This window comes from Pseudochrobactrum sp. sp1633, from assembly GCF_030376605.1.
GTDB lineage: Bacteria > Pseudomonadota > Alphaproteobacteria > Rhizobiales > Rhizobiaceae > Pseudochrobactrum.
In genome coordinates this window covers 172,390-230,060 of sequence record NZ_JARRAE010000005.1, presented here as the reverse complement: position 1 = coordinate 230,060, position 57,671 = coordinate 172,390, and the positions used below count along the sequence as shown (strand labels likewise).

52 protein-coding genes (2 of these 52 only partly in view) are annotated in these 57,671 nt (G+C 52.7%); 36 read left to right on the top strand and 16 right to left on the bottom strand.

From position 1 onward, the window contains the following. The 4 genes from P8H26_RS08040 to P8H26_RS08025 form a co-directional block, all read left to right on the top strand. Positions 1–1,081, top strand: the 3' portion of a protein-coding gene (locus P8H26_RS08040) for a Gfo/Idh/MocA family protein (protein WP_289632413.1). The gene continues 74 nt to the left of window position 1, outside the view; the window shows 1,081 of its 1,155 coding nt (coding positions 75–1,155); the start codon falls outside the window, past its left edge; it ends in the stop codon at positions 1,079–1,081. Beyond that, complete coding sequence (locus tag P8H26_RS08035; RefSeq protein WP_289632412.1) at positions 1,078–2,616, top strand: sugar ABC transporter ATP-binding protein; 1,539 nt, start codon at positions 1,078–1,080, stop codon at positions 2,614–2,616. The genes P8H26_RS08040 and P8H26_RS08035 overlap by 4 nt, the downstream gene beginning before the upstream one ends. Next, complete coding sequence (locus tag P8H26_RS08030) at positions 2,613–3,623, top strand: ABC transporter permease (protein ID WP_374708255.1); 1,011 nt, start codon at positions 2,613–2,615, stop codon at positions 3,621–3,623. Before P8H26_RS08035 ends, P8H26_RS08030 begins: the two co-directional genes overlap by 4 nt. Positions 3,624–3,723: 100 nt before the next feature. After that, positions 3,724–4,668 carry a substrate-binding domain-containing protein gene (locus tag P8H26_RS08025; RefSeq protein ID WP_289632411.1) on the top strand — a complete coding sequence of 315 codons (945 nt, stop codon included), beginning with the start codon at positions 3,724–3,726 and terminating at the stop codon, positions 4,666–4,668. A 72-nt stretch (positions 4,669–4,740) separates the two neighbouring features. On the opposite strand, the gene P8H26_RS08020 is transcribed toward P8H26_RS08025, so the two are convergent. After that, positions 4,741–5,289, bottom strand: a complete 549-nt coding sequence (locus tag P8H26_RS08020) for an invasion associated locus B family protein (RefSeq protein ID WP_289632410.1) — start codon at positions 5,287–5,289, stop codon at positions 4,741–4,743. Positions 5,290–5,671: 382 nt separating this feature from the next. Between P8H26_RS08020 and P8H26_RS08015 the strand changes: the two genes are divergently transcribed. The 5 genes from P8H26_RS08015 to P8H26_RS07995 all read left to right on the top strand — a co-directional run bounded on the left by P8H26_RS08015 (position 5,672) and on the right by P8H26_RS07995 (position 10,215). Then, positions 5,672–6,814, top strand: a complete 1,143-nt coding sequence (locus tag P8H26_RS08015; RefSeq protein ID WP_289632409.1) for an ABC transporter substrate-binding protein — start codon at positions 5,672–5,674, stop codon at positions 6,812–6,814. A gap of 61 nt (positions 6,815–6,875) precedes the next feature. Beyond that, a complete protein-coding gene (locus tag P8H26_RS08010; RefSeq protein ID WP_289632408.1) occupies positions 6,876–7,754 on the top strand; it encodes a branched-chain amino acid ABC transporter permease in 879 nt (292 codons plus the stop codon). Beyond that, positions 7,751–8,752, top strand: a complete 1,002-nt coding sequence (locus tag P8H26_RS08005; protein WP_289632407.1) for a branched-chain amino acid ABC transporter permease — start codon at positions 7,751–7,753, stop codon at positions 8,750–8,752. Before P8H26_RS08010 ends, P8H26_RS08005 begins: the two co-directional genes overlap by 4 nt. Next, a complete protein-coding gene (locus tag P8H26_RS08000; RefSeq protein WP_289632406.1) occupies positions 8,749–9,492 on the top strand; it encodes an ABC transporter ATP-binding protein in 744 nt (247 codons plus the stop codon). The genes P8H26_RS08005 and P8H26_RS08000 overlap by 4 nt, the downstream gene beginning before the upstream one ends. A 3-nt stretch (positions 9,493–9,495) precedes the next feature. Further along, the gene (locus P8H26_RS07995) at positions 9,496–10,215 is read left to right on the top strand and encodes an ABC transporter ATP-binding protein (protein WP_289632405.1); all 720 of its coding nucleotides are present in this window, start codon (positions 9,496–9,498) and stop codon (positions 10,213–10,215) included. A gap of 109 nt (positions 10,216–10,324) precedes the next feature. On the opposite strand, the gene fdhA is transcribed toward P8H26_RS07995, so the two are convergent. Both fdhA and P8H26_RS07985 read right to left on the bottom strand, forming a co-directional pair. Next, positions 10,325–11,515, bottom strand: coding sequence for a formaldehyde dehydrogenase, glutathione-independent (fdhA, locus tag P8H26_RS07990; RefSeq protein ID WP_289632404.1), 1,191 nt, complete (start codon positions 11,513–11,515; stop codon positions 10,325–10,327). 156 nt (positions 11,516–11,671) lie between these two features. Continuing rightward, positions 11,672–12,031, bottom strand: a complete 360-nt coding sequence (locus tag P8H26_RS07985; RefSeq protein WP_289632463.1) for an antibiotic biosynthesis monooxygenase — start codon at positions 12,029–12,031, stop codon at positions 11,672–11,674. 75 nt (positions 12,032–12,106) lie between these two features. Between P8H26_RS07985 and P8H26_RS07980 the strand changes: the two genes are divergently transcribed. Together P8H26_RS07980 and guaB are read left to right on the top strand one after the other, a co-directional pair. Continuing rightward, a complete protein-coding gene (locus P8H26_RS07980; RefSeq protein WP_289632403.1) occupies positions 12,107–12,790 on the top strand; it encodes a helix-turn-helix transcriptional regulator in 684 nt (227 codons plus the stop codon). Between the two features lie 162 nt (positions 12,791–12,952). Next, positions 12,953–14,446, top strand: a complete 1,494-nt coding sequence (gene guaB, locus P8H26_RS07975; RefSeq protein WP_289632402.1) for an IMP dehydrogenase — start codon at positions 12,953–12,955, stop codon at positions 14,444–14,446. Between the two features lie 35 nt (positions 14,447–14,481). On the opposite strand, the gene P8H26_RS07970 is transcribed toward guaB, so the two are convergent. After that, a complete protein-coding gene (locus P8H26_RS07970; RefSeq protein WP_289632401.1) occupies positions 14,482–15,414 on the bottom strand; it encodes a hydrogen peroxide-inducible genes activator in 933 nt (310 codons plus the stop codon). 260 nt (positions 15,415–15,674) lie between these two features. Between P8H26_RS07970 and katA the strand changes: the two genes are divergently transcribed. The 7 genes from katA (at position 15,675) to guaA (ending at position 22,890) form a co-directional block, all read left to right on the top strand. Then, the gene (gene katA, locus P8H26_RS07965; RefSeq protein ID WP_289632400.1) at positions 15,675–17,174 is read left to right on the top strand and encodes a catalase KatA; all 1,500 of its coding nucleotides are present in this window, start codon (positions 15,675–15,677) and stop codon (positions 17,172–17,174) included. Positions 17,175–17,261: 87 nt separating this feature from the next. Beyond that, positions 17,262–17,525, top strand: a complete 264-nt coding sequence (locus tag P8H26_RS07960) for a hypothetical protein (protein ID WP_289632473.1) — start codon at positions 17,262–17,264, stop codon at positions 17,523–17,525. Positions 17,526–17,572: 47 nt separating this feature from the next. After that, positions 17,573–18,178, top strand: coding sequence for a disulfide bond formation protein B (locus tag P8H26_RS07955; protein WP_289632399.1), 606 nt, complete (start codon positions 17,573–17,575; stop codon positions 18,176–18,178). Positions 18,179–18,270: 92 nt separating this feature from the next. Then, positions 18,271–19,563, top strand: coding sequence for an RsmB/NOP family class I SAM-dependent RNA methyltransferase (locus P8H26_RS07950; protein ID WP_289632398.1), 1,293 nt, complete (start codon positions 18,271–18,273; stop codon positions 19,561–19,563). 291 nt (positions 19,564–19,854) lie between these two features. Continuing rightward, positions 19,855–20,310, top strand: coding sequence for a PaaI family thioesterase (locus tag P8H26_RS07945; RefSeq protein ID WP_289632397.1), 456 nt, complete (start codon positions 19,855–19,857; stop codon positions 20,308–20,310). 214 nt (positions 20,311–20,524) lie between these two features. Continuing rightward, complete coding sequence (locus P8H26_RS07940; RefSeq protein ID WP_289632462.1) at positions 20,525–21,241, top strand: 5'-methylthioadenosine/S-adenosylhomocysteine nucleosidase; 717 nt, start codon at positions 20,525–20,527, stop codon at positions 21,239–21,241. Positions 21,242–21,330: 89 nt separating this feature from the next. Beyond that, a complete protein-coding gene (gene guaA / locus P8H26_RS07935; protein ID WP_289632396.1) occupies positions 21,331–22,890 on the top strand; it encodes a glutamine-hydrolyzing GMP synthase in 1,560 nt (519 codons plus the stop codon). Position 22,891: 1 nt separating this feature from the next. On the opposite strand, the gene P8H26_RS07930 is transcribed toward guaA, so the two are convergent. Then, the gene (locus P8H26_RS07930) at positions 22,892–23,074 is read right to left on the bottom strand and encodes a hypothetical protein (protein WP_289632395.1); all 183 of its coding nucleotides are present in this window, start codon (positions 23,072–23,074) and stop codon (positions 22,892–22,894) included. A 94-nt stretch (positions 23,075–23,168) separates the two neighbouring features. On the opposite strand from P8H26_RS07930, the gene P8H26_RS07925 reads away from it, so the two are divergent. Beyond that, entirely contained in the window at positions 23,169–24,500 is a 1,332-nt protein-coding gene (locus tag P8H26_RS07925) for an amidohydrolase family protein (protein ID WP_289632394.1), read from the top strand. Positions 24,501–24,580: 80 nt separating this feature from the next. Here the strand turns inward: P8H26_RS07925 and P8H26_RS07920 are convergent, their stop codons facing one another. The 3 genes from P8H26_RS07920 to hisD form a co-directional block, all read right to left on the bottom strand. Then, complete coding sequence (locus P8H26_RS07920) at positions 24,581–25,300, bottom strand: L,D-transpeptidase (RefSeq protein WP_289632461.1); 720 nt, start codon at positions 25,298–25,300, stop codon at positions 24,581–24,583. Positions 25,301–25,510: 210 nt separating this feature from the next. Next, on the bottom strand, positions 25,511–27,073 hold the full coding sequence (locus P8H26_RS07915) for a cyclic diguanylate phosphodiesterase (RefSeq protein WP_289632393.1): 1,563 nt from the start codon (positions 27,071–27,073) through the stop codon (positions 25,511–25,513). Between the two features lie 265 nt (positions 27,074–27,338). Beyond that, positions 27,339–28,619, bottom strand: a complete 1,281-nt coding sequence (gene hisD, locus P8H26_RS07910) for a histidinol dehydrogenase (RefSeq protein WP_289632392.1) — start codon at positions 28,617–28,619, stop codon at positions 27,339–27,341. A gap of 127 nt (positions 28,620–28,746) precedes the next feature. Here hisD and P8H26_RS07905 point away from each other — a divergent pair, with 127 nt between their 5' ends. The 8 genes from P8H26_RS07905 (at position 28,747) to P8H26_RS07870 (ending at position 39,030) form a co-directional block, all read left to right on the top strand. Next, a complete protein-coding gene (locus P8H26_RS07905) occupies positions 28,747–29,295 on the top strand; it encodes a cupin domain-containing protein (protein WP_289632391.1) in 549 nt (182 codons plus the stop codon). A 206-nt stretch (positions 29,296–29,501) separates the two neighbouring features. Continuing rightward, on the top strand, positions 29,502–30,542 hold the full coding sequence (locus P8H26_RS07900) for an ABC transporter substrate-binding protein (protein ID WP_289632390.1): 1,041 nt from the start codon (positions 29,502–29,504) through the stop codon (positions 30,540–30,542). 605 nt (positions 30,543–31,147) lie between these two features. After that, on the top strand, positions 31,148–31,909 hold the full coding sequence (ureB, locus tag P8H26_RS07895; protein ID WP_289632389.1) for an urease subunit beta: 762 nt from the start codon (positions 31,148–31,150) through the stop codon (positions 31,907–31,909). Between the two features lie 90 nt (positions 31,910–31,999). Further along, on the top strand, positions 32,000–33,715 hold the full coding sequence (ureC, locus tag P8H26_RS07890; protein WP_289632388.1) for an urease subunit alpha: 1,716 nt from the start codon (positions 32,000–32,002) through the stop codon (positions 33,713–33,715). Between the two features lie 212 nt (positions 33,716–33,927). Continuing rightward, entirely contained in the window at positions 33,928–34,620 is a 693-nt protein-coding gene (locus P8H26_RS07885; RefSeq protein ID WP_289632387.1) for an alpha/beta hydrolase, read from the top strand. Positions 34,621–34,832: 212 nt separating this feature from the next. Next, positions 34,833–35,741 (top strand): hypothetical protein, encoded by a 909-nt coding sequence (locus tag P8H26_RS07880; protein ID WP_289632386.1) that lies wholly within the window; start codon positions 34,833–34,835, stop codon positions 35,739–35,741. A 334-nt stretch (positions 35,742–36,075) separates the two neighbouring features. Continuing rightward, entirely contained in the window at positions 36,076–37,365 is a 1,290-nt protein-coding gene (locus P8H26_RS07875) for an NCS2 family permease (RefSeq protein ID WP_289632385.1), read from the top strand. A gap of 273 nt (positions 37,366–37,638) precedes the next feature. Next, entirely contained in the window at positions 37,639–39,030 is a 1,392-nt protein-coding gene (locus P8H26_RS07870) for an MATE family efflux transporter (RefSeq protein ID WP_289632384.1), read from the top strand. Positions 39,031–39,093: 63 nt separating this feature from the next. Here the strand turns inward: P8H26_RS07870 and P8H26_RS07865 are convergent, their stop codons facing one another. Then, a complete protein-coding gene (locus tag P8H26_RS07865) occupies positions 39,094–39,783 on the bottom strand; it encodes a hydrolase (protein ID WP_289632383.1) in 690 nt (229 codons plus the stop codon). 117 nt (positions 39,784–39,900) lie between these two features. Continuing rightward, entirely contained in the window at positions 39,901–40,770 is an 870-nt protein-coding gene (locus tag P8H26_RS07860) for a pirin family protein (protein ID WP_289632382.1), read from the bottom strand. Between the two features lie 191 nt (positions 40,771–40,961). Between P8H26_RS07860 and P8H26_RS07855 the strand changes: the two genes are divergently transcribed. Then, positions 40,962–41,888 carry a LysR substrate-binding domain-containing protein gene (locus tag P8H26_RS07855; RefSeq protein ID WP_289632381.1) on the top strand — a complete coding sequence of 309 codons (927 nt, stop codon included), beginning with the start codon at positions 40,962–40,964 and terminating at the stop codon, positions 41,886–41,888. A gap of 47 nt (positions 41,889–41,935) precedes the next feature. Here P8H26_RS07855 and P8H26_RS07850 read toward each other — a convergent pair whose 3' ends face one another. Further along, complete coding sequence (locus P8H26_RS07850) at positions 41,936–44,245, bottom strand: heavy metal translocating P-type ATPase (RefSeq protein WP_289632380.1); 2,310 nt, start codon at positions 44,243–44,245, stop codon at positions 41,936–41,938. Positions 44,246–44,320: 75 nt separating this feature from the next. Here P8H26_RS07850 and P8H26_RS07845 point away from each other — a divergent pair, with 75 nt between their 5' ends. After that, positions 44,321–44,770, top strand: a complete 450-nt coding sequence (locus P8H26_RS07845; protein WP_289632379.1) for a helix-turn-helix domain-containing protein — start codon at positions 44,321–44,323, stop codon at positions 44,768–44,770. 26 nt (positions 44,771–44,796) lie between these two features. Beyond that, positions 44,797–45,144 carry an ArsC family reductase gene (locus P8H26_RS07840; protein ID WP_289632378.1) on the top strand — a complete coding sequence of 116 codons (348 nt, stop codon included), beginning with the start codon at positions 44,797–44,799 and terminating at the stop codon, positions 45,142–45,144. A gap of 25 nt (positions 45,145–45,169) precedes the next feature. On the opposite strand, the gene P8H26_RS07835 is transcribed toward P8H26_RS07840, so the two are convergent. Further along, positions 45,170–46,189, bottom strand: a complete 1,020-nt coding sequence (locus P8H26_RS07835) for a polysaccharide deacetylase (RefSeq protein WP_374708254.1) — start codon at positions 46,187–46,189, stop codon at positions 45,170–45,172. A gap of 252 nt (positions 46,190–46,441) precedes the next feature. Here P8H26_RS07835 and P8H26_RS07830 point away from each other — a divergent pair, with 252 nt between their 5' ends. The 5 genes from P8H26_RS07830 to P8H26_RS07810 all read left to right on the top strand — a co-directional run bounded on the left by P8H26_RS07830 (position 46,442) and on the right by P8H26_RS07810 (position 52,271). After that, positions 46,442–47,113, top strand: coding sequence for a tetratricopeptide repeat protein (locus tag P8H26_RS07830; RefSeq protein ID WP_289632377.1), 672 nt, complete (start codon positions 46,442–46,444; stop codon positions 47,111–47,113). Between the two features lie 57 nt (positions 47,114–47,170). Next, positions 47,171–48,610: a ribosome biogenesis GTPase Der gene (gene der / locus P8H26_RS07825; RefSeq protein WP_289632376.1), complete on the top strand. Its 1,440-nt coding sequence runs from the start codon at positions 47,171–47,173 to the stop codon at positions 48,608–48,610. An 86-nt stretch (positions 48,611–48,696) separates the two neighbouring features. After that, the gene (locus P8H26_RS07820; protein WP_289632375.1) at positions 48,697–49,659 is read left to right on the top strand and encodes an L-threonylcarbamoyladenylate synthase; all 963 of its coding nucleotides are present in this window, start codon (positions 48,697–48,699) and stop codon (positions 49,657–49,659) included. 51 nt (positions 49,660–49,710) lie between these two features. Continuing rightward, the gene (locus tag P8H26_RS07815; protein ID WP_289632374.1) at positions 49,711–51,129 is read left to right on the top strand and encodes an FAD-binding oxidoreductase; all 1,419 of its coding nucleotides are present in this window, start codon (positions 49,711–49,713) and stop codon (positions 51,127–51,129) included. Positions 51,130–51,704: 575 nt separating this feature from the next. Then, positions 51,705–52,271, top strand: a complete 567-nt coding sequence (locus tag P8H26_RS07810; RefSeq protein WP_289632459.1) for a DUF6101 family protein — start codon at positions 51,705–51,707, stop codon at positions 52,269–52,271. 115 nt (positions 52,272–52,386) lie between these two features. Here P8H26_RS07810 and P8H26_RS07805 read toward each other — a convergent pair whose 3' ends face one another. The 3 genes from P8H26_RS07805 to purD form a co-directional block, all read right to left on the bottom strand. Continuing rightward, entirely contained in the window at positions 52,387–53,139 is a 753-nt protein-coding gene (locus P8H26_RS07805) for a crotonase/enoyl-CoA hydratase family protein (protein WP_289632373.1), read from the bottom strand. Between the two features lie 2 nt (positions 53,140–53,141). Beyond that, a complete protein-coding gene (locus tag P8H26_RS07800; RefSeq protein WP_289632372.1) occupies positions 53,142–54,908 on the bottom strand; it encodes an acyl-CoA dehydrogenase in 1,767 nt (588 codons plus the stop codon). Between the two features lie 162 nt (positions 54,909–55,070). Next, a complete protein-coding gene (purD, locus tag P8H26_RS07795; protein WP_289632371.1) occupies positions 55,071–56,378 on the bottom strand; it encodes a phosphoribosylamine--glycine ligase in 1,308 nt (435 codons plus the stop codon). Positions 56,379–56,480: 102 nt separating this feature from the next. Between purD and ubiA the strand changes: the two genes are divergently transcribed. Next, entirely contained in the window at positions 56,481–57,464 is a 984-nt protein-coding gene (gene ubiA / locus P8H26_RS07790; protein ID WP_289632370.1) for a 4-hydroxybenzoate octaprenyltransferase, read from the top strand. A 46-nt stretch (positions 57,465–57,510) separates the two neighbouring features. Here ubiA and pdxH read toward each other — a convergent pair whose 3' ends face one another. Further along, positions 57,511–57,671: the final stretch of a pyridoxamine 5'-phosphate oxidase gene (gene pdxH, locus P8H26_RS07785; RefSeq protein WP_289632369.1), read on the bottom strand. 466 nt of this gene lie beyond the right edge of the window; the window shows 161 of its 627 coding nt (coding positions 467–627); its start codon lies off the right edge, out of view; the stop codon is at positions 57,511–57,513.

Sequence of the window (57,671 nt, the reverse complement as noted above, 5' to 3'; positions counted from 1 at the left end):
TCGCATTGCAGCGCGGATTGACGATCAGTATGAACTGGTCGCGGGAGCACTCTCGTCTGATCCGGCACGCGCCGGTGCTTCTGCGCAGGAACTGGGCATTGCACCTGAGCGCTCCTATGCGTCTTTTGAAGAAATGGCACTGGCTGAAAGCAAAAGGCCGGATGGGATTGAGGCTGTGGCTATAGTCACGCCGAACCACCTGCATGGTGCTGCTGCCCGTGCTTTTCTGGCCGCAGGCATTCACGTGATTTGCGACAAGCCGCTGACTACAACAGTTGCTGAAGCCGAGCAACTGGTTGAAACAGTGCAGCAGTCCGGCAAAATCTTTGTGCTGACCCATAATTACAGTGGCTATCCGATGATCCGGCAGGCGCGGGAAATGGTCGCCAAGGGTGATCTGGGCGATATCCGTGTTGTGCAGGCCGAATATGCGCAGGACTGGCTGACAGAGCGCAGTGAGCTGAGCGGTAATAAACAGGCTGAATGGCGCACTGATCCGAAACGCTCCGGCGCTGGTGGTGCAATCGGTGATATCGGCACCCATGCCTATCATCTGGCCGGATTCGTCAGCGGTCTTGAAGCTGAGGCTGTGCTGGCGCAGCTGACCAGTTTTGTCGAAGGACGGGCACTGGACGATGATGTGCAGATTATGCTGCGCTACAAAGGCGGAGCTCGTGGCATGTTATGGGCAAGTCAGGTTGCGGTCGGCAATGAAAACGGTCTGAAACTGCGGGTCTATGGCAGCAAAGGCGGGCTGGAATGGTCGCAGTCTGATCCGAATTATCTGTGGTTCACGCGTTTTGGCGAGCCGAAGCAACTGATCACCCGTGGCGGTGCCGGAGCCGGTGCCTCAGCGGCACGAGTTACCCGTATTCCGGGCGGGCATCCGGAAGGTTATCTCGAAGGTTTTGCCACGATTTACACGGAAGCAGCACACGCTATCCGCGCAGCGCGCAACGATGAAAAACCGGATGCGGCGGTGTTGTATCCGACTGTTGAAGACGGGCTTGAAGGAATGCGCTTTATTGAAGCTTCTGTGGCTTCATCCAAAGCGGGCAATGTCTGGACAAATTTGCGATGACAGAAACTGACACGAGCAGCAGACCACCTTTTATGCGTGTTGAGGGACTGGCCAAAAGTTTTGGTCCGGTGGAAGTGCTGCGCGATATTACGCTGGATATCCGTGAAGGTGAAATTCACACGGTTATCGGCGAAAACGGTGCCGGTAAATCAACACTGATGAAACTTCTGGCCGGACATCTAAGCCCAAGCAAAGGCACAATCTTTATTGATGGTCAGCCGGTTGTGCTGTCAGGGCCGGTTGATGCAGAGCATCGCGGTATTGTGCTGGTGCATCAGGAGATTTTGCTGGCACCGGATATGACTGTTGCACAGAATATTTTCCTCGGTCGCGAGCAGCGCAAGGGTCTGATGCTCAATGACCGCGCGATGAACGCGCAGGCCAGAGCGGCCGTTGCTGATCTCGGTGCTGATATAGATCCGACGACCCGTGTCGAGCAATTGTCGATTGCGCAACGTCAGCTGGTGCAGATTGCCCGTGCTTTGCTGGTGCCGCATCGTTTGGTGATTTTTGATGAGCCAACCGCTTCGCTGACGCCGGTTGAAACTGAAGCTTTGCTCAAAGTCATCATGGCTATCCGTAATCGCGGTGCTGCGATTTTGTATATTTCGCATCGCCTGCCGGAGGTGAAAGCCATTGCCGATCGCGTGACAGTGCTGCGCGACGGGCAGATGATTACAACGCGTGAGGCGGAAGGGCTGGAGCCGCTGGATATGGCACAGCTGATGGTCGGGCGGGATATGTCCCAGCTTTATCCTGAACGGGTCATCCCGCAGGTCAAAACGCCTGTGCTTGAAGTCTCGGACTTTACGGTGCCTGGCTATGCGAGCAATTGCGGCTTCACATTGCATAAAGGCGAGATACTCGGTTTTGCAGGGCTGATTGGTGCAGGACGTACCGAGCTTTGCGAGGGTGTGGTGGGCTTGCGTCATGCTCATGGTACTGTGCGTGTCAACGGAACTTCGCAGCGTTTTCACAATGCCCGTGAGAGTATGGATGCCGGACTTGTTTACCTGAGTGAAGACCGCAAAGGCAAAGGGCTGTTACTGGCACAAAATCTGCGCACTAATCTGACATTGGCTGCTTTAAGCCAGTTTTCAGGCTTGCAGATCAACCGCGCTGCCGAGGCCGCAGCATTGGAAAAGGCAATCGGGGATTTTGATATCCGTACCCGTAATCCTGACCTTCTCGCCGGACAGCTTTCAGGCGGTAATCAGCAGAAATTGCTGCTGGCAAAGATGATGCTGCTCGAGCCGGATATTGTGATCATTGATGAACCGACACGTGGTATCGACATTGGCACCAAAGAGCAGATTTACCGTTTTATTGCCGAGCTGGCCGCACAGGGCAAAGCCGTTATCGTGATTTCTTCGGAAATGCCGGAGCTGATCGGCCTGTGTCACCGTGCTTTAGTGATGCGCAATGGCCGTATCGTTGCGGAAATCAGCGGAGACAAAATGACAGAGAATGAAATTGTTGTGCACGCTACCGGTGTCACATCTTCAGAGGCTGCAATTTTTGCAGAGGCGCTATGACAGAACAGGCTAAAACCACTCCGCAAAATACAACAGAACGCCGCTTCTGGCAGGATATGGATTTGCGTGCTGTTGCCCCTTTCGTGGCGCTGGCTGCTCTGCTGGTTTTCGGAACGCTGGTGAACTCCAATTTCATTGGCGTGGACAATCTGCTGAATATTGCAACCCGCAGCGCTTTCATCGCGATTATCGCTATTGGCGCGACCTTTGTGATTTCATCCGGCGGTCTTGATCTGTCGGTCGGCTCTATGTCTGCCTTTGTTGCTGCTGTCACGATCATGTTCATGAATTCCGGCATCATCACCGGCATTCTGCCGATGTTACTGGTGGCTGCCTGTATCGCCATTGTTGTCGGCGCGCTTTGCGGGCTGGCCAATGGTGTCACCACCACACTCGGACGCATCGAGCCGTTTATCGTGACGCTTGGTACAATGGGGATTTTCCGCGCACTCACCATTTATCTGGCTGAGGGCGGTTCTATCGCCATGAAATCGCAGGAACTGCGGGCGGCTTATCGTCCGGTTTACTTCGGCAATATTCTGGGCGTTCCGGTGCCGATCGTTGCAATCATTGTCGTGGCGCTGATTGCATCTTTCATTCTCTATCGCACGGCTTTTGGCCGCCATATCATCGCGGTTGGTTCCAATCAGGATGTGGCGCGTTATTCCGGCATTCCGGTTAACCGTGTGCGCACGATGGCTTTTGTCATTCAGGGTATCTGTGTTGCTATCGCTATTCTGATTTACATTCCGCGTCTGGGTGCGGCCACGCCGACCACAGGTCTGATGTGGGAGTTGCAGGCAATTACCGCGGTAGTGATCGGCGGTACAGCCTTGCGCGGCGGTGTCGGGCGCATTTGGGGTACTGTTTGCGGTGCGCTCATTCTGGAAGTTGTCGGCAATATTATGGTTCTGTCTGATCTGGTCAGTGAATATCTGATCGGAGCGGTGCAGGGTGCAATCATCATTATTGCGATGCTGGTGCAGCGGTCATTGTCGCGGCGCTAACATGGTTTTAGCAGCGGGGTCTGTGATCCCGCTGTTGTTAAAGCGGCGGAGGGGAGGCCGGACCGCCGTATCGTCAGGCCAACTATCAGGGAGTGAGATCATGAAAAAAATATTGCTAGGTGCTGTTTGTGCTGCTGCCCTGTTCGGGGCGGCGGCTCAGGCACAGGAAGAAAAGAAAGTCACGATTGCCGTGTCGATACCGGCGGCTGATCACGGCTGGACAGGCGGCGTTGTCTATCACGCAGAACGGGCAAAAGCTGTTCTGGAAAAGAACCATCCGGGTCTGAAAATTGTCATCAAGACCTCGCCGGACGGTGCTTCGCAGGCCAATGCTCTGGAAGATCTGACCACGCAGGGCATGGATGCGCTGGTAACGCTGCCGCACAATTCTGATGAGCTGACCGATCCGATCCGTCAGGTGAAGGATAAGGGCATTTTCGTTACCGTTGTTGACCGTGCATTGTCCGACCAGTCCATTCAGGATCTTTATGTCGCCGGTAATAATGAAGAACTCGGCCGCGTTGCCGGTCAGTATCTGAAAGACACGCTCGGCAAAGGTGAAGTTGTGGTTATCCGCGGTCTGCCGATCGTGATTGATGAAGAGCGCCAGAAGGGCTTTGACAGTGCTGTTGCCGGTAGTGACATCAAGGTGCTGGATAAGCAGTTCGGCAACTGGTCACGCGACGATGCCTTTAAAGTGATGCAGGATTATCTGGTTAAATATCCGAAAATTGATGCGGTCTGGACGCAGGATGACGATATGAGCGTTGGTGCTCTTGAAGCCATTCAGCAGGCTAAACGCACCGATATTAAAATGGTTGTCGGCGGTGCCGGTATGAAAGAAATGATCAAAAAGGTTGCCGACGGTGATGCGCTGGTGCCTGTTGATGTGCTCTATCCGCCTGCAATGATCGCAACTGCAATGGAACTGACCGTTGCCAATTTCTACGATCAGGTGCCGGTGCGTGGACGTTATATTCTGGATGCAACCCTTGTTACCAAGGACAATGCACAGGAATTCTACTTCCCTGATTCACCATATTGATCGGGCTTGTACCTGAAAAAGAAAAGCTCCGGTTTACCGGAGCTTTTTTTGTTTCGGGCTGTCAGCGAGTGTTTATTTCAGCAACTCTCTGGTGCGTTTCAACGCGGCAGCAAAGCCTTCCAGCGGCACTGTAAGCTTGATGTTATTGCCGTCCATAGCTTGTGCCAGCACGGAGAGATTTTTACCTTTTCCGAGAGCCTCAGCCTTGGCGGCATCAAAACTGACCGGCACAATGCAGCCTGCCGGAAGACAGGTTGTGAAGCTTGCCGGTTTATCGGCTGGTGTTTCGTCAATCTGTAAGATTGTGCCTGCACCGAGATTGAGGCCGAATGGCAGCACAAAGGCACCGTTAGCACCGCTTTTGTCAGGGCTGAGTTCAACCGCAAGCGCACGCTGACCTTTGTCGTCAACCTGCTGCTGGGACATGGAGCATAGAACTTTCTGCGCTTCTGCCTGCTTTTGCACAAGGCAGGAGACTGTCCAGTTGCCATAAGTCTCTGTGAGGGATGAAGCGCCCCCTGGCAGGCCGGTTGCTGCTGCAGCAACAGACGCACTCCCTGCTGTGAGTGCGATGCTGATAAGTGTGATAGTGGCAAGTACAGGCTGTGTTATTTTGTTCATCGGAATACGCTCCCCGCTATGATATTTCTGTACTATACGAATGTTTGAACCGAGGTGACAAAATAGTCTGTTTTTATTGATAAAACACTGACAATTATGTCGTGATCCGCAATACGGAATACAGATCATTTTGGCGGTATTGCACCATATGGCATGTATTGCTGGAATATATTGCAGCAGATAGCATGGATGGTGAACCCCGTGCTTGCAACTCGTCAGACAAGCCGTTAAATCAGATTCTGATGGGCTGAAACTCCAGTCATTCAATATACATTTCATCAGCGCGTGGAACATTTGTCATTTCTGCGCTTGGTGGAATGCGATGAATGAACGGGGAAATAAGATGAAATCCCATCCGGTTGGGGAGCCTTGGGAGGGGTTTATGAACAGAAGACATTTACTGGCTTTAACTGCAGCAGCTGCTTTGTCAGTTGCATTGCCGCAAGTGAGTTTTGCGGCTGAAACCATTAAAATTGCAGACGTGATTGAGCTGTCGGGTGCAGGGGCAACTGTTGGCACCAATTGGCGCGATGGTCTGAAACTGGCTGTTGAAGAGATCAACGCTGCAGGTGGTGTTCTTGGCCAGCAGATCGAAGTGACTGATTACGACACGCAGACCGATGCAACGACGTCGCGCGCTATGGTGCAGAAGGCGATTGATGACGGCGCCTATGTGATCATGGGGCCGATTTACTCCGGTTCGGTCAAAGTCAATATGATGGTTGCCATGCAGAATGGCGTGCCGCAGCTGACCGGTGCAGAAGCGCCATTCATTACCGGTCTCGGTAATCCTTATATTTTCCGCACATCTTTTGGCGCGCAGCAGTCGATGCCGAAACTGGTGAAATATCTCACTGATGAGCTGAGCGCCAAAACCGTTGCCGTTGCATGGGTTAATAATGATTTCGGCAAAGGCGGACGCGATGCGTTTGTTGCGGAGCTCGATAAGCGTGGTATCAAGCTTGTCGGCGATGTTTCCAGTGAAGTCGGTCAGGCGGACTTTGCCGCTGACGTGGTGAAGCTTAAAGACAGCAATGCTGATGTGATTTTCGCCTATTTGCATGAAGAAGAAAGCGCACGTCTGCTGAAAGAAATGCAGAAGCAGGGCGTGAAGCAGCCGATCTTTGGCGAAACCACACTGATGAACCAGAAGGTGATTGATCTGGCTGGCACAGCGGTTAACGGCGTGCGCGGCCATGTCGGCCTGACAGCCGATGCACCGGTGCAGGGCGTGCAGGATTTTGCCAAGAAGTTTGAAGCTAAATATGGCTACAAGCCGGATCACAATGCGATCAAAGCCTATATGGGCGCTTATGTCGTGAAATATGTGACCACGAAAAATGGCAAAGTTGACCGTCAGGCTTTTGCTGATGCGCTTCACGGGCTGACCATCACACCGGCCGATGAGCCGGGCATTCTGATGGAAACCACATGGGACGACAAAGGCGAAGTGAACCGTGAGAGCTTCCTTGTGGAAGTGAAAGACGGCAAGCAGTCTGTCGTCACTACGCTGCCTAAGCTTTAAGCTGATAGCGTATTCCGGCGGGGTGCCCGCCGGAATACGCCCGCAAAACGGACTTTTCCTGATGGCTACTTTCTTTCAGTTGCTGGTGTCGGGTCTGGCAACAGGCTCGATCTATGCCCTTGTGGCGATCGGCTTTACTTTGCTCTGGCAGGCTTCGCAGACGATCAATTTCGCGCAGGGCGAATTTGTCATGCTGCCTGCATTTTTTGTGCTGGCAGGCACGCAGTTTTTAGGCCTCAGTTTTCCAGTCGCCATTTTGCTGGCACTGGTGCTGACATTGCTGTTTCTGGGCTATGGCTTCAAGCGCATTATCATTGATCCGCTGCTGCCGCATGGCGTGCTGCCGATTGTTATTGCGACAATTGCACTGGGCATTCTGCTGAAAGAGGGCGTCAAACAATTCTATACGGCGGAAGCCATGCCGTTTCCGGCGCTGTTTACCGACCGCATATTGAATATTTTCGGTGCGGCAATCTCGGTGCAGGATATTGCGGTTCTGGTGATTTCGCTCGGCACGGTGGCACTGTTACAGTTCTTCCTCAATGGCACCAAGACGGGGCGCTGTATGCAGGCAACGGCGCAAAATCCGCAAGTGGCGGAAATTCTCGGCGTGCCGGTTAAACGCATGATCCTCTATACATTTTTGATCAATGGCGCGCTGGCTTTGCTGGCATCTATTCTGATTTCGCCGGTCTATCTCGCTAAATTCTCCAATGGTGAAACGCTGGGTCTGATTGCCTTTATCGCGGCGATTGTCGGCGGCTTCAACCAGATCCGCGGGGCGCTTGCCGGTGGCTTGCTGATCGGCGTGATTGATAATCTCTCAGCTGCTTATATTTCCGCATCTTATCGCTCAGCTGTGCCGTTGATCCTGCTGATTGTGATTATTCTCGTGCGCCCTCAGGGGCTGCTCGGCAAGGCGGAAGGACGCACAATATGAGCCTTCGCAAAATACTCCTTCTGCTGGCCGGTCTGGCTATTCTGATCGCTCTGCCGTTCTCGCAGAGCAATTATGGCCTGCTGGTACTTTCGTCGTGGCTGATTTATTCTATTGCTGCTATGGGGCTTAATCTGACGCTCGGTTATGCGGGGCAGATTTCTCTGGCGCAGGCCGGTTTTATGGCGCTGGGTGCCTATACTGTGGCACTGATGACGATGGCTGGCATCGCATGGCCATTCGCACTGATTGCGGCAATGCTGCTGTGCTTTGTGCTGGGACTGCTGCTTGGTTATCCGGCTTTGCGGGTGCAGCATCATTTTCTGGCTTTTGTGACGCTGGCTTTCAATGCGCTGGTTATCCTCGTGCTGCGTAATGAGGAATGGCTGACAGGCGGGACATACGGCCTGACGGGTATTCCGCGTCCGGAAATTTTCGGCATGAAAACCATGATGGCCACGCCGTTTTATTATTTCGTGCTTGGCTTATTTGTGGTGATGGCGCTGGCGCTTTACGGTATTATCCGCTCACCTTGGGGGCGAGCATTTAAAGGTCTGCGTGAGAACCCGATCCGCGCCAATAGTCTTGGCGTTGATGTTCGTAAAATGACCTTGCTGGCCTTTGCGATTGGTGCTGCCTATGGCGGTCTGGCCGGCGGCTTGATTGCTCAGCTCACCCAATATATCGAGCCGCATTCTTTCGGTCTGCCGATCTCGCTTAAAATCCTGCTGATGGTGATTGTCGGCGGTGCTGGCTTCTTCTTCGGGCCGGTACTGGGCGCTTTCCTCATCGTGCTGGCACCGGAATTCCTGCGCTTTACCGAGGGCTATTATCTGATGCTCTATGCGGTACTGGTGATTGTGCTGATGGTGTTCTGCCCGACAGGACTTTTGGGGCTAGCGGAGCGCGCCAAAAACGCGCTGAAACAGCGGCGTAATCCGCAGGCAACCGCATGGACGACAAAAGTTACGCTCGACAGTAACGGGGAGAAGAGCCAATGAATCCCGTTCTTTCCGTGCGCAATTTGAGCAAGAATTTCGGCGGTGTAACCGCTGTGGATGATGTATCCTTTGAGGTGCATGAAGGAGAAATTCTCGGCCTTATCGGGCCGAACGGCAGCGGCAAATCCACTCTGTTCAACTGCATTCTCGGGCAATTGCCTGCCACAAATGGCACGGTGCTGGTGGACGGGCAGAATGTTGCGGGCAAACGCCCAAGCGATCTCAATAAGCTTGGCGTCGGACGTACTTTCCAGATGTTGCAGGTATTCCCGGATATGAGTGTGCTGGATAATATTATTCTGGCCGGACAGGAACACAAGGGCACAATGCTGTCGCGTTTGTTCGGTCGACCGGATGCCGGTTTGACTGAAGAAGCGAAGACAATGATCGAGTTCTTCCGTCTCACGCATCAGACCCATGAAAAAGCTGGTTCGCTGTCTTACGGGCAGCAGAAACTACTTGATGCGGCTATGGCCTTTATGGCAGGGCCAAAACTGGTGATGCTGGATGAACCGGCAGGCGGGGTCAATCTGACCATGCTGGCCGACCTCAAAGAGCGCCTCAAGGCGTTCAACCGTGAGCGCGGCGCGACCTTTGTGGTGATCGAGCATAATATGGAATTTGTCATGTCGCTCTGCACGCGCATTATTGTGCTGGCAAACGGGCGTATCATTGCCGAAGGCGATCCGGAAACTGTGCGTAACAATCCGGACGTCATTGAAGCCTATCTGGGAGGCTGAGCCATGCTGGAACTGAAAGAGGTCTTTGGCGGTTACGGCAAAATGACCATTCTCAACGGTACGTCTTTCCGCATTGATAAAGGCACGATCACCACTGTGATCGGCCCTAACGGGGCGGGTAAGTCTACTGTATTCAAAGCGATTTTCGGCCTTCTGAATATCCGCTCAGGGCAGGTTCTGCTCAACGGCAAGGATGTGACAGGGCAGGCGCCTGCAAAAATGCTGGCTCATGGTGTGAGCTATGTCCCGCAGGGGCGCAATCTGTTTCCGATGCTGTCGGTGGAGCATAATCTGGAGATCGGCGGTATTTCCGCACCGGATCAGAGCAAGGTTGCACGCCGCATTGATGAGGTGATGGAGCAATTCCCGATCCTCAAAGAGAAAGCCAATCAGCAGGCGATTACACTCTCCGGTGGTCAGCAGAAGCAGCTGGAAATTGCCCGTGCGCTGTTGCTTGATCCGAAACTGATCCTGATCGATGAGCCGTCGATTGGCTTGTCACCGCAAATGGTGAGCGAGACATTCCGCACGCTTATCCGCCTGCGCGATGAAGGTGTGACTATTCTGATGATCGAGCAGAATGCCAAGGCGGCACTGGCTATGTCTGATTATGGTCTGGTGCTGGAGCAGGGGCAGACGCGGATGCATGATAAGGCAGATGCGCTGCTGGCTGATCCGCGTGTCGGGCAGTTGTTTCTTGGTGCCAGCCTCGAAGAGGCATAGGGAGAAAGAGCCTCGAAGAGGCGTAAATTCAACAATGCCTCGAAGAGGCGTGAGTAAAAAACACCCCCGCATGAATGTTCATGCGGGGGTGTTTCATTTCAGATCATTATCAGGCCGATTTCAGCAGATCGCCATGCGGGTCGATGACGAATTTCTTCGCTGCGCCCTGATCGAAGCTTTCATAGCCTTTTGGCGCATCATCCAGCGAGATCAGCTGTGCATTGACGATTTCCGCAATGTTCAGCCGGTCGTAGAGAATGGCCTGCATCAGCTGGCGGTTATATTTCAGCACTGGTGTCTGACCAGTGTGGAAACTTTGTGCTTTTGCCCAGCCAAGACCAAAGCGTAGAGACAGGCTGCCGACTTTAGCGGCTTTGTCCACAGCGCCCGGATCTTCGGTCACATAAAGCCCTGGAATGCCGATATTACCAGCGGCGCGGGTGATCTCCATCATCTGATTGAGGACGATTGCCGGTTGTTCGCCGCCTGCATGGCCACGTGCTTCAAAGCCCACAGCATCAATGGCACTGTCCACTTCATTGCTGCCGGTAATATCCGCAATCAGATCACCGAGACGGTCAGAAGCTGAGAGATCAACCGGCTCAAAGCCGACTTTCTTGGCATGGGCAAGGCGTTCTTTGTTGAAGTCACCGATCATCACCACAGCCGCACCGAGAATACGGGCAGAGGCCGCAGCCGCCAGACCGACAGGGCCAGCACCGGCCACATAAACGATGGAGCCAACGCCGACACCGGCTTTAACCGCACCGTGGAAGCCGGTTGGCAGAATATCGGACAGCATGGTCAGATCGCGGATTTTGGCGAGCGCACGGTCGCGATCCGGAATTTTCAGCAGATTGAAATCGGCATAAGGAATGGTGACATATTTGGCCTGACCGCCGATCCAGCCTCCCATATCCACATAGCCATAAGCACCACCGGCGCGTGACGGATTAACGGTGAGGCACACGCCGGTATCCTGAGAACGGCAGGTGCGGCAGCGGCCGCAGGCGACGTTGAACGGCACGGAGACGATATCGCCGATCTCCAGCATTTCAACATCCGCGCCTTTTTCAATCACTTCACCGGTGATTTCATGGCCGAGCACAAGACCAGCTTCTGCGGTGGTGCGACCACGCACCATGTGCTGATCGGAGCCGCAAATATTGGTGGTAATGACTTTGAGGATAACTGCATGTTCGATCTTGCGCCCCGTAGGATCGGCAAAAACCGGATCTGCGATATTCTGCACTTCAACCTGCCCCGGACCCGTATAAACGACACCACGGTTACTGCTCATGGATTTTCCTCCCAGATAAATCACCAGATGAATAAAATGCGCGAATGCTGTGCTGAAAATAAAGGCAATGCTGCGCAGAGCATATTCCAAGTTTGGTGAGATATCGTTCTGGACGCGACATCTGGTGTAGTGAATGGGCAGGCTGATATTTTGGGTTCAGGCAAGCTCCCGCTCATGATGAAAGCTGCGGCTGTCTTGCGGTGCCTGTTCGCGGCTGTTCAATCCGTAATCGCGTATGACGCTCGCCACCCGCAGCCGGTAATCGGCAAAAACACCGTTGCGCCCTGCAGCTTGAGCTGAACGATGCATAAAAAGGGTGCGCCAGCTCTTCACTGCCTCTTCATCACGAAAGAAGGAGAGCGACAGAATTTTCTCCGGCTCGCTCAGGCTTTGAAAGCGCTCAACGGAGATAAAGCCGTCAATCTTTAGCAGTTCTTCTTTCAGGCTGGCAGCAATATCCAGATAAATGTTTTTCTGCCTTTTTGCAGGGAGGACTTCAAAAATAACGGCGATCATGGGAGACTCCTTGTTCGTTTCTGAACAGGCTAATACCCCATTGAGTTGCATTAATGCTTCGGCTACCATCGAACTATGAAAGATGGTCCCGTCATAGCTTCTGTTGCCGCATTGATCGGCGACCCCGCCCGCGCAAACATCCTCACGGCGCTGATGGATGGTCGTGCTTTGACAGTCAGTGAGCTGGCAGGCGTGGCCGGTGTCACCGTGCAGACGGCCAGCGGACATCTCACTAAATTAAGCGATGCCGGTTTACTCACCGCAGAAAAACAAGGGCGGCATCGCTATTTTCGCCTGTCGGGTGCAGATGTGGCGCAGGTGCTTGAAGCCCTGATGGGACTGGCGCAGCGCACTGGTGCCGTGCGGGTGCGCACGGGGCCGAAAGATGCAGCCTTGCGGGAAGCACGGATTTGCTACGATCATCTGGCAGGCGAAGCCGGTGTCACACTGTTCAACGGGCTGACTACGCGCAATTATCTGCAAGCGACAGAGCAGGACGATTTGCAATTGACAGATCTGGGGCGTGAATTTTTCCACGCACTCGGCCTTGAATTGAAGCCGTTGGAAGGCAAACGCCGACCGCTTTGTCTGCATTGTCTGGATTGGAGTGAGCGCCGTCATCATCTCGGCGGTGCGCTAGGCGCGGCAGTGCTGGACATGATGTTGGAGCAGCAATGGTTGCGTCGCGAGCAGGGGCGTGCACTCTATTTTACGGCGCAAGGGCGGCAGGAATTTGATCGCCGCTTTAGCTGTCAGTAGTTGTTACCACGCTATATCTGGTAAAATTTACGCGATTTTTACGAATAGTCTTTTCAAAAAGTCATATCCGTGTTACCAGCCGCTGCCAATTCAATTGAAACGATAAGAGTCGTTGCACCCTCTGCTCCCACAGGGTGTTTTACCTGTTTAAAGGAATTGGCCATGGCGAAAATTGTTGAATCATCCACCGGCGCCTACGCGCTGACTTTTGATGATGTCCTGCTGCAACCCGGTCATTCCGAGGTTATGCCTGGTCAGGTCGATCTGCGCACCACCATTGCTGAAGGTATTGAACTGAACTTGCCGCTGCTCTCCGCAGCGATGGATACAGTGACTGAGTCCCGTTTGGCGATTGCTATGGCGCAGGCTGGCGGTATCGGCGTTATTCACCGCAACCTGACACCGGAATTGCAGGCAGAAGCTGTTCTGCGCGTTAAGAAATTCGAATCCGGCATGGTTGTAAACCCTGTCACTATCGGCCCTGACGCAACATTGGCCGATGCGCAGGCACTGATGCGCATGCATGGTATTTCTGGTATTCCTGTTGTTGAAAACGCAGTGAAAGGTCCAGGTCGTCTGGTCGGTATTCTGACCAACCGCGATGTGCGTTTTGCTTCTGACCCTGCACAAAAAATCTATGAGCTGATGACCCGTGAAAATCTGGTCACAGTACGTGAAAGTGTTAATCAGGAAGAAGCCAAGCGTCTTCTGCACCAGCACCGCATTGAAAAACTGCTGGTTGTTGATGCGCAGGGGCGTTGCACCGGTCTGATCACTGTCAAGGATATGGAAAAGTCGCAGCTCAACCCGAATGCTGCTAAAGATGCGCAGGGTCGTCTGCGTGCCGCTGCTGCGACTTCCGTTGGCGATGATGGTTTTGAACGTGCAGAACGCCTGATCGAAGCCGGTGTTGATCTGCTGGTTGTTGATACGGCGCATGGTCATTCGCAGCGTGTGCTGGATGCGGTTACCCGCATGAAGAAGCTTTCCTCAGGCGTTCGTATTCTTGCCGGTAACGTGGCGACAGGTAGCGCAACGCAGGCTCTGATTGATGCCGGTGCCGATGCGGTTAAAGTCGGTATCGGACCTGGTTCGATCTGCACCACCCGTATTGTTGCCGGTGTGGGCGTTCCGCAGCTTTCCGCTATTATGGGCGCTGTTGAAGTGGCTCAGAAAGCCGGTATTCCGGTTATCGCTGACGGCGGTATCAAATTCTCCGGCGACTTCGCCAAGGCACTGGCTGCCGGTGCATCGGCTGCTATGGCCGGTTCGCTGCTGGCTGGTACGGAAGAAAGCCCGGGCGAAGTTTATCTGCATCAGGGTCGTTCTTATAAATCTTATCGTGGTATGGGTTCCGTTGGTGCGATGGCACGCGGTTCTGCTGACCGTTACTTCCAGGCGGAAGTACGCGATGAGCTGAAACTGGTGCCGGAAGGTATTGAAGGTCAGGTTGCTTATAAGGGCCCTGTTGCCAATATCCTGCATCAGCTGGCCGGTGGTCTGCGTGCTTCGATGGGCTATGTCGGTGCAAAAACACTGCCGGAATTCCGCGAAAAGGCAACATTTGTACGCATCACCAATGCGGGTCTGCGTGAAAGCCATTCGCATGGCGTGACCATCACCCGTGAAAGCCCGAACTATCCGGGCAGTGTATAAGACGAATACAAAAAGGCCGGTTTAACCGGCCTTTTTTATTGCCTTTGCAAGGCAGAGATTTCGCTGTCTGACACCAGTAAAGGTTGAGCTGCTTTTTTGGTTAGCTCTGCCAAAGCCGTGAAATCCTCAAGACGCAGGCTTTGTTTGCGCCAGAACAGGCCGATCTGGCGTTTTGGCGAGCTGTCAGAGAATGGTACAATACGAATGCGCTTATGCGGCACCTCTGAACGGATGGCGATTTCCGGTATCAGCGTCAGTCCCATATCATTGCTGACCATTTGCAGCAGCGTTGCCATGCTGGTCGCACCGAAATTCACTAAGGTGCGCTCGCGCGGCAGAGCGCAGACCTCAAGTGCCTGATCGCGCAGACAATGCCCTTCCTCAAGCAGCAAGAGTTTTTCCAGTGCCGTATTGCCTTGGGTAAGCGGTGAGGGCAGCACATCATTATTATTGCTGGAAGTGGCAATCAGAAACCGATCATCAAACAAGTGTTGCCCCGTCAGATAGGGATCATGAACCGGCATAGCCGCAATCACCGCATCCAACTCACCATTGCGTAATTCTTCCAGCAGCTTGTCGGTCAATGCCTCGCGCAGTTCCAGCGTCAGGGCGGGATATTGCTGTTTCAACGCCTGAATGAGATCGGGCAGCAAATAGGGGGCAATGGTTGGGATGATGCCAAGCCGCAGGCGTGATTGTAGGATACCGCTTTTCTGCTCGGTCAGTTCTTCCAGTGCACGGATTTCCTGCAAGACGACCTTGATGCGCGGCCAGAGCGTGTGGCCGAGTTCTGTGAGCAGAACCGTTTTATTAGCGCGCTCAAAGAGCGGGCTACCGGCGAGATTTTCCATTTCTGCAATCTGTGCGGATAAAGCGGGTTGCGAAACAAAGACTGTTTCTGCGGCTTTGCGAAAATGCAGATGGGTGGCGAGCGCATCGAAATAGCGCATTTGCTTGACTGTAAACATGATAAGAAAATCCTATCAATAACTATAGGAAATTCAATTGGAAATTATGGTTAGAATAGTTCTATTCTGTAGAAAGAGCATGAGAATGCAATTTCAATCCTGATCGGTATACATCGTTAAGCGATTGAAATTGAATATTTAATACATGTTTTGACTGGTGCGGAATGCCTGAGGGTGGTTCTGTGCCCGTCATAATCTTGTCATGCAGATTTTTTTATAATGGTTCAAAACAGAGCCAATCATACAAGGGAGAGCTAAAAATGGCCGATCGTCCGATTATGACCACAAGTGCCGGTTCACCGATTCCGGATAACCAGAATTCCCTGACTGCAGGCGAGCGCGGTCCTGTCCTGATGACCGATTACCAGCTCATTGAAAAGCTGGCACACCAGAATCGTGAGCGTATTCCGGAGCGTGCCGTTCATGCCAAGGGCTGGGGTGCGCATGGTACGCTGACCATTACCGGTGATATTTCCAAATACACCAAGGCCAAAGCCTTGCAGCCGGGTGCAAAGACCCCGATGATTGCGCGCTTCTCCACAGTTGCCGGTGAAGCCGGTGCAGCAGATGCCGAGCGCGATGTGCGCGGTTTTGCGTTGAAATTCTACACTGAAGAAGGCAACTGGGATCTGGTTGGCAATAATACGCCGGTCTTCTTCGTGCGTGACCCGGTGAAATTCCCAGATTTCATCCACACCCAGAAGCGTCATCCGAAAACCAATATGCGCTCCGCCACAGCGATGTGGGATTTCTGGTCATTGTCGCCGGAAAGTCTGCATCAGGTAACAATCCTGATGTCTGACCGTGGTCTGCCGACAGATGTACGCCACATCAATGGTTATGGCTCACATACTTATTCCTTCTGGAATGATGCCGGTGAGCGTTATTGGGTGAAATTCCACTTCAAGACCATGCAGGGGCACCAGCACTGGACGAATGCGGAAGCCGAAAAAGTTGTCGGCCAGACCCGTGAATCCACGCAGGCCGACCTGTTTGGCGCTATCGACAAGGGTGAATTCCCGCGCTGGAAGGTGCAGGTTCAGATCATGCCTGAATTGGATGCGGATAAAACACCTTATAACCCGTTTGATCTGACCAAAGTCTGGCCGCATGCGGATTATCCGGTGATGGATATCGGTATTATGGAGCTGAACCGTAACGCTGATAATTATTTTGCGGAAATCGAACAGGCTGCCTTCTCGCCGTCGAATATTGTGCCGGGTATCGGCTATTCACCGGACAAGATGTTGCAGGCACGCGTGTTCTCCTATGCGGATGCGCATCGCCATCGTCTTGGCACGCATTATGAGCAAATTCCGGTGAACAAGCCTGCATGTCCTGTGCATCACTACCATCGCGATGGTCAGATGAACACATTCGGCGGTATCGCAACCGGTAATTCCGATGCTTATTACGAGCCGAACTCTTTCAACGGTCCGGTTGAACAGCCATCGGCAAAAGAGCCACCGATGAAAATTTCCGGCGCTGCTGACCGTTACAATCACCGTATCGGCAATGATGATTATTCGCAGCCGCGTGCGCTGTTCAACCTGTTTGATGCAGGCCAGAAAAGCCGTCTGTTCTCGAATATTGCTGCGGCGATGGGCGGTGTGCCGGGCTTTATCATTGAGCGTCAGCTTGGCCACTTCAAGCTGATCCATCCGGATTATGAAGCTGGTGTCCGTGCCGCGCTGAAAGCGGCTCATGGTTATGAAGCGAATACAATTTCCAATGAGGAAAAGCAGACTGCAGCAGAGTAAGGGGCCGCGTATTTTAGAGAAGCCATTTCTGTTTTTGATAAAATTACGTTCCAACTTAAGTAAAACAATAAATGCCGTCGGACTTAAGTGTCCGGCGGCATTTCTTTTACCTTGATGTGGATTGACCTTTTAGATGAAAGTGCAGACAATACTTTCATTCATCAGGGGGTATGCAAGATGATGCTGCTCATATTTGTTTTTATGACACTTGCGCTCAGCTTCGGCTGGTTTGGGTATCGTGCACTGAGTATAGGCTTTGTTTTTCTATGTCTGGTCCTGGTGGCTAAAGAGTTTTTATGGGAAATCCATAGTGCTGAATATGGCTACAGCATGCCTTGGCTGCAATTTTAGATAATCAACCATCATGCCCGTTTCAGATGCCATGCCGGAGATCAGATATGAGTGCAAGCAATATGCATAATGATGAGCAGGCTTATATTCAGCAAAAATGGACACGACTTCATTTTCTATATCTGCTTGGAATGATGCTGGTCGTTGCCGTTATTCTGACCGCGGCGATGGTGTTTCAATATGCTTATGGTGAGTTACCTTGTCCGCTATGCCTGTTGCAGCGCGTAGCAATGCTTGGTGTATGTTTTGGTATTATGCTGCAATTTCGTACGGGGCTTACATTCCGGAATTCCGGCATTTCATTGTTGTTTGCCATCGTTCTGTTGATCGTTTCTGTGCGTCAGACATTGCTCGATATCTATGCCCGTCCGGGGCATGAATATATAGGTAGCGCAGTTTTTGGGTTGCATATGCCCGTCTGGTCGGTGTTGATTGCACTGGCATTGATTACTGCAACAGCAGTGCAGATGATGGTCTGGGGCGGGAGCAGATACCGCGAAGGCGCGCGGGTTAAACCCTTTCCGTTGATCCGCATCGGTGCCATCATTCTTAGTCTTTATGTTGTTGCTATCGGAGCAATAAATATGGCTTCCGTGTATGTGCAATGCGGTATTGATCAGTGTCACACAACTGGCTATGCCTTGCTTAAATAACTCTCCAGCTTTTGTGTCGCGTGCGTTTTGGGTTGCCATTTGCTGTCGGGCATGGTTATGCGGGGTAGTTAAAGTATGGCAAAGGAATGAGAATGCGGGTTGGCGGACGGTTGCAGGCAGTGATAGAAGTGCTGGAAGATATTGAACGCCAGAGCCGCGCCGCTTCTGATGCGCTGAAAGACTGGGGCTCTGCACACCGCTTTGCGGGGGCAGGCGACCGTGCTGTGATCGGCAATATTGTCTATGATGTTCTGCGCCGCAAGCTTTCACTGGGCTGGCGTATGAATGCAGATGACGCGCATTCACTGGTTTATGCGTCTGTTTTGAGTGAACCCGATATGGGCGCAGAATGGCTGGAAGCTAATCTCACCGGCGATAAGTTCGCACCGGCGCCGCTTGAAGCAGAGCGCTTGCAAACATGGGAAAGCCGTGATCTGGCCGATGCGCCGGATTATATCCGCGCCGATATTGCCGAGAGCTGGGTGCCGGAATTCTCCGCCTTGTTTGGTGATGATTGGGTTGCACAGGCTGCTGAACTTGCAACCCGCCCGCCGGTTGATCTGCGGGTCAATACGCTGAAAACCAATCGCGACAAGGTGTTGGCGGCGCTGGAAGGTCTGAAAAATGCCGGAGCCGAGGCTGCGCCTTATCTGCCGGAAGCCGTGCGCATCCCGCCTTTGAAGGCGCTGGGGCGTCATCCGAATGTACAGACCGAGCAGGCCTTTCTTGATGGCTGGTATGAGGTGCAGGATTTAGGTTCGCAGCTTGCCGCCAAGCTGGTTGGCGCACAACCTGGCCAGCAGGTTATGGATTATTGCGCCGGTGCCGGTGGCAAAACGCTGGCTCTGGCCGCTGCTATGCAGAATAAAGGGCAGATCCATGCCTATGATGCCGAGCGCTCCCGTCTCAATCCGATCCATGATCGCCTGAGCCGCGCTGGTGTGCGTAATACGCAAGTGCATAATAAGCCGGAAAATCTGGAGCCTTATAAAGGCTTGATGGATATTGTGCTGACCGATGCGCCTTGCACCGGCTCCGGCACATGGCGCCGCCGCCCAGATGCCAAATGGCGTTTGACCGATGTGCAGTTGGAGCGCCGCGTTGCCGATCAGCAAGAGGTGCTGGAGGCAGCTAAACATTATGTGAAGCCGGGCGGTCGTCTGGTTTATGTAACCTGTTCGCTGTTCGCCTCGGAAAATAACCGGCAAGTTTCCCGTTTCTTAAGCGAAAATCCTGATTACGCCGCATTGCCGATGGCCGATCTCTGGAGCGGAATTACAGATCAGGCACAGCCTTATTACCCTGATTTCGGCGCTGTTTTCTCGCCGTTGTCCACGGATACGGATGGGTTTTATATTGCTGTATTGCAGCATAAATCCCTCTGAGAGCGGTGATTTTGGCGCTGGAAGGCCATATGAAGGCTATATATTGAAAAATTTTAGTCTTCTCGGCCTTTAAAGCTGGCATTTTTTTCTGTTTGCGCTATTTAAATATTCTGGTGTCCTGTTTCTGACATAAACATATGTCTATAAGGACATGCCGTTAATCGCTGGTGCAGTCAGTCTGCTGACTGATGTATCTGATCCGGTGGTTGGAATAAAAGCCGAAGGCTGTTATGCAGGCGACATAAAACTGATAATTCAGTGCGTGTGCCAAGTATAAGGCTGAGGAATATTATGGCAGTACCGAGAATAGCAGAGCCGGATTTCAAAGAACGGGTTGAGCAGAGTTTTGCGCGTCAGGCGGCGATGAAGCTGATCGGCGCGCAGTTAACACGTTGCGAACCGGGTGTGGTTGAAGTGGAACTGCCGTTTCGCACCGATCTGACCCAGCAGCATGGTTTTCTGCATGCGGGGATTGTGTCGACGGCTCTGGATGCGGTCTGTGCCTATTCCGCACTGACAATGATGCCGGCGGATGCCGCAGTGCTGACCATCGAGTTCAAGGTCAATTTGCTGGCCCCCGGTAAAGGTGACCATTTTCTGTTCCGTGGGAATGTAACCAAGCAGGGACGTACGATTATGGTCAGCGACGGACAGGCATTTGCCGTCGGTGAGACTGAAGTGAAATTGGTAGCCACTATGACAGCAACGCTGATGGTGGTGAAGGATCGTGAAGATTTGCAGGACTAGGTTGTCCACTGAACACCTGTCCTGAGTGCGCTGTTTACGGAAACTCTTCTGTAAACAGCTTTTTGATTTGAACCTCGCGCGGATTTATCCCAAAGCTCCGCGCAAGTCCGAATAAAAGGGTGTGCCACAATAGTCTGTATTGATGGCCTCAGGTGTTAGAATGACCAAGATTATGTCCGCGCCGGTACAGGGTGCTTCAGAAGATGCAATGTCGATGCTGCAATATGTGCATGATTTCGGCGGGCAAAAAGTGCTGTTTGTTATGGCGTCCCCGTCTGAATACGGCCCGCATTTGCAGGCAATGTTCAAGCCGCTGATCACCGGCATCGGCCCTGTTGAAGCGGCTGTCGTTGTTTCTGCGGTTCTGGCCGATCTTTCCATGCGCGGTGCATTGCCTGACCTGGTGGTTTCCCTTGGTTCTGCCGGTTCTGCCAAGCTGGTGCAGACCGAAATTTATCAGGCGGTCAATGTTGGCTACCGTGATATGGATGCTTCGGCTTTGGGTTATGCCAAAGGTCAGACGCCATCGGCAGATTTCCCGATCATTATCCCGCTGCCATATCATATTCCGGGTGTTGCCAGTGCTTCTTTGTCCACAGGCGCAAATATCGTCACCGGCTCGGCCTATAATGATATTGATGCAGAGATGGTGGATATGGAGAGCTTTGCTATTCTGCGCACTTGTCAGCGTTTTGCTGTACCGCTGATTGGTCTGCGTGGTATTTCCGATGGTGATGAGGCGGTTAAACAGGTGTCCGACTGGACACGCTATCTGCATATTATTGATGAGAAGCTGGCACAGGCCGTGCGCTTGCTTGAAGCGGCTATGTTGCAGAGCACTTTGGTCAAAACCACCGGTCATCCTGATCCGGGTCTTTACAAGGCCGATCTTGAGCGTACAGTGCCGCTGACGGTGAAATCCGGCGACTGATCTTATCTCCACTGCTTTGTACCTTAATTTATTGTCGCGGGTTTCGATTCCGGCTTGCAACAATCGCCATAATTCTTTAGATGCTGCCCATGAGCACCACCCATCCCGATACTATCCTTATCATCGACTTTGGCAGCCAGGTCACGCAGCTGATTGCGCGACGTGTGCGTGAGGCTGGGGTCTATTCCGAAATCGTACCGTTCCAGCTGGCAGGTGAGGCGTATAAACGCATCAATCCTAAAGCTGTGATCCTGTCCGGCAGCCCGCATTCGACTACCGATATCGGTAGTCCGCGCGCGCCTCAGGCGGTGTTTGAAACCGGTATTCCGGTTCTGGGCATTTGCTATGGCGAGCAGACCATGTGCGAACAGCTGGGCGGCAAGGTTGAAAGCGGTCATGACCGTGAATTCGGCCGTGCATTTCTTGAAGTTCAGGAAGACAGCGCGCTATTTGCCGGTATCTGGGCAAAAGGAACCCGCCATCAGGTGTGGATGAGCCACGGCGACCGCGTTACTGCGCTGCCGGAAGGCTTTAAGGTTATCGGCACCTCGCCGAATGCACCATTCGCAGCCATCGCCGATGAAAAACGCAAATATTATGCAGTGCAGTTCCATCCGGAAGTGGTTCACACACCGGACGGTGCGAAGCTCCTGCAGAACTTCGTTCACAATATTGCCGGTATCAAGCCGGACTGGACAATGTCTGCCTATCGCGGACAGGCTGTTGAAGCGATCCGCAAACAGGTTGGCAAGGGCAAGGTTATCTGCGCGCTTTCCGGCGGTGTGGACTCTTCCGTTGCAGCGCTGCTCATTCATGAAGCAGTAGGCGATCAGCTGACCTGTATTCTGGTTGATCACGGCCTGATGCGCAAAGATGAAGCGGCACAGGTTGTTGCAATGTTCAAAGAACATTACAATCTGCCGCTGGTTCTGGTGAATGCACAAGGTCGTTTCATCGGCGCACTTGAAGGTGAAACTGATCCGGAAGTGAAACGCAAGACCATTGGTCGTCTCTTCATCGAAGTATTCGAAGAAGAAGCAGCTAAGCTCGGCGGCGCAGATTTCCTCGCACAGGGTACGCTTTATCCTGATGTGATCGAAAGTGTGTCTTTCACCGGCGGTCCTTCGGTAACGATCAAGTCGCATCACAATGTTGGTGGTCTGCCTGAGCGCATGAATATGCAGCTCGTGGAGCCGCTGCGTGAGCTCTTCAAGGATGAAGTGCGCGTTCTCGGTAAAGAGCTCGGTCTGCCGGATAGCTTTATCGGTCGCCATCCGTTCCCGGGTCCTGGTCTGGCAATTCGTTGCCCGGGCGGTATCACCCGTGAAAAGCTGGAAATCCTGCGCGAAGCTGATGCAGTCTATCTGGATGAAATTCGCAAAGCCGGTCTCTATGATGTGATCTGGCAGGCATTCGCTGTGCTGCTGCCGGTGCAAACCGTTGGTGTTATGGGCGATGGCCGTACATACGAATTCGTCTGTGCGCTGCGTGCGGTGACATCAGTTGACGGTATGACCGCTGACTTCTACCACTACGATATGGACTTCCTTGCCAAGGCAGCGACCCGTATTATCAATGAAGTGCGCGGTATCAACCGCGTGGTCTATGATATTACTTCTAAGCCTCCGGGCACCATCGAGTGGGAATAAGTCACGACGCTTGAATACCGCAGATTTCACGCTGAAAATTGATCTCTGCAACTTTTAAAAATACCGTCATGAGCATGAAGCTCGTGGCGGTATTTTTTTGTTTAAACTCCATCGCAGCCAAAACCCGTCTGCCTGCAAAATTGTTGCTGAAATGGGCAATGTCGGCGGCGATGAAGGCGCCCATAGACACTCCATTTGGCTCGTGCGATGATCGCCTGTCGGTAGCAGTGCTTTTGCGAATTAATCAATCGTGCATCTGATAAGATGGAGAAGCAAGTATGCTCAAATTGTTTCAGGTCTTAGCCTGCGGCGTCACGCTGCTCGCTGCAGACGGAGTTACAGCGCATGCAGAGGCTGTGCTCTTCGAGAATGTAAGAATTTTCGACGGAAAGGGAGCGACTTCTCTGTCTGCGCCGTCAAACGTACTGGTCAACGGCAACGTGATCGAGCGTATTTCAACCGGTCCCATTGAAGGTGAGGGCACTCAGCGCATTGCCGGTAACGGACGCACACTGATGCCGGGGCTGATCGATGCGCATTGGCATGCAATGCTGATTGCGTCTACGCCGACAGAGACGATGAACGATATCGGTCTTGCCAATCTTGCTGCCGGTGACGAAGCAAGAGATACGCTGATGCGCGGTTTCACCAGTGTCCGCGATGTGGGCGGGCCGGCTTTCAGCCTTAAGGAAGCGATTGATCGCGGCATCATTGACGGGCCGCGTATCTATCCTTCGGGGGCGATGCTGACCGTGACGAGCGGGCATGGTGATTTTCGCCAGATGAGCGATTTGCCACGGAAGATCGGCGGGCCTTTCACGCCGATGGAGACAAACGGCGGCAGTATCATTGTGGACAGTCCTGATGAGGTGCGCTTGCGCGCACGCGAGCAGTTCATGCAAGGCGCCGTGCAGCTAAAACTGACGGCTGGCGGTGGCGTGTCATCACCCCACAGCCCGCTCGATGTAACCACTTTTACTGCGCCTGAATTACGGGCAGCCGTTGAAATTGCAGAAAATTGGGGCACCTATGTCGCCGCGCATGCTTTCACGCCGGAAGCAATCGAAATGGCCATAGAGGCCGGTGTGAAATGTATCGAACATGGCTTCCTGATGAGTGAGGCGGACGCCAAGCTTATTGCGGAGAAAGGTGTCTGGCTGAGTTTGCAACCACTTCATGAAGCCATGAGAACCGGTCTTCCGGAGGGATCAGTAGAGCGAGCCAAGGCTGAAGAGATCTGGCCCGGCATTGGCCGGACTTATGAATTAGCAAAGAAATACAAGATCAAAACAGCGTGGGGGACAGACGTCCTGTTCTCTCGTGCAATGGCGCAACAGCAAGGAGCAATTCTGGCCTCGCTCTCTCGCTGGTACACACCTGCTGAGGCGCTTAGCATGGCAACCGGCACCAATGCCGAATTGCTGGCGCTGTCTGGCAAACGCAATCCCTATCCGGGGAAGCTTGGCGTGGTCGAGAAAGGCGCACTTGCTGACCTTTTACTCGTTGAGGGCAACCCGCTGGAAAATCTCGATCTGGTCGCCGATCCCGAAAACAATTTCAAGATTATCATGAAGAATGGCGTGATCTACAAAAATACGCTCTCTGACTGAAAATGCATGCTGTGCTGGTATAACTGTAGTTAAAAGCCGCCCCGAAATACAGCTGATCTCGGGGCGGGCTATACTTATGATTATTTTACGACGATGCGAGCGCCGTTTTTAACACGGGAGTGCAGGTCGATAATGTCCTGATTGATAAGACGGATACAACCGGCGGAAACACCTTTACCGATCGATGACGGATTATTGGTGCCGTGGACGCGGTAATACGTGTCGATGCCATCTTTATGCATATACAGCGCGCGGGCACCCATCGGATTGCGCGGGCCGCCGTCAACACCGTCTTTGTAGCGCGAATACTGATTAGGATTGCGCTTGATCATGTTCTGGGTCGGCGTCCAGCGTGGCCATGCTGCCTTATGCGCAATAATTGCATCGCCGCCGTTAAAGCCACGGGCTGCGGGGCCAACACCAACGGCATAACGGACAGCCTTACCTTCCGGCAGGACAAAATAGAGATAGCGGGCAGGCTGGTCGACAATAATGGTGCCCGGTTTTTCTGATGTGCTGTATTCCACAACAGTGCGGCGGTGTTCCGGTTTCAGCTTGGAGAGGTCAATGGCAGGGATCTGATAATTTTGATCTGTCATTGCGCGATACATATGCGCGGCACTGTCCGTTTCCGGTGTCGTGGCCGGTGCTTCCGGCTCGGATACAGGTTCCGGTTTTACCGGCTGTGGCTGAGTTACACCGGCATTGATGAGAGGTGGCGGGCTCTGGACAGTGGTACAGGCAGAAAGAGCTGCGGCGCAGGCGAGTAACAGGGATAATTTCAGCGGGGATAATGACACGGACAAACCGGCTCCAGTTTTTTAGAGAGGAAGACAGCTTGCTTCCTTGCGATACTTAAGGTTTTCTTAAGCGTCTACAAAGAGTTTACCAAGTGATCAATTATTTTTACAAAGATCGGGGAAATGTCAGAGAGATGGTATCTTTTTGGCAACGCATCTGCGCCGGATTACGGCTTTGATAGCTTGTTTGAAGGACACGCACGCAAGCCGTTAGCTTTTGGCGGTTTTATGTTTTTGCAAAAGATCTGCAAAAGTCTCGACCGGCACCGGTGCTGAGAAATAATATCCCTGAAGAAGATGAATGCCTTTTTCCAGCAAATAATCGGCCTGTTCCTGTGTCTCGATACCTTCGGCCACAATTTTGAGATTCAGGCGAATGGCCAGATCGATAATGCTCTGCAATACATGCTGGGAAAGGTCGCTATTGATGATGCCAGCAACAAAACTGCGGTCTATTTTGAGCAAATCTGCGTGAAATTCCTGCAGATAATTAAGGTTTGAATGTCCGACGCCAAAATCATCGAGAGCAATTTGCACGCCGGCTTGGCGGAGGTGACCGACACGTTCTTGCAGCTCCTCTGTCGGTTCAATCGCTTCACGCTCAGTCAGTTCCAGCACCAGCTGAACTTTGCCCGCAGGAAATTGTTCGAGAAACTGGCGGCACTGGCTTGCCAGATCTTCTTCTGCCAGTTGGGCAGATGAAATATTGATCCCGATGTGAAAATCGTCCGGAAGGCTTTTTTGTATTGCAGCCAGTTCTTTGGCAACACGCTCCATCAGGCCTGTGGTCATCGGTATGATGAGCCCTGAACGCTCCATAAAAGGTATGAAATTATCCGGCGGGATCAGGCCCTCTATCGGGTGTGCCCAGCGAACCAGAACTTCAGCGCCGATCCATTCCTGAGTATCACTTCTCACGACCGGCTGATAATACGGCATAAATTCGTTATTGCGTATGGCGCGCTTTATTTCTGCAGTCATGTTGCGGGCACTCATCGCCAGCCGGTTGACTGCAAAAGCGCTCAAGCCCCCCAGTGCCACGAGCAAAGCCAGAAGCGGCAGATGCCGTGTCAGGATATATTCGAGCAGTGCCCCTTTTCCATAGCCGGACTGCACGGAAAACGGGTATTTGATCGAACTTGCATAAGCGGATTCTTTTCCGGCTTCTCTGACCACAGTGTTGTGAACTTTGCCGTCACGCCCCATCCAGTAAGAGCCGACAATCAGCGTTGTTTCCGGCGTCATCTCATTGCTGTTGAGCAGCTGTATGACATGCAACCCGTCAATCGTGGCAATGACAGATGTGTCATTCTTCTTAAGCTGATAAACAAGAATAGCGCGGTCAGGTGTGACTATATTGCCTGAAAGTAAAGCGAGCCTGTCTCTGTGAAAATAATGAACATTGAGAGGCCGTTTTGCCTCGCCGTAAACTGTACTGCAGTAAACAATGCCCTGATCAGAGATAATCAAAGATCTTATAAAGGAGGTTGTGGTTGCTTTTATACGCAGAGCTTCAACAATTTCAGAACAGGGTTTGTTGAGGAGCAGGGAGGATTCTTCTGTGGCCTCTATAGCGTTATCAAGAATGCTGTCTACATGATTGACGGTTGCCCGGCTTGCCGTTTGTGCTTTGCGGTATAGAGCTTTTCCGGATTGCCAGTATAAAATCGGGGTACCAATAAGCAGAGGTGTCGAAAAAGCCAGCAGGACAACGATGATGTGTCCTGCTGTGTAATTATTCTTCCGAAATTTAAACTTATGGTTCCAAAGCATGATGACAGGCTTTCAAATATATTTGCCTGATCTTCCTTTACAGTGAAACACTTAGGATTCCGTATAAAATTTAATTTTAGAGTTTAATAAAATCAGGCCTGCCCGGAGGTGAGGGCGAATAATCCGGACAGGCCGCGGGGGTATGGAGCGGGAAGGCCGCTGAATGAGAGCATTTCCGGTTTTGATTGCATAGAGGAAATGCTCTACCTTCTTGTTTTTACGTGTATATTATCCGAAAGCCGCTTAACGATTTTCGGGATACGCTCTAATTCTGAAGTCTGAATGCAGCAGCCCTGCGGTGCCCTTCCATGCCCTCTGTTGCGCTTTGGCGGATTGCTGGTGGAGCAACGGCAGCCACACCACGCTCATCCAGCCATTGATGCGTGCAGATTTTTACATAAGAACCAACCCACAACCCGCCGGTATAGCGGCCTGCCGCCATTGTTGGGAGGGTGTGATTTGTGCCGCAGCATTTGTCGGAATAGACCACGCTTGCCAGTTCCCCGATGAAGAGTGAACCGTAATTACGCAGTTTTTTTGCCGTTGCCTGAGCATCACGCGTGTGCACTTGCAGGTGCTCGGCAGCAATGTAGTCGGAATAGCTGAGCATTGTGGCCTCATCGGCGCAGAGGGTGATTTCTCCATAGTCGCGCCATGCGGCACCGGCTACATCAGCTGTCGGCAGAGTTTCAAGCTGGCGGGAGACCTCCTTAAGAACAGCCTCTGCCAAGGCTTTATCCGTGGTGATCAGCCCGACACGGGTTCTGATGTCATGTTCGGCTTGTGCCAGCATATCTGTGGCAATCATGGCGGCATTGCCGGTTTCATCTGCAACGATGAAAATCTCACTGGGGCCTGCAAGCTGGTCAATGCCAACCTGTCCGAAAACCTGCCGTTTCGCCTCATTCACAAAAGCATTGCCGGGTCCGACGATCTTGTCCGCAGCGGGAATTGTTTCTGTGCCATAAGCCATAGCAGCAATAGCCTGTGCGCCGCCGACACGGAAAATCCGGTCGGCGCCGGAAAGATGGCACCCTGCAATCATCGCCGGATGGGCATTGGGCGGCAGGCAGGCAACAATCTGGTCGCAACCGGCGACTTTGGCCGGAACAATTGTCATGACAGGCGCTGAGAGGATCGGATAACGCCCGCCCGGAACATAGGCACCCACAACCTCAACCGGAATAACACGATGGCCAAGATGCAAACCCGGCAGGGTTTCAATCTCCAGCGGCAGAATGGTTGCCAGCTGTGCTTCAGCAAAAGCTTTAACGCGGGCAATGGCAAATTCAGTATCTGCACGGGTCTGCGGATCAAGATCGGCAACGGCTTTGAGGCGCTCTTCCTGACTGACCTCAAAATGCTCCGGCGCGGTCTTGTCGAATGCCATCGAATAATCGCGAACCGCAGCATCTCCGCGGGCTCTGACATTGGCGATGATGTCTTTCACTGTCGCTTCAACAGAGGCTGTATCCGATACCGCATCGCGTGACGGCTCCTTGATCTTGATGATCTTATCCTGAAGAGCTTTAAGCCGCGCTGTCATGGTTATGCCTTTCTGGTTTATTGCGGTAAGAAAGGCGAGCATCAGCCACTGTTACATTTTGCACAATTACCCTGATCACCATTGTTCATTATTCTCACCGCGTATTACGGTTTTTGGGGGAGGGAAAATGCCGAAAATAGGTGTGAAACTACGGGAGTTACGCCGGCGGCGTGATCTGGGTGTGCGTGAGCTGGCGGCGCGTTCGGGTATCTCGCATTCAACAATATCGCTGATAGAGCGCGACCGGATGAGCCCTTCCGTTGATACGCTGAGTGCTGTGCTGGATGCTTTGGGAACAACATTGCCGGGCTTTTTTTCCGACTTGCAATCCGGATTGCCCTATACGCCGTTTTACAGTGCCGCCGATTTGCCGGAGATCGGAAGAGCCGAGACCGTATCCTATCGGGTTATCGGTCTGAATCACCCGAACCGGCAAATGCTCATGCTTCATGAAACCTATGCCGTGGGCGCCCATTCCGGACAGGAGTTTACCCATGCTGCGCAAGAGGCAGGTATGATTATCAAAGGAGCGGTTGAGGTCACGGTAGGGGATAAACGTAAGGTGCTATACGAGGGAGAGGGCTATTATTTTGACAGTCGCCTGCCGCATAGTTTCCGCAATGTGCATGACGGTAAAAGTGAAATTCTCAGCGCGATTACGCCGCCTACTTATTAGGCTGCACTTGAAAAATATGACGTAATTTTCTGTATTAGATGCATAGAAAATCAGAAGGAGACGCATTTTCAGGGTTCATATTGGATCGGAAATATTGGGCATACTGATATGCGTTGAGTTTATTCACCGTGTGTTAATTGCACTCTTCCAATCGACGAGATCTGTGGTTTTCTGGATGTCTGAACGCTATTAAAAGGGGAAGCGCCATGAGACTACTGACAGCATCATTGCTTGCATGCAGCATACTCACTGCCGGTTTAACAGGGGCTCAGGCTCGTGATCTGACTGTGGTTTCCTGGGGCGGAAATTTTCAGGATGCTCAGCGGATTATCCACTTCAAACCCTATGCGCAGGAAAGCGGCAAGCCGCTGCTTGATGAAAGCTGGGAAGGTGGTTACGGCGTTTTGCAGGCGAAAGTCAAAGCAGGCGTTCCGAATTGGGATGTTGTTGAAGTAGAATCCGAAGAGCTGGCGCTTGGCTGTGCTGACGGCATTTATGAGAAAATTGACTGGGTAAAGCTCGGCGGTAAGGACAAGTATCTGCCTGCTGCGGTCAATGAATGCGGTGTAGGCAATATCGTCTGGTCAACAGGGCTTTCCTATGACGGTGCAAAACTCAAAGAGGCACCGAAAACATGGGCGGATTTCTGGGATACTAAAAAGTTTCCGGGTAAGCGCGGTTTCCGCAAAGGTCCTAAATATGCGCTTGAATTTGCACTGATGGCGGATGGTGTGCCTGCCGGGGAAGTTTATGCGGTGCTGTCTAAACCTGAGGGTGTCGACAGGGCATTCAAAAAACTGGAAGAAATCAAGTCTGATATTATCTGGTGGGAGGCCGGTGCGCAGCCGCTGCAATTGCTGGCCTCAGGCGAGGTCACTATGACGACAGCCTATAATGGCCGTATCAGCGGGCTCAACCGTTCAGAGGGCAAGCAGTTTGGCTTCATGTTTCCGGGCAGTATCTATGCTATCGACAGCTGGGTGATCCTGAAAGACAGCCCGAATAAGGAAGCGGCGATGGATTTCATTGCCTATGCCAGCAAAGCGGAAAATCAGGCGAAACTGCCTGAATATATTGCTTATGGTTTGCCCAATGTGGAAGCCGGAGCTCTGGTGCCGGAAAAATACCGGTCAGAACTGCCGACAACTCCTGAAAACCTGAAAGGGGCTGTGCCGCTGGATGTGGATTTCTGGACAGATCATGCCGAGGAACTGACCCAGCGCTTCAACGCGTGGCTTGCACAATAACCGGATTACCAGAGCCAAAAATGACAAGGCGCACGCAGAAAAAGCGTGCGCCTTTTTTGTATCTGTGATGATGTTGATTTTGCCGTGAGGAGGGCAGGGCTGCCCTCTTGACTTCGCTGTATAGTGCTGTCTTTATCGGGCTTGCGCTGACTCAGATTTGCAAAACTGCAGCGCGCTTTTTCTTCATACAGAGTTGAAATGACAGGGCCGAGATTGCTGACTTTTTTTGTCGTTAATCACATGATGGAACATTTCTCAGGACTCGACATCGGCTAGTTTTAGCGATGGCGAAGTGCTGATGCCCTGCCGTATCTTTTAAATCACTGCCACTCCTGTATGCCACTCAGGCATATCCGGTATCGTTCACGGGCTGATCACGCCCGAATTGTGAACAACACTGTTCGTTTGTCTGTACCTCACCTGTTTTCGCGGTGAGGCAGCGGCGGATAATGGTCGTGATAAAGTACATCCGCATCAGGCGTGCGCTCCGCAGTCATCCTCATTCTTAAAGCAGGTTCAGTTGAATAAATACCGGTTTGCCGATGTTTCGGCACGCCGTGCGATTTGCTGTGCCTGTGTTTTCCCTAACATTAAAGGAGAAACCATTGCACCTTACACCTCATGAAACTGACAAGCTGATGCTTGTTACCACCGGCCAGTTGGCGCAGCGTCGTCTCGCACGCGGTCTGCGTCTGAATTATCCGGAAGCCATTGCTCTTATTTCGCTCGTCATGCTGGAGCTGATCCGCGACGGTCAGCATTCAGTGGCTGAACTCATGCGCCTCGGCAGCACCATTCTCGGCAAACGCGAAGTGATGTCCGGTGTGGCTGAGATGATTGAAGATGTGCAGATTGAAGGCACCTTCAAAGACGGCACCAAGCTGGTCGCTGTTCGCGCGCCGATCAATGCTGATCAGGGCGACATGAAACTGGCGCTTTACGGAAGCTTCCTGCCAGTTCCGGCTAAAATGCAGGATGATGAAGAAATCGGCACGGCCGGTCAGGTCGTCTGCGCAGAAGGTGATATCCTGCTCAATGAAGGGCGCGAAACCGTCACGATCAGCGTCACCAATACGGACAGCCGTCCGGTGCAGATCGGCAGCCATTTCAATTTTGTTGAAACCAATCCGCGTCTGAAATTCGACCGTGAAGCGGCTTATGGCAAGCGGCTGGATATTCCTGCCGGTCTGGCTGTGCGTTTTGAGCCGGGTGAAACCAAACAGGTCACATTGGTCGCAATCTCCGGCAATAAAGTGATCCGTGGCGGCAATAATCTGGTCGATGGCGCCGTGGATGCGGAAAATAAAGCGCGCACGCTTTCCCGTGTGAATGAGCGGGCTTTTGCCGACAGCCGCCCCGCTGAATGAGCGCTCTCATTACAGGTTTCAATCAACAATTTAAGCTTGCGGAGTGCCGGATATGCGTATCGCGCCGCGCTCTGCCGATAAGGATAAAACATGGTCTATAAAATAACCCGTGCTGATTATGCCAAATTTTTCGGTCCGACAAAGGGCGATAAAGTACGGCTCGGTGATACCAATCTCTATGCTGAAGTTGAGCATGATTATACTTTCTATGGAGATGAATGCATTTTCGGTTCCGGTAAAGTCATCCGTGACGGTATGGGACAGGCGACCGGTGTCAGCAGTGACAAGGCGCTGGATTGCATTATCACCAATGCGCTGATCATTGACTATACCGGCATCGTCAAAGCCGATATCGGTATCAAAGACGGTAAGATCGCCGGTATCGGCAAAGCCGGTAATCCGGATGTCATGGCTGGTGTACATCCTGATCTGGTGATCGGGGTGAATACGGAAGTGATCTCCGGTGAGGGCTGTATTGTTACCGCTGGCGGTATCGATACGCACTTCCATTATATCACGCCGTCCCAGCCGATCACCTCCATTGCCAGCGGTCTCACCACCGTGCTCGGCGGCGGTACTGGCCCAGCCACTGGCTCAATGGCCACAACCTGCACGCCGAACCCGAATTATCTGCACCATATGATGCAGGCGACGGATGATCTGCCGCTCAATGTTATTTTCACCGGACGCGGCAGCTCTTCCCGTCCTGAAGGTATGCGTGAGCAGGTACTCGCCGGTGCGGCAGGCCTGAAATTGCATGAAGACTGGGGTACAACACCGGCGGCGATTGAAACCTGCATGGGTATTGCCGATGAATATGACATTCAGGTCACCATTCATATGGATTCCGTCAATGAAAGCTGCACGGTGGAAGATTCCATCAAGGCTTTCGGCGGCCGCTCCATCCATGCCTATCATGCGGAAGGTGCGGGCGGCGGTCATGCGCCTGATCTGATGCGGATTTGTGCAGAAGCCAATGTGCTGACCAGTTCAACCACGCCGACATTGCCTTATACCGTCAATACGGTTGAAGAGCATCTCGATATGCTGATGGTCTGCCATCATCTGGATAAGAATATTCCGGAAGATGTGGCCTTCGCTGCCAGCCGTATCCGTGCCAATACGATTGCTGCCGAAGGCGTGCTGCATGATATCGGCGCGATTTCCATGATGACATCAGACAGTCAGGCTATGGGGCGCGGCGGTGAGGTGATCATGCGCACATGGCAGGTTGCCGATCAGATGAAAGCACAACGCGGAAGCCTGCCGCAGGATGGTGCGGGGAATGATAATTTCCGTATCAAGCGCTATATCGCCAAATATACCATCAATCCGGCAATTGCTCATGGTATCAGCCATCTCATCGGCTCGGTTGAGAAGGGTAAGGTTGCTGATCTGGTGTTGTGGAAACCGGCATTCTTCGGTCAGCGTCCGGAGCTGGTGATGAAGAGCGGTTTCATTGCCTATGCGCAGATCGGTGATGCCAATGCGTCTATCCCGACACCGCAGCCGGTGATCATGCGTCCGATGTTTGGTGCTTTGTCTTCCGGTATTGGCAAAACCTCAATCCTGTTCGTCAGTCAGGCATCGGTCAATGACGGCAATGTACTGAATCTGGGTCTGAATAAACGCATTGAGCCGGTTGTTAAATGCCGTGGGGTGACCAAAGCCGATATGAAGCTCAATGATGCTCTGCCGCAGATTACCGTTGATCCGAAAACCTACAAGGTCAGCGTTGATGGTGCAGAAATCGGGGCTGAACCGGTTTCCGTCGTGCCGCTTGCACAGCGTTATAACCTGTTCTGATCTTTCATAAAAAAGCACGCCGTATAGCGATGTACGGCGTGCCTTCATAAAAAACATTAAATGCTTGGTTGCCGGATAAAACAGGCGCCCTAATTACGATGCACTGCTATTTTGCTAATATAATATCGTTCTAAACTAATGACATTCTGCGTTCTGCAATTCTTTAAAAGACTGCACATATTTCAAAATTATCACTTCAAAAGGAGATAACGATGAGCCGCAAACTGACAATAGTATTGGTGCATGGATTTTGGGGCGGTGCCGCTCATTGGAATAAAGTCATTCTGGAGTTATCCCGCAAGGGATATGACACAATCCGCGCAGTGGAGATGCCTCTGACATCTCTGGCCAATGATGCAGAGCGCACCCGAAAAATGGTGAAACAACAAGAAGGTCCGGTATTGCTGGTCGGGCACTCTTATGGCGGCGCTGTTATCACAGAGATGGGCAATCTGCCCAATGTTGCCGGACTGGTCTATATTGCGGCCTTTGCGCCGGATGCCGGTGAAAGCCCCGGCGGTATCAGTCAGGCCAATCCGCCTGCAGCCATTGCCAATCTCGCGCCTGACAGCGACGGTTATCTCTGGATTAATTACGACAAATACCATGAAAGCTTCTGTCAGGATATGAGCGCGGATGAAGCGCTGGTTATGGCCGTTGCGCAGAAGGCACCTGTTGCCACGACATTCGGCGATAACGTGACCGATCCTGCATGGAAGCATAAGCCGGTCTGGTATCAGCTTTCAACGCAGGATCATATGATCCATCCGGCCAATCAGAAGCATATGGCTGAACGGATGAAACCACGTAAGCTGATTGAGCTGGATGCCAGCCATGCTTCGCTTGCATCCCGTGCGGCAGAGGTTGCAAGGCTGATTGACGAGGCTGCAACAGCGCTCAGCTAGAATATGTTGCAGGTGTGATCAGCTAGCCTGCACACCTGCAATACACATCAAGTACTTGTGATGATAATCAGAGCAGTTTTGACCGCAGAGCGCGCAAGCTCTGTTGTCGAATCTGCTCTGATTTGCGATTCATAGGTTTTGTTGTGGCGGGGTGTCAGAGCCATTTCTGGCGGAAATACGGAAAAGCAATGCTGTTTGCGCAATCTGAAAATATGAAATCAATACTGTCCAACGCTGCTGCTTTCGGTTTCATTCTCCTGATGGTTTTGGCCGCTATTATTTTTAAGGATGCCGAAATCATCTTGCCAGAGATTGCAGCTATGGCAGTGGCATTATGGGTATGGCGGGAAAAGAGCTGGCTCCGACAGCCGGAAAAAATCTTCATCATGCCATCGCTTACAGCCATTCTGGGCTTTGCGGTTAATCTGCTGGAAATTTCTTATATTGCAAAAATCATCATTGTGCTGGTGCTTATGCTCACGGTGATGCGGGTGATGCAGAGTAATCTGGCACCGGCTTTGGCAACCGGCTTGCTGCCGATTGTGACCAATGCAACGCATTTTACATTTCTCATGGCCATTTTTGCCACGACTTTTGTGCTGATGCTTGGCGTTTACCTGTTTAAACTGAATGAAGGCGTGCCGCGTCATGCGCCGGTGAAATATAAATATATGCTGGTTTATCTGGCTCTGCATCTGGCGTGGATCATCATCGTTGTCTTTGCCGGTTATCCGCAAATGGCCATTATCCCGCCTGTTACCGTCGTGGTTTATGAATCGCTGCAAATGCCGATGTATATGCGCAAAATGGCGGTGAAGCAGATTGTGGTTCTGACCCTGTCAGCCGTCATTGGTACGGTGCTGTTTATGATGCTGGATAACTGGCTGCTGATTGTGGCGCTTGATATGGCCTTGATTTACGGGTTGCTGCGCTTGTTTCAGGCGCGGATTCCCGCTGCCTATGCTTTTCCGCTGCTGCCTTTTGTTTTTCCCGCACAGTTTGTGCCGCAATTGCCTTATGCGGCAGCACTCGTATCTGTTTTCTTCTTTTCTCTGGTGCTGGCCTATAAGACATATGAAAAGCAGCAGATTATGAAATTACAAAATGTGGTAGCCGAATAAAGGCGGGAGCCGGTTCTCAGAAAAATTACACAGGGTGTTTGACCTCTGAACTGTGCTGCTTTACCCGAAATTTCAGTCAAAAATCTGCTTTGGCAGCGAGTTCCGGTGCATAAAGTCTCCGGATCAGGGGAAAACAGGGCGTTTGCATTTACGCCATGCAGCTTATCTGATAATGGCAAAAATGTGGCATTGTTTTATCCCGTCTGATCAGGCGCTATAAAACAGGTCGTCTCCCGCAGTCCTCAGCAGCCTTTCGGTATCAGGAATTTGTGAGGAGGCAATTCATTTGCAAAACGTCAGGTTGCCTTTTCAAAAAGACTGACAGGGAGCACCCATGCTGGAAAAGCTTTTTAAATTACAGGAACATAAGACCAATGTGCGCACGGAAGTGCTGGCAGGTCTGACAACGTTCCTGACAATGTCCTATATCATTTTTGTCAATCCTGACATTCTGTCATCGACGGGTATGGACCGGAATGCGATTTTCGTCGCAACCTGTCTTGCTGCGGCGCTTGGCTCGATTGTTATGGCATTTGTTGCCAACTGGCCGATCGGTATGGCGCCAGGTATGGGGCTGAACGCGTTTTTCGCTTTCACCGTTGTCGGCGTTATGGGCTTTACATGGCAGCAGGCACTGGGCGCCGTCTTTATTTCCGGCGTTATCTTCTTTGTTCTCACCATTTCCGGCATTCGCAGCTGGCTGGTTGACGGCATTCCGAAATCCCTGCGTAGTGCGATTGCTGTCGGTATCGGCATGTTCCTTGCACTGGTTGGTATGAAAAGCTCCGGCATCATTGTCGGCAGTGAAGCAACCTTCATCACCCTTGGTGACCTAACCAAAACCGGCCCTCTGCTGGCGATTTTCGGCTTCTTCGTGATGGCTGTGCTCGATGCGCTGAAAGTGCGCGGCGCAATCCTGATCGGTATTCTGGTTGTGACTGTTCTGTCCATCATGCTTGGTGTCAGCCAGTTTCAGGGTGTGTTCTCTGCGCCTCCGAGCCTGATGCCAACATTCATGCAGCTCGATATTATGGGCGCTCTGCATGTGGGCTTCCTGCAGGTTATTCTGGTTTTCGTACTGGTTGAAGTCTTTGACGCAACCGGCACCCTGATCGGTGTGAGCAAGCGTGCAGGCCTTATTCCTGAAGGCAAGCCAAACCGTCTGAACCGCGCTTTGTTCGCCGACAGCACCGCAATTATCGGCGGCTCGCTGATCGGTACAAGCTCGACAACCGCTTATGTTGAAAGCGCTTCGGGCGTTCAGGCTGGCGGCCGTACAGGTCTGACCGCACTGGTTATTGCTGTGCTGTTCCTCGCTGCATTGTTCATCTCACCTCTGGCGGGTTCCGTTCCTGCCTATGCAACAGCACCGGCGCTGATTTATGTCGCCTGTCTGATGATGCGTGAAATGTCTGAAATCGAATGGGATGATGTAACTGAAGCTGCGCCTGCTGCACTGACAGCACTCGGCATTCCGTTCACCTATTCGATTGCGAATGGTCTGGCATTCGGCTTCATCAGCTATGTTGTGCTGAAGGCCGGTTCGGGCAAATGGCGGGTTATTCATCCGGCAACATGGATCGTTGCGGCGCTGTTTGTCATCCGCTTTGCCTATGTGCACTAATCGCGGATAAGCGCTGCTTTTTGAATATTGCGGGCCGCAGAGCACAACAGCTTTGCGGCTCGTTACATTTTAGTGTTTCTTCAGATCGCTCTCGATCTTCATGAGCCGGCATGATACAGCATGGTTCTCAACGATAAGCGCCGGCTCTTTTGTCCGGAAACTGCTTGCGAATATACCATAACAAAAATGAGAGTGTTTTCCTGAGGCAGTCAGGCCGGAAAATACTTTGTAAGGCCGGTTCTAACCGGAAAAGCTGTCGGGAGGCGGCTGAACATGACTGCAATTACGCAGACAAATACCGGCAACCGCTGGGGCAGGGAAATATTTGCCTCATTCAAACTCGGCTGGCCGCTGATTTTTACAAATCTTTCGCAGGCAGCGCTCACAGCCACGGATGTGATCCTGATCGGACGCCTCGGTGCCGATACGCTGGCGGCTGCCGTGCTCACCACCAGTTTTTATCATTCGATGATGATTTTCTGTATGGGGCTGGTTTCCGCCACGCTGCCGATGATGGCGATGGCGCTTGGCCGCAACCGGCATTCTGTGCGCGATGTGCGCCGCACTGTGCGTCAGGGATTCTGGACAGCGATTATCGTCTGTGTTCCGTTCTGGATATTGCTCTGGCATGCAGAAGACGTGTTCCTGTTTATGGGGCAGCGTCCTGATATTGCCGCACATTCTGTGCAGATGATGCATACGCTGCAATGGGCCATGCTGCCATATCTCGGTTATATTGGTCTGCGCTCATTTCTGGCTGCGATGGAACGTCCGCTCTGGACATTGCTGATTGCTGCATTCGCGATTGTTTTCAACGCAATTGCTGCTTACAGCCTGATTTTCGGTAAGTTCGGCATGCCGGAAATGGGCATACGCGGTGCCGGTATTGCGACCACTGCCTCCAGCTGGATGATGTTCCTAGGGTTGGTTGTTGTTGTCAGTACTCATAAGAAATTCCGCCGCTATCGTCTGTTCGGTCGTTTCTGGCGTCCGGACTGGCCGCGTTTTGTTGAATTGTGGCGCATCGGTTTGCCAATGGCGCTGACATTCGCTTTTGAGACGACAATTTTCTACGCCGCCGTGTTGATGATGGGTAAAATCAGCCCGACATCGCTGGCCGCTCATGCGGTGGCAATGCAGATCGCTTCTCTGAGTTTCATGATCCCTCTTGGCTTTGGGCAAGTGGCAACTGTTCGGGTCGGACGTGCCTATGGTGCGGGCAATCGCGAGGCGGTGACCTATGCCGGATGGAGCGCCTATGCGCTGGGTGTGGGCTTTATGGGCTTTATGGGTTTGATGATGATCCTGATCCCTAAAGTCTTTATCAGTGCGTTTTTGGACATTAATGATCCGGCCAATGCCGAAGTGATCCGGCTTTGCGTGTCATTTCTGGCATTTGCAGCATTGTTTCAGATTGTTGACGGTGCGCAGGCCGTGGCGGCGGGTATGCTGCGCGGATTGCGTGATACGCGCATTCCGATGTTTCTGGCGCTGCTCGGCTATTGGGGTGTGGGGCTGCCGCTTGGTGCATTACTGGCCTTTACCTTCAATTTCGAAGGTGTCGGTGTGTGGATCGGCTTGGCGACAGGGCTTGCTATTGTTGCGGTGCTGATGACACAGCGATGGCTGCGCCGTGATAGCCTGAGTAATGTTGTCTATATATGATTAAATGAAGGTGGCCGCAGAACAATCCTGTCCTGCGGCCACCTTCAATAAAGCTTCTGCGGATTACTTACGCATTGAGTCCAGAACTTCGTGTTTTGTGACAACTTCCTGCGCTTTAGCGTAGCTTTCGATCAGCAACTGATATGGAGGGAAGATCAGCGTATAGACTTTTGCCCATTCGGCTGCATCTTCACGGTTCCATGTGCGCTGAATTTCTGAAGCCACGGCTGCGGTGTCCATAGGAATAACGCCTGCCTGAGTAACGCGTGCCAGCGTGATTTCCTGTGCCATTTTGGAATAAGTGCCCGAGGCATCAACCACGGCAAAAACCTTATAGCCGTCATAAACAGCGGAAATTGACGGGAAGGCCATGCAAACGCTGGTGATTGTACCGGCAATAATCAGTGTTTTGCGACCGGTGGCTTTAACCGCAGCCACAAAGTCCGGATTGTCCCATGCATTGATTTCGCCTTTGCGGGCAACATATTGCGCATGCGGCGCATTTTCATGAATTTCCGGAATAAGAGGGCCGTTTGGTCCCTGCGGAACAGATGCGGTTGTGATAACCGGAATTTTGGCCAGAGTTGCAATCTTGGCCAGCGCGGTTGCATGTGCACGCAGTTCGGTCATCGGCATGTCGCCAACGGTCTGGAACAAGCCGCTCTGATGGTCGATCAGCAGCATAACTGCATCTTCCGGATCAATAACCGGACGTTTGCCGTTGAAGTTAGCAATGGTCGCTGGAATGTTCATTTTAGTCTCTCCTTGAAGTTACGTTGAGGTTGGAATTTGGATAGCATTCATCATCTGCCGGTCTCACGAAGCTGGGGGGCAGTGTGAGGCCGGCAGAGCATGCCCGGATAAATCCGGTCATGAAGCTGGTATTGTTCCGAAGCGACCACTCTGAAAGTCGCGAATTGCAGCGCTGATTTCCTCAGCACTATTCATGACAAACGGTCCTTGCATAACGACCGGCTCATGAATTGGTTCCCCGCTGAGAACCAGGAAAGAAGCATCATTACTGGCTTCAATCCGGACATCTGTGCCATCACAATCCAGCAGAACAAGCTGGGCTTCACCCGCTTGCTTGTCATTGTTGATCACGACTGTGCCGCTGATAATAACCAGCATTGCCGTGTGGCTTTCGGGAATTGTCAGTGTTGTTGCGCTGTCTTGCCTGAGCTGCACATCCCACAGATTAAGGGGTGTGAATGTACGGGCAGGGCCTTGTGTTTTGCCGAAAGCGCCGGCGATAACCCGCAAAGTTCCGGCCTTGTCGTTAAGCGCAACGACAGGAATTTGTGTCTTGAGCAGGCTTTGATAGCCGGGCTCGGCATTTTTATCTTTTGCAGGCAGGTTCACCCAGAGCTGAACCATTTGCAGCGTTCCGCCCTGTTCGGTAAATGCGCGGGAGTGAAATTCCTCGTGGAGAATGCCTTTTGCAGCAGTCATCCATTGCACGTCACCGGGGGCTATTACCCCGCCATTTCCTGTTGAATCCCGATGTTCGACTTCACCCTGATAAACAAGAGTGACTGTCTCAAAACCGCGATGGGGATGAATGCCAACACCCCGCGGATGCTCGGCAGGTGTGAAATTTGCAGGGCCCGCATAGTCGAGCATCAGAAACGGGCTGACATGCTCACCGTGGCTGGCGTGGGAAAACAGTGAGCGTACAGGAAAGCCGTCACCGACCCAGTGCGGGCGCGGGCTGCTGTATACCCCTAATACCTTTCTCATTGTCTGTCTCCTGATGAAAGCTCTTCAGCGATTGCTGTGTGAGCGTCGGTTAACAGGAAGATATGAACAGGACAAAAAATGCGGTAGTCGGTAAAAATGCACTACAATGTCTGAAATATGAGACAATACCGTAGCGCTTTATTATAATACGGCTATATTTCCCCTATCAGGTGATGACTCAGGGAGTTTCCATGCAGGATCTGAATGATCTGAGATTTTTTGTTGTTGTGGTGGAGCAGAATGGCTTTGCTGCGGCAGCGCGCAAGCTGAATATGCCACGTTCCCGTCTGAGCCGCCGTATCGGCCTGCTGGAGGAAAGCCTTGGCGTGCGGCTGATCCAGCGCACGACCCGTCATTTTGCGGTGACAGATATCGGGCAGGAATATTACCGCCATTGTGTGGCCATGCTGGTTGAAGCGGAAGCTGCACAGGAAGTCATTGACCGCATGCGCTCGGAGCCGCAAGGTGTGGTACGGGTGAGCTGTCCTTCCTCCATGATTTATTTTCAGATCGGCGATCTGATTGCCCGCTTCATGAAAGAAAACCCGAAGGTTGACGTGCTGCTGGAAAGCACCAACCGCCGCGTTGATGTGTTGCGGGAAGGCTTTGATCTGGCAATCCGCGTGCGGTTCCCGCCGCTTGATGACAGCGATTTGGTGATCCGCAAACTGGCTGACAGTCCGCAGCGTCTTGTTGCCAGTCCGTCTGTGATCGCAGATTTCAAGCGGGCTCTGGTGCCAGCCGATCTGGCGGCACTGCCCAGTCTGGCATGGGATCCGCAGCGCGCAGACCATGAGTGGTGTCTGGAAAATGCAGAGGGCGCTACCGCCCGCGTGCATCATAAACCACGCCTGATGACAGAGGATATGGTAGCGTTGCGCATGGCGGCATTGCAGGGTCTTGGTGTGTGCCAGTTGCCGACAATGGTTATTCGTGAGGATCTGCGGGAAGGGCGGCTGGTGGATGTGCTGCCGGAATGGGCACCGCGCGCTGGTATTCTCCATGCGGCTTTTCCGTCGCGTCGCGGTTTGCTGCCGTCGGTGCGTTCGCTTCTGGATTTTCTGGGAGCAGAATATACCAAGCTGGCGCGGGAAGAGACGGATTACAGCCTGACATAGTTCTATAAAAAAAGGGCACCATTTGGTGCCCTTTTTCGTCTTGGGAACTATGCCGGTTTCCAGCGCAGCAGCCGCATGGCATTGGCTGTCACCAGAACCGTGGCACCGGTATCCGCCAGAATGGCTGGCCACAGGCCGGTAATGCCGAGAATGGTGGTAATCAGGAATACCACTTTCAGGCCAATGGCGAGCGTAATATTCTGCTTGATATTCGCCATTGTGCTTTTCGACAGGTCAATCATATGTGCGACATCTGTCACGCGGCCATGCATGATCGCAGCATCGGCAGTTTCCAGTGCCACATCCGTGCCACCGCCCATAGCAATGCCGAGATCGGCTGCGGCCAGTGCCGGAGCATCGTTGATACCGTCACCGATTTTAGCAACGACCTGTTTACCGGCTTTCAGTTCGCCAACGATGCGGCGTTTATCTTCCGGCATCATTTCCGCATGGACTTCCATGCCGAGGTCGCGGCCAATGGCTTCTGCTGTGCGGCGGTTGTCACCGGTCAGCATGATGGTTCGAATACCCTGCGCCTGCAGAGCCTTAATACCCTGACGTGCATCTTCACGCGGCTCATCGCGCATAGCGATACCACCGGCAAGCTGATCGCCAATCATCAGCAGGGAGACAGTTTTGCCCTGATCATTCATATCGGCAATGCGTTTTTGATCTGCATCGGAGATCGAGGTTTTTGCTGCGATAGCCTTAGGTGAAGCCAGCAGAATGGTCTTGCCGTCAACCGTGCCGGATACACCTTTACCTCCGAGAGCCGCGCCGTCATGTACCTGTGGCAGAGCCAGTTTCTTGTCTTCCGCAGCCTTGAGAATGGCAATAGCGAGCGGATGGCTTGAGCCTTGTTCAACTGCTGCTGCATAGCGGAGAACTTCTTCTTCCGAACTGCCAAAGGCGATAATGTCTGTGACAACCGGTTTGCCTTCAGTCAGCGTGCCGGTCTTGTCAAAGGCTGCGGCTGTTACATGACCTGCGCTTTCGAGAACCGCGCCACCCTTCATCAGCAGGCCACGGCGGGCACCGGAAGAAAGACCGGCAGCAATCGCGGCAGGCGTAGAAATAACCAGAGCACATGGACAGCCGATCAGCAGAATAGCCAGACCTTTATAGATCCATTCATTCCAGTCACCACCGGCAAAAAGCGGCGGTATAATTGCCACCAGAGCGGCAAGGATCATCACTGCAGGGGTGTACCAGACCGAGAAACGGTCGATAAAACGCTCAGTCGGTGCTTTGGATTCCTGCGCTTCTTCAACCTGCGCGATGATGCGGGCAATGGTATTGTTCTGCGCAGTGGCAGTCACTTTCACTCGCAAAACCGCGTCAGCATTGATGGTGCCTGCGAAAACCTTGTCGCCGACTTCTTTGTTTTTAGGCGTGCTTTCACCGGTAACTGGTGCTTCATTGACCGCACTGTTGCCGCTGATAACTTCACCATCGGCGGCAATACGGTCACCCGGACGCACCATAATGATGGTGCCTACGCTAAGACTTGTCGCATCCTGCTCGATGATCTGGCCGTCTTTTTCCACGCGGGCGGTTTTCGGTACCAGATCGGCAAGGCCGCGAATGGAGTTACGGGCGCGCCGTGCAGCAACACCTTCGAGCAGTTCACCGATCAGGAACAGGAAGACAACCATTGCGGCTTCTTCCACTGCGCCGATAAACAATGCGCCAACGGCTGCAACGGTCATCAGTGTTTCAATGGAAAACGGCGTGCCGAAACGGGCGCCGGCAACAGCACGTCGGGCAATCGGCACCAGCCCCACCAGCATAGCGGCGGAGAAGATATAAAGCGCATATTGCGGCACGAAATGACCGATAATATAGGCTGCAACCAGCGCTGAGCCTGCGGCGATTGTCAGTTTGGCCTTGCCCTGCTGCCACCACGGCTTGTTGTCTTCATTAGTGCCATGATCATGCATATGCAGGGGCGAGGTCTCTTTGACCTTCACTTGTTTCTGCTCATGTGCGTGAGCGTGGCTATGGCCTTTATGATCGTGATCGCTGTGGTCATGCCCTGCGTGATCATGATCGTGATGGCTGTGATCGTGGTCATGATCGCCGGAGCAGACATGGGCTTCGGTTTCCGGCTCTGCAACAGCAGCGCCTTGATTGGCACCCATATAGCTGGATTTATAGCCGAGCTTTTTCAACTGGCCGGTAATGGCATCGGCTTCGACACCATTATGGGTCACAGTCATTGTGCCTTTGGTGACCGAGACATTAACGTCACTGATCTGATTGCCGAGACGGCGCACAGCCGTATCGATCTTCATTGCGCAGGAGGCGCAATCCATGCCTTCGACACGAAATTTATCCTGACGGACGGGACCGGACATGTCCAATTTCCTTTTCTCTTGCATCTTTTGAAAATCACCCTAAATGCTCTAGTGGCTATAGGAGCAAGCGCAAAAATGGATAAAAAGGGCTATACGATCGGTAAGGTTGCTGAACGCAGCGGCGTTAAGGTGCCGACCATCCGTTTTTATGAGCAGATCGGGCTGATCCGCGAGCCGGAGCGCACCGAAAGCCAGCGGCGGGAATATGGCGCGGAGGATATCAAGCGGCTGTCTTTTATCCGTCATGCGCGTGATCTCGGCTTTGAAATCAATGATATCCGTGAATTGCTGGCCATGACCGAGACGCCCAATGCGTCCTGTCATGAGGCAGATTCGATTGCGCGGCATCATCTGGATGATATTGAAAATCGCATTGAACGCCTGACCGCTTTGCGGGATGAATTGCGCCGCATGGTGAGTGAGTGCGATCACGGGCGTGTTTGTGAATGCAGGGTGATCCAGATACTCGAAGACCACAGCCAGTGTGGCCATGATCATGATCATCCGGCGCAGACATTGAAATAAAGACTATAAAGCAGAGAGGAATGGACGTGGCTGTAACTATTTACGGAATTAAGAATTGCGACACGATGCGCAAGGCTCAGGACTGGCTGACGGCTCAGAATATCGCTTTCGATTTTCATGATTATAAGAAAACCGGTCTGGATCGTGCAAAGCTTGAGGGCTGGTGCGAAACACTTGGCTGGGAAACCGTAATCAACCGTGCAGGCCAGACATTCCGTAAACTAGATGATGCACAGAAACAGAATTTGACGCAAACCAAGGCTATTGAGCTGATGCTCGGTAATCTGTCGATGATCAAGCGTCCGGTTTTGGAAAAGGATGGCAAATTGCTGGCCGGTTTCAAGTCGGAAATCTACGCAGAGTTTTTTGCCTGAAGTTTAAAATGCTGCTCTCTGTATTTCAGAGGGCAGCATGACGCTTACTTAGTTCCGGTTCCGCCAGATAATCCTGATAGCTGACACAACGCACATCTTGACGCTTGCAAACATCACGGGCGAAGCGTTCTAGCGCATTCCAGTAAGCGCCGTTATTCATCAGCACAAAATGGAAGCCCATTTGCAGCGGAATGCGCTGGCCGTCATATTGTTTGTTGAATGCGCCCATAAAGGCATCATAGCTGCGCTGCTCAAATTGTGCTGCCTGTTCCGGCTTTTCTTTAGCCCCCGAATGACGCACATAGAGATTATAGTCCATAGCAATCACCGGCTTGCGGGCAGGACCTTCCGGTATCAGCGGCAGACCGAAGCTTTTTAGACCTGCAAAATTCTTCGGTAGTTCAGGACCTGAGGTCACGCCGCTGGCCTGATAGGCAAAACCGCTGTCGCGCAAGGCTGTTTGCACCGGCTTGTCATCGGAGAGATAGGGCGCGCGAAAACCGGTGATCTTGTTATAGACCAGATCTTTCCAGCCTTCCGGTTCACCGTCAATTTTATTGGCGCTCCACGCATTGCCGACAATATTGCGGAACGCCTGAATTTCCTGCGCCCATTCTTTTGTAGTCCAGCTCTTGCCGTCAAAATGGCCGCAGCCGTGGCTGGCGATTTCATGACCTTCCAGATTGGCTTTCCAAACCTGATCAAGGCGGGTGGCAATTTCAGCTTTATCCTGAGCAAAACCGACATTGGAACGGCCTGCTTTCATGCGCGGCGGCTGATATTGCGTGCGGTCTGCGCGCTCCAGATAAAAGACGCAGGAGAGGAAATAGGTGAAATGCGCACCGGTTTCCTGACCCAAAGTGCGGCTACGCTGCCAGAGCTTATTATCATGCGCGCCGTCAAAGGAGATAATCACCACCTGCTTGGGGCGGCTGTCAGCAGCTTTTTCCTGTTGCTGCGGTGCGGCTGCCGTATCCGGCATGGCCTGTGCTGCAATCGTCAGACACAGAGAAAGTGCAAAACCGGAAAGAAGGGGCTGATACATAAAAACGAATGCTCGTGGCTAAATCGGAAGCGGACTGATTAGGTATGAAATGTGGCAAAGGGCAGGCATACCCGTTGATTTTAACGTAAAGCAACTCAAATTAAGGAATTATGCAGGAATTCACATTCAGGGCTACCATCTGCCGCCGATTCCGATTAAAAGCCGGAGAGGCGTTTTAAATAGCTGGTGATTAACACTGTCAGCTATCTTGATGCATGTTCGATAACGGTTACAGGGTTTCACAGGGTATCCATGACAGACGATAGCTTTATCCGCGAAGTCAACGAAGAGCTCCGCTCGGAACAAGTGCGCGCTGTATGGCGGCGCTTCGGCCCGATTTTGATCGGCGGCGCTGTTGCCGTTGTCATTGGTACCGCAGGCTTTGTCGGTTATGAATATTGGCGCGAAGGCAAGGCGGCAACGTCTGGCGATCAGTTCCTGTCGGCACTTGATCTGGCATCACAGAACAAGAACGATGAAGCACTGAATGCGCTGAAAACACTGGAAGCAGAAGGCGCGGGGTCTTACCCTGTTCTGGCGCAGCTTCGCTCCGCTACTTTGCTTGAGCAGAAAAAAGACATGGCCGGTGCGGTCAGTGCTTTTGATGCGGTTGCGGCAGACAGCAAGGCGCCGGTTGCCCTGCGTGATGTTGCCAAGCTGCGTGCGGCCTATATTCTGGTTGATACCGGCTCCTATGACGATGTAGCCAAACGTGCGGAAGTGCTGAGCGCGGATGGTAATCCGATGCGCGGCTCTGCCCGTGAAGTGCTGGGTCTTGCGGCTTACAAAGCCGGACGCGCAGATGATGCCCGCAAACTGTTCCAGCAGAATGCGGATGATGCGGCAATCCCTGCCAATCTTCGCCAGCGTGCGAATACAATGCTTGACCTGATGCGCAGCACAGAGACTGCAGCAAAAGGCTGAAACACTCATTAGAGCGGGACTGCTAAGAACCGCTCTATAATACGGAAAATAAGCTGAATGAGCTTTACACTCGCAATTATCGGACGCCCGAATGTCGGCAAGTCCACACTGTTTAACCGCATTGTCGGGCGCAAGCTGGCGCTGGTCGATGATACGCCGGGTGTTACCCGTGACCGCCGTATTCATGACGGCAAGCTCTATGATCTGCATTTTCAGGTGATTGATACTGCCGGCCTTGAAATTGCTGAAGCAGGCACGCTGGAAGGCCGCATGCGCGCGCAAACCGAAGCCGCGATTGACGAAGCCGATGCGGTTCTGTTCGTGATTGATGCTAAGGCCGGTTTGACGCCAACGGATATCGAATTCGCGCAGCTCGTGCGCAAATTCAACAAGCCGATTATTCTGGTTGCCAATAAGTCTGAAGCCCGTGGCGCTGATGCCGGTCTTTATGATGCCTATCGTTTGGGTCTGGGCGAGCCATGCCCGATTTCCGCCGAGCATGGTCAGGGTCTGCCTGATCTGCGCGATGCGATTGTGGAAGCGATCGGCAAAGAAAAAGCCTTCGCTGAAGAAAAAGCCGAAGAAGAATTTACGCCGGAAAAAATCGGTGCACTGGTTGGTGAAGATGTCAGTGATGAGGATGAAGAAACCATCCCTGAATATGACGCGACCAAGCCTTTGCAGATTGCCATTGTTGGTCGTCCGAATGCCGGTAAATCAACTCTGATAAATACCATGCTTGGTCAGGATCGCCTGCTAACAGGACCTGAAGCCGGTATCACGCGTGATTCTATTTCCGTTGAATGGGAATGGCGTGGCCGCAGCGTTAAATTGTTTGACACCGCAGGCCTGCGCCGCAAAGCGCGCGTGCAGGAAAAGCTAGAAAAACTCTCCGTTGCCGATGGCCTGCGTGCCATTCGTTTTGCGGAAGTGGTGATCATCGTTCTCGATGCGACCATTCCTTTTGAAAAGCAGGATTTGCAGATTATTGATCTGATTATCCGTGAAGGCCGTGCGCCGATTATTGCTTTCAATAAATGGGATCTGATTGAAGACCGTCAGGCATTGCTGGCCGATCTGCGTGAAAAAACCGAACGTCTGCTGCCGCAGGTACGCGGCATCCGCGCTGTGCCGATTTCGGGTGAAACCGGCCACGGCATTGATAAGCTGATGGAAAGCGTTGAGCTTACGCATCGTATCTGGAATTCGCGCATTTCTACAGGTCGTCTGAACCGCTGGCTCGAAGGTGTGATCACCCATCATCCGCCACCGGCTGTTTCCGGTCGTCGCCTCAAGGTCAAATATATGACGCAGGTCAAGACACGCCCGCCGGGCTTTATGGTGTCCTGCTCGCGTCCGGATGTGATGCCACAATCCTATGTGCGCTATCTCATCAATGGTCTGCGTGAGACATTCGAAATGCCGGGCGTGCCGATCCGTCTGTCGCTGCGCACTTCGGAAAATCCTTTTGCCGGTCGGGCAAAGAAGAAGCGCTAATTATATGGCACTCAAAATAAAGCCCTGCCGCAGAAAATACTTCGGCAGGGCTTTTTTAGTTGAGAAATATGCAGGAGATGAGCGGAATGGCGCAGATTATCAGCACAGAGCCGTCCGATTTGCAGATTGCTGCTGAGGTTTTGAGAAGCGGCAAGCTTGCAGCATTGCCGACCGAGACTGTCTACGGACTGGCGGCAGATGCCACCAATGGCAATGCGGTTGCCGGTATTTTCTCTGCTAAAGGCCGCCCGCATTTCAATCCGCTGATTGCCCATATGGCGACACTTGCAATGGCTGAGCGCTATGTGCAGTTTGATGACATCTCCCGCAAACTCGCGACAAAATTCTGGCCGGGGCCGCTGACCCTTGTGCTTCCGGTGCGTGACGGTGCGGAGATACATCCGCTGGTGACTGCCGGTCTCACAACACTGGCTATTCGTATGCCGCGCGGGCCGGTGCGTGAGATTATCGCCATGCTTGACCGCCCGCTGGCGGCACCAAGCGCCAATAGTTCTGGGCGCATCAGCGCCACGTCTGCGCAGGCCGTGCAGGATGATCTGGGCGCTAAGCTTGATCTGATTGTTGATGGCGGTGCCTGTGTGGTGGGGCTGGAATCCACCATTGTTAAAATTGAAAATGGTCAGGCATTTCTGTTGCGTCCGGGTGGGTTGGCAGCCGAAGAGATTGAGGCTTTCCTCGGTCAGCCTTTACATCGTCTGGATCAGCGTGCGGCCATTCAGGCACCAGGTATGATGGCATCTCACTATGCGCCAGATGCAGTGATGCGGTTGAATATCTCTGAAGTTCGGGAAGGCGAGGCGCTGCTGGCTTTTGGCGCGCAGCGAGCAACAGGTGCGGATAAAGCGGCTGCGGTGCTGAACCTGAGCCCTTCCGGTGACTTGCATGAAGCTGCCGTGCATTTGTTTGATTATATGAAAAAGCTGGATGCCGCAGGGGCGAAGACGATTGCCGTAGAGCCGATACCGCATCATGGTCTGGGTGAGGCAATCAACGATCGCCTGTCCCGCGCGGCAGCACCGCGCGAATAACTGGAACTGGGCGGCTGCGCCGCGCGATTAGTTGAATTTGGGCGGAAGCAGATGATGACGATTTCAGAAGAGTTGATCGCACGGTTCACGGCAATTGTCGGTGAGAAAAATGCACTGCGTAATCCTGTAGATCAAATTTCTTATTTAAGTGAGCCGCGTGATCTGTTTCATGGCCGCGCCGCTTTGGTGTTGCGTCCGGCAACGGTGGAAGAAGTCTCGAGCATTATGAAACTGGCCACTGAGACGGCAACACCTGTTGTGCCACAGGGTGGTAATACTGGCCTTGTCGGTGCGCAGCAGCCGGATACCAGCGGGCGGGCGATCATTCTCTCGCTGTCGCGGCTCAATAAAATCCGTAACATTGACACGATCGGCAATCTTGTCACAGTTGAAGCCGGTGTGGTTCTGCAAAACCTGCAGGAAGCCGTGCAGGATGCGGGGCGGTTGTTTCCGTTGTCCTTGGGTGCGGAGGGGTCCTGCCAGATCGGTGGTAATCTTTCGTCCAATGCAGGCGGCACGGCTGTGCTGGCCTATGGCAATATGCGGGAATTGTGTCTTGGTCTTGAAGTGGTCATGCCGGACGGACAGGTGCTGAATGATCTGCGCCGCGTGAAAAAAGACAATACCGGCTATGATCTGCGCGATTTGTTTATCGGCGCGGAAGGTACGCTTGGTGTTATCACCGCTGCGGTACTGAAAATGCACCCGCAGCCGAAAGGCAAAGCGGTGGCCTATGCCGGTTTGCAAACGCCGGAAGATGTGGTGCAATTTTTCCGCTTGGCCAATGATGAGGCTGGTCACGCCTTGACGGGTTTTGAGCTGATGCCGCGCATTGGCATGGAATTTATCCTCCGCCATATTGCCGAGGCACGTGATCCTCTGGAGAGTGCCTATCCGTGGTATGTGCTGATTGAGGTTTCCTCTGCCCGCTCTGAAGCCGATGCCCAGGAGATGATGGAAGCCATCCTGAGCCAAGGTTTTGAAGCCGGACTGGTGCAGGATGCGGCCATTGCGCAAAATGGTGCGCAGGCCAAACTGTTCTGGAAAATGCGTGAGGAAATGTCTCCGGCGCAGAAGCCGGAAGGCGGTTCAATCAAACATGATATTTCCGTGCCGGTTGCTTCAATTCCGGCTTTCATTGCGGAAGCCGCGCTTGCGGTTGAGGAAATGATCCCGTCGGCGCGTGTGGTCTGTTTCGGTCATATTGGTGATGGCAATCTGCATTATAATGTTTCGCAGCCAGTGGGTGCAGATAAGCAGGCTTTTCTGGCACGCTGGCATGAGCTGAACCATCGCATCCACACTATCGTTATGCGGTACAATGGCTCCATCTCGGCAGAGCACGGCATCGGCGCGCTGAAGCGTGAAGAATTGCGGGCTTTCAAACAGCCGCTGGCATTGGAGCTGATGCAGCGGATCAAACAGGCTTTTGATCCGAAGAATATTATGAATCCGGACAAGCTTCTCTGACCCGCTCTAGTTAAAGTTTAAACGCTGAGCCGCCGTTTCGTTAAGAAGCGGCGGCTCAATTGTTAAAAAACATCGGCTTTTCCCACCGCTCATCATGAATGACCGGTAAATATCCACATTTTGAGCCGAAAAATTGCAGTTAGCAAAAGATTGATACGCAACGAGCGTGTTTAATGCGGATTTAATGTCCACAGCCTCAGCCTTAACAACTGGTTGCTGACTTATGGTGAATTTCAGAGAATATTCAGAACTGAGTGCCTGTGACTATGAAAAAGGGCTTTGAAAAGTAATAACTAGCTCTGTTTGTTTAGCTCTTGTTAAAAATCATAAATATTTACCGGTCTCTTACGGTTAAGCTGTGTTTACAGGCCTTGCTGAAGTCTTAACTGTGGTTGGAATCTGTAAACCATTCCCGCAAAGACTAAAGCATTAACCGTGTCATTTAAGCAGATTGGTGACTTGCCTGCGCTATTCTTGTGTCTAACGAAGCCAAAAAGGCTCGGTAGATAAAAAGAACCGAAATAAAAATAACAGCGGTTCTCAGAAGAAACAGGGCGCGAATAATGATGAACCAGATGCTGGAAAAACAGGACAAACCAGTTTGGGCGAGCAGGGAGATCCGGCTTGATCCTTTCCAGTTCCCGCAGAGCGTGTCTTACGCTTCTACCGGCGAGCAGGAAGATGTGACTTTCACGATCAATGAGCGTGGCGCAGTATTGCGACGCGTATTGCCTTCCAGCGGTTTGCCAATGTCTGTGGCGTTGCCTGCCCATGTGTTTCTCGGCGTGGCTGCGCGTGCTGTAGAAGATGCCAGCGGTGTGATTACAGTGACGCTAGAACTGATGCACGAAGATGCGCAAATGTCTGTGCCGCTTCTGGTTGCGCATGATCTGGATGATGTTGCTGCCGACTGGCATGCATGGGCGAATGCTTACAAGCTGCCAATGTTGCTGGTTGAAGCCGATGGTGTTGCTCGTCCGCTTTATGACAGCATTGGCGGTGTGGCAGCTTCTGCGAGCACTGAGCGCCGTCAGGGACAGGAGCAGCGCCGTCGCCGCCCGCGTTTTCTGGCACGCCGCAAAACCGGTTCGCTGGGCGTAAGTTTGAAGATTTCAGGCCGCGAGATTATCTCGCGAGTGTAAAAGAAACTGAGATTATCTCGCGCGTTTAAAGAAGAAATATGTGATCTCCAGTCACAGAACATGCAAAAAACCGTATGCTTGAAGGGGCATACGGTTTTTTGCATTTGGGCTGAGCTTACTTTTTACGCGAGAGGAACGCACCGACAGCCTGTGCAGTCTCGGCAGATTTCAGGCGGTCAGCAAAAATTTGTGCCTCGCGGTCAATCCGCTCTGTGAGTGGTTCTGCAGCACTGCGCAGCAAATCACGGGTCAGTTGCAGGGCAACGGGTGGTCGGGCGGCCAGTTTAAGTGCGGTTTTCAGTACTTCCGCTTCCAGTTCATCTTCCGGTACGATGCGCCAGACAATACCAGCTTCCAGAGCTTGCTGTGCGGTCATGGCTTCCCCCATTGCCAGTAGGGCAAAGGCGCGTTGATAGCCCATGATTTTAGGGGCTAACAGGCTTGAACCCGCTTCCGGCACCAGACCGAGATCGACAAAAGGGGTGTGAAACACAGAGCGTGGCGTGGCAAAGGTCAGGTCGCAATGCAGGTTCAGCGTGGTGCCGACACCGATTGCCAGTCCGTCAACGCCGGAGATCAGCGGTTTGCGTGTCAGCGCCAGCGTGTGCAGAAAGTCGATAATCTCCGCGCCGAGGCTGCCTTGTGATAGAGCGGCTGTCATGAAATCCTGCATATCATTACCGGCAGAAAAGGCGCCGGGCTGGCCGAAAATTACGCTGACGCGGATACTGTCATCGCTGTCAGCATTTTTGAGCGCCTCGGCAATGCCGTGATACATATCACGGGTAATAGCGTTTTTCTTTTCCGGCCGGTTGAGGCGGATGATCTGTACGGCTTCATGGCGTTCTACTTTAATAAATTCGCTCATTGTCAAATATCCTGCAGAAGCTTGGTTGCATTTGTCAGGCTGGCTGCACCACTGAGAATGCTCTGTTTAAGTCCGGCTGTTTCCTGCAGTGTATTCTGTGCAAAGAAGGTCGCCAGCGCGGCTGAATTATCATCATGCAATCCGGCTTTGGTCAGATAAAGCGCGCCGACAGTCAGCGACAGCAGGCGCTGATAGGCTGTGGCACCGCAAAGCGCTGTCTGGTTGTCACCTTTAACAAGACAATCTTGCAGGAAGCGCGTGGCTTCCTCTGTTGTATCCAATGCGGCTTCAAGCTGCGGTGCAATAGCCTTGAGTGTAGCTGAGGTCTTTGCCTGCTCGGCAATGTCTCGCAATTCCTGCAGGAATCCGTGAATATGACCGCCATTTTCCAGCGGTAGTTTGCGCATCACCAGATCAATAGCCTGAATGCCGTTGGTGCCTTCATAAATTGGCAGGATACGCGCATCGCGCAGCAACTGGGCGGCACCGGTTTCTTCAATATAGCCCATGCCGCCATGCACCTGAATACCAAGCGATGCCACATCCACACCGCTATCGGTGGAGAAAGCCTTGGCAAGCGGTGTCAGCAGGCTGGCACGGTTTGCCCAGAAATCTGCTTTGGTACTATCGGCTTTGGCCATGTCCAGCGCCTGTGCGCAGGAGTAGCAAATAGCGCGGGAAGCCTGTGTCAGTCCCTTCATGGTCAGCAACATGCGCTGGACATCGGGATGCTCGATGATAGGGCTCATTTCCGCGCCCTTCGGCGCATTCAGGGAACGTCCCTGACGGCGATCGAGCGCATAGGCGCGGGCTTTCTGATAGGCAGCCTCGGCAATGGCAACACCCTGAATGCCGACCAGCAGGCGGGCATTGTTCATCATGGTGAACATATAGACGAGGCCTTTATGCTCTTCACCGATCAGATAGCCGACAGCGCCTTTGTCGCCGGTGTCGCCAAAACCGTCACCATAAATCATGGTGCAGGTCGGCGAGGCGTGAAGGCCGAGCTTTTCTTCCAGTCCGGCGCAGAACACATCATTACGTGCACCGAGTGAGCCGTCTTCATTGACCAGATATTTCGGCACCAAAAACAGGGAAATCCCTTTGGTGCCTGCCGGTGCGTCGGGCAGGCGGGCAAGTACCAGATGCACGATATTATCGGTCAGATCATGCTCGCCATAAGTGATAAAGATTTTCTGTCCGAAAATCCGGTATGTCCCGTCATTCGCCCGTTCAGCACGGCAGCGTAAAGCGCCGAGATCGGAACCTGCCTGCGGTTCGGTGAGGTTCATGGTGCCTGACCATTCACCGGAGATCAGCTTTTCGAGATAGGTTTTTTTCAGTTCATCGCTGGCGTGATGCTCCAGTGCTTCAACTGCGCCCATCGTCAGCGTGGAAGCAATAGCAAAGCCGAGCGAACCGGAGTTCCACATTTCTGCAACGGCGACCGAGAGCAAAGTCGGCAGACCTTGACCGCCATAGGCAGGATCGCCAGTCAGGGCGTTCCAGCCGCCATCCGTCCAGTCTTTGTAAAGTTCTTTCCAGCCTTCTGCAGTAGTCACTTTTGCATCTTTCAGGGTTGCGCCCTGATGATCGCCTTTGGTGCGTAAAGGAGTGATGCGCGTTTCGCTGAATTTTGCCGCTTCCTGCAAAATGGCTTCGACAATATCCGGTGATAGTTCTGAAAACAGCTCGGTTTTCAAAAGTTCCGGCAGGTCTGCAACCTGATTGAGTGTCTGGCTGATTTCAGCAAGTGGCGCGCGATACATCTGCTTCCTCCGTTTGGCGCATTCCGGTGAAAGAATGCAGCCGTAGTTCTCCTTATAAATATTGGTACCGGCTTATTACGTAAACGTCAATAAAATCTCAGAGGAGCAAAATAAGAAAAAACCCGCCAGTGAGGCGGGTTTTAAAAAGAGGTGTAAACTGTTTTAGTTTGCGGATTTTTCACGCTCGACAGCACGCCAGCCGATATCCGACCGGCAGAAACCTTCCGGCCAGTCAATTTTCGACACAGCCTGATAGGCTTTTGCCTGTGCCTCAGAGACTGTCTTTCCGGTGGCAGTTACATTGAGTACACGTCCGCCATTGGCCAGCAACTCACCATCTTTATGCACAGTGCCTGCATGGAACACTTTCACATCCGGCAGAGCATCAGCTTCTTCAACACCTTTGATGACTGTGCCTTTGCGCGGGGAGGCCGGATAACCTTCCGCTGCCATCACCACGGTGAGGGCGGCATCGTCGCTCCAGCGGATAGAAACCTGATCCAGTATATTATTGACCGCTGCCAGCATAATCACCAGCAGATCGTCTTTGAGACGGGTCATCAGTACCTGACATTCAGGGTCGCCGAAGCGGGTATTATATTCAATCAGCTTAGGGCCGTCTTTGCCGATCATCAGACCGGCAAACAACACACCACTGAAAGGTGCGCCGATCTCGGCCATGCCACGCATGGTCGGCTCAATCAGTTCGCGCATCACGCGCTCTGTCATGGCCTCATCCATAATTGGTGCAGGGGAATAAGCGCCCATGCCACCGGTATTGGCACCGGTATCGCCGTCACTGACGCGTTTGTGATCCTGCGCACTGCCGAAAGGCAAAGCTGTGGTGCCGTCGCAAATGCAGAAGAAGCTGGCTTCTTCACCATCGAGAAACTCCTCAACCACAACTTCTGCACCAGCATCACCGAAATGGCCTTCAAAACAGGCATCTACGGCATCCAGTGCTTCTTCCAAAGTCATGGCAACGACCACGCCTTTGCCTGCGGCCAGACCATCGGCTTTAACGACAATCGGCGCACCTTGCTCGCGAATATAGGCTTTGGCCTTTGGCGCATTGTTGAAACGGCCATAGCTGCCGGTAGGAATATCAAAACGAGCACAAAGATCTTTGGTAAAACCTTTAGAGCCTTCCAGCTGGGCAGCAGCCTGTGAAGGGCCGAATACTTTAATGCCTGCTGCAATCAGCGGATCGGTAATACCGGCAACCAATGGCGCTTCAGGGCCGACCACCACCAGATCAATCTCAAAGCTGTGGCAGAAGGAAATCACAGCGTCATGATCATCAATATCCAGATCAATCAGTGTGGCACATTCAGCAATGCCCGGATTGCCCGGTGTGCAATAAAGAGTGCCGAGCAGCGGAGATGCTGCCAGTTTCCAGCTGAGCGCGTGTTCACGGCCACCGGAGCCGATCAGCAGAACTTTAAGAGCGTCTGAGGGGGAGGTGGTCACAGGCATTTCTCCATATGTGCTTGAGGCTTGCTCCTCCTTTACGAAATCGGTAGAGAATTTAAAAGCATTTATGAGAATGCAACTGCGAAAGGTTTGCATAACATGGTTCAGATTCAGGCACGCGGGCAAACGGGCAAGGTTATGGATGCGCCGTCCGGCCATTGGGTCTACCGGTTATTGCCGCCAAGCCTGTGGCCTTATGCGCAGCTTGCCCGCTGGGATCGGCCGATTGGCTGGCAGTTGCTGCTCTGGCCGTGCCTGTGGTCGGCGGCTCTGGTTGCAAGCGCTGGTGCAAAGCCCGGTGATGATATCTGGAGCGTACTGCCTTCTCTGTGGCATCTGCTGCTGTTTCTGATCGGTGCTATTGCTATGCGCGGTGCCGGTTGCACGCTCAACGATCTGGCTGATCAGGATATTGATGATCAGGTTGCGCGCACGCGCTCCCGCCCTCTGCCGTCCGGTCAGGTGACGCGCAAACAGGCATGGGTGTTTTTAGGCCTGCAATGTCTGGTTGGTCTTGCTGTTGTGTTGCAGTTCAACTGGTTTACCGTCGCTCTGAGCTTTGCATCACTGGTGATTGTTGCAGCCTATCCGTTCATGAAGCGCATTACCGACTGGCCGCAGCTGGTGCTGGGTATGGCCTTCTCATGGGGCGCATTGGTAGCATGGTCGGCACAGACCGGCTCTTTGTCGCTATCGCCGGTACTGCTCTATATCGGCGCGATCCTGTGGACGATCGGCTATGATACGATCTACGCCCATCAGGATAAGGAAGATGATGCGCTTGTTGGTGTGCGTTCAACAGCCCGTCTGTTCGGCTCAAAGACGAAACAAGCGCTCATAGTGCTTTATGGCGGGGCATTGTTGTGCTTTGCCGGTGCGTTTGCGGTTGCGGAAGTGCCAATGCCTGCATTAGCCGGTTTGCTTGCCGCCGGTGCGCATCTTTACCGCCAGATTACAGTGCTGGATATTGATAATCCTGAGCAATGCCTGCGGTTATTCCGCTCTAATAATGTTGTTGGCTGGCTGATCTTCGCCGGATTAATCTTCGGGGCATTATGGGTCGTGATTAAACCGATGGTTTGACGATGCTCTAAAAATAAAAGCCGTGTCTCAGACACGGCTTTTTTTATTATGGGTAGAATTTTTGCGTTGTCCACGGGACATCGGGTGTGTCGCGCTTGAAGATCAGGCGATCGTGCAAGCGGAACGGACGGTCGTGCCAGAATTCAATGTAAGTCGGGTTGATGCGGAAACCTGACCAGTAGTCAGGGCGGGGGATCTCACCAATGG

Coding starts and splice junctions, on each gene's coding strand:
- P8H26_RS07940 (WP_289632462.1), top strand. CDS start 20,525: ATGCTGCAATATGTGCATGATTTCGGCGGGCAAAAAGTGCTGTTTGTT.
- P8H26_RS08035 (WP_289632412.1), top strand. CDS start 1,078: ATGACAGAAACTGACACGAGCAGCAGACCACCTTTTATGCGTGTTGAG.
- P8H26_RS07835 (WP_374708254.1), bottom strand. CDS start 46,189: ATGTATCAGCCCCTTCTTTCCGGTTTTGCACTTTCTCTGTGTCTGACG.
- P8H26_RS07980 (WP_289632403.1), top strand. CDS start 12,107: ATGAAAGATGGTCCCGTCATAGCTTCTGTTGCCGCATTGATCGGCGAC.
- guaA (WP_289632396.1), top strand. CDS start 21,331: ATGAGCACCACCCATCCCGATACTATCCTTATCATCGACTTTGGCAGC.
- P8H26_RS07915 (WP_289632393.1), bottom strand. CDS start 27,073: ATGCTTTGGAACCATAAGTTTAAATTTCGGAAGAATAATTACACAGCA.
- P8H26_RS08030 (WP_374708255.1), top strand. CDS start 2,613: ATGACAGAACAGGCTAAAACCACTCCGCAAAATACAACAGAACGCCGC.
- P8H26_RS07800 (WP_289632372.1), bottom strand. CDS start 54,908: ATGTATCGCGCGCCACTTGCTGAAATCAGCCAGACACTCAATCAGGTT.
- P8H26_RS07855 (WP_289632381.1), top strand. CDS start 40,962: ATGCAGGATCTGAATGATCTGAGATTTTTTGTTGTTGTGGTGGAGCAG.
- P8H26_RS07930 (WP_289632395.1), bottom strand. CDS start 23,074: ATGGGCGCCTTCATCGCCGCCGACATTGCCCATTTCAGCAACAATTTT.
- P8H26_RS07820 (WP_289632375.1), top strand. CDS start 48,697: ATGGCGCAGATTATCAGCACAGAGCCGTCCGATTTGCAGATTGCTGCT.
- P8H26_RS08020 (WP_289632410.1), bottom strand. CDS start 5,289: ATGAACAAAATAACACAGCCTGTACTTGCCACTATCACACTTATCAGC.
- P8H26_RS07925 (WP_289632394.1), top strand. CDS start 23,169: ATGCTCAAATTGTTTCAGGTCTTAGCCTGCGGCGTCACGCTGCTCGCT.
- fdhA (WP_289632404.1), bottom strand. CDS start 11,515: ATGAGCAGTAACCGTGGTGTCGTTTATACGGGTCCGGGGCAGGTTGAA.
- P8H26_RS07905 (WP_289632391.1), top strand. CDS start 28,747: ATGCCGAAAATAGGTGTGAAACTACGGGAGTTACGCCGGCGGCGTGAT.
- P8H26_RS07865 (WP_289632383.1), bottom strand. CDS start 39,783: ATGAACATTCCAGCGACCATTGCTAACTTCAACGGCAAACGTCCGGTT.
- P8H26_RS07875 (WP_289632385.1), top strand. CDS start 36,076: ATGCTGGAAAAGCTTTTTAAATTACAGGAACATAAGACCAATGTGCGC.
- katA (WP_289632400.1), top strand. CDS start 15,675: ATGGCCGATCGTCCGATTATGACCACAAGTGCCGGTTCACCGATTCCG.
- P8H26_RS07950 (WP_289632398.1), top strand. CDS start 18,271: ATGCGGGTTGGCGGACGGTTGCAGGCAGTGATAGAAGTGCTGGAAGAT.
- guaB (WP_289632402.1), top strand. CDS start 12,953: ATGGCGAAAATTGTTGAATCATCCACCGGCGCCTACGCGCTGACTTTT.
- P8H26_RS07985 (WP_289632463.1), bottom strand. CDS start 12,031: ATGATCGCCGTTATTTTTGAAGTCCTCCCTGCAAAAAGGCAGAAAAAC.
- P8H26_RS08000 (WP_289632406.1), top strand. CDS start 8,749: ATGAATCCCGTTCTTTCCGTGCGCAATTTGAGCAAGAATTTCGGCGGT.
- P8H26_RS08010 (WP_289632408.1), top strand. CDS start 6,876: ATGGCTACTTTCTTTCAGTTGCTGGTGTCGGGTCTGGCAACAGGCTCG.
- P8H26_RS07805 (WP_289632373.1), bottom strand. CDS start 53,139: ATGAGCGAATTTATTAAAGTAGAACGCCATGAAGCCGTACAGATCATC.
- P8H26_RS07860 (WP_289632382.1), bottom strand. CDS start 40,770: ATGAGAAAGGTATTAGGGGTATACAGCAGCCCGCGCCCGCACTGGGTC.
- P8H26_RS07995 (WP_289632405.1), top strand. CDS start 9,496: ATGCTGGAACTGAAAGAGGTCTTTGGCGGTTACGGCAAAATGACCATT.
- P8H26_RS07880 (WP_289632386.1), top strand. CDS start 34,833: ATGAAATCAATACTGTCCAACGCTGCTGCTTTCGGTTTCATTCTCCTG.
- P8H26_RS08005 (WP_289632407.1), top strand. CDS start 7,751: ATGAGCCTTCGCAAAATACTCCTTCTGCTGGCCGGTCTGGCTATTCTG.
- P8H26_RS07970 (WP_289632401.1), bottom strand. CDS start 15,414: ATGTTTACAGTCAAGCAAATGCGCTATTTCGATGCGCTCGCCACCCAT.
- P8H26_RS08025 (WP_289632411.1), top strand. CDS start 3,724: ATGAAAAAAATATTGCTAGGTGCTGTTTGTGCTGCTGCCCTGTTCGGG.
- P8H26_RS08015 (WP_289632409.1), top strand. CDS start 5,672: ATGAACAGAAGACATTTACTGGCTTTAACTGCAGCAGCTGCTTTGTCA.
- P8H26_RS07870 (WP_289632384.1), top strand. CDS start 37,639: ATGACTGCAATTACGCAGACAAATACCGGCAACCGCTGGGGCAGGGAA.
- der (WP_289632376.1), top strand. CDS start 47,171: ATGAGCTTTACACTCGCAATTATCGGACGCCCGAATGTCGGCAAGTCC.
- P8H26_RS07945 (WP_289632397.1), top strand. CDS start 19,855: ATGGCAGTACCGAGAATAGCAGAGCCGGATTTCAAAGAACGGGTTGAG.
- P8H26_RS07830 (WP_289632377.1), top strand. CDS start 46,442: ATGACAGACGATAGCTTTATCCGCGAAGTCAACGAAGAGCTCCGCTCG.
- P8H26_RS07815 (WP_289632374.1), top strand. CDS start 49,711: ATGATGACGATTTCAGAAGAGTTGATCGCACGGTTCACGGCAATTGTC.
- ureC (WP_289632388.1), top strand. CDS start 32,000: ATGGTCTATAAAATAACCCGTGCTGATTATGCCAAATTTTTCGGTCCG.
- P8H26_RS07850 (WP_289632380.1), bottom strand. CDS start 44,245: ATGTCCGGTCCCGTCCGTCAGGATAAATTTCGTGTCGAAGGCATGGAT.
- P8H26_RS07845 (WP_289632379.1), top strand. CDS start 44,321: ATGGATAAAAAGGGCTATACGATCGGTAAGGTTGCTGAACGCAGCGGC.
- ubiA (WP_289632370.1), top strand. CDS start 56,481: ATGGTTCAGATTCAGGCACGCGGGCAAACGGGCAAGGTTATGGATGCG.
- P8H26_RS07885 (WP_289632387.1), top strand. CDS start 33,928: ATGAGCCGCAAACTGACAATAGTATTGGTGCATGGATTTTGGGGCGGT.
- P8H26_RS07955 (WP_289632399.1), top strand. CDS start 17,573: ATGAGTGCAAGCAATATGCATAATGATGAGCAGGCTTATATTCAGCAA.
- P8H26_RS07900 (WP_289632390.1), top strand. CDS start 29,502: ATGAGACTACTGACAGCATCATTGCTTGCATGCAGCATACTCACTGCC.
- hisD (WP_289632392.1), bottom strand. CDS start 28,619: ATGACAGCGCGGCTTAAAGCTCTTCAGGATAAGATCATCAAGATCAAG.
- P8H26_RS07810 (WP_289632459.1), top strand. CDS start 51,705: ATGCTGGAAAAACAGGACAAACCAGTTTGGGCGAGCAGGGAGATCCGG.